This window comes from Flavobacterium sp. LK-23, from assembly GCF_058135255.1.
Genome location: NZ_JBYUVT010000012.1, coordinates 1 through 57,671, shown reverse-complemented (window position 1 = coordinate 57,671; position 57,671 = coordinate 1). Strand labels below are relative to the sequence as shown.

The 57,671-nt window shown below is 32.1% G+C and carries 57 protein-coding genes, 2 tRNA genes and 1 pseudogene (1 of these 60 running past the window's edge); 31 read left to right on the top strand and 29 right to left on the bottom strand.

The genetic code is table 11. The features are described from left to right. The 6 genes from AC3Y25_RS16950 to AC3Y25_RS16925 form a co-directional block, all read right to left on the bottom strand. Positions 1-108 carry the 5' portion of an SDR family oxidoreductase gene (locus tag AC3Y25_RS16950; protein WP_489903544.1) on the bottom strand. It extends 630 nt beyond the left edge of the window, so only the first 108 of its 738 coding nucleotides appear in the window; the start codon lies at positions 106-108; the stop codon falls past the left edge of the window. Between the two features lie 81 nt (positions 109-189). Beyond that, on the bottom strand, positions 190-759 hold the full coding sequence (locus tag AC3Y25_RS16945) for a Crp/Fnr family transcriptional regulator (protein ID WP_489903543.1): 570 nt from the start codon (positions 757-759) through the stop codon (positions 190-192). Between the two features lie 54 nt (positions 760-813). Further along, positions 814-1,272, bottom strand: coding sequence for a GNAT family N-acetyltransferase (locus AC3Y25_RS16940; protein ID WP_489903542.1), 459 nt, complete (start codon positions 1,270-1,272; stop codon positions 814-816). 32 nt (positions 1,273-1,304) lie between these two features. Then, positions 1,305-1,700, bottom strand: a complete 396-nt coding sequence (locus AC3Y25_RS16935) for a VOC family protein (protein ID WP_489903541.1) — start codon at positions 1,698-1,700, stop codon at positions 1,305-1,307. A gap of 75 nt (positions 1,701-1,775) precedes the next feature. Then, positions 1,776-2,273 (bottom strand): hypothetical protein, encoded by a 498-nt coding sequence (locus AC3Y25_RS16930; protein ID WP_489903540.1) that lies wholly within the window; start codon positions 2,271-2,273, stop codon positions 1,776-1,778. An 83-nt stretch (positions 2,274-2,356) separates the two neighbouring features. Next, positions 2,357-3,199, bottom strand: a complete 843-nt coding sequence (locus AC3Y25_RS16925; RefSeq protein ID WP_379801342.1) for a chromate resistance protein ChrB domain-containing protein — start codon at positions 3,197-3,199, stop codon at positions 2,357-2,359. Positions 3,200-3,415: 216 nt separating this feature from the next. Between AC3Y25_RS16925 and AC3Y25_RS16920 the strand changes: the two genes are divergently transcribed. Genes AC3Y25_RS16920 through AC3Y25_RS16910 form a run of 3 tightly spaced genes read left to right on the top strand, consistent with a single transcriptional unit; the run spans position 3,416 to position 5,040 of the window. Continuing rightward, positions 3,416-3,937 (top strand): hypothetical protein, encoded by a 522-nt coding sequence (locus tag AC3Y25_RS16920; RefSeq protein ID WP_489903539.1) that lies wholly within the window; start codon positions 3,416-3,418, stop codon positions 3,935-3,937. A gap of 14 nt (positions 3,938-3,951) precedes the next feature. Then, positions 3,952-4,524, top strand: coding sequence for a hypothetical protein (locus AC3Y25_RS16915; RefSeq protein WP_489903538.1), 573 nt, complete (start codon positions 3,952-3,954; stop codon positions 4,522-4,524). Between the two features lie 15 nt (positions 4,525-4,539). Further along, positions 4,540-5,040: an endonuclease V gene (locus tag AC3Y25_RS16910; protein WP_489903537.1), complete on the top strand. Its 501-nt coding sequence runs from the start codon at positions 4,540-4,542 to the stop codon at positions 5,038-5,040. Positions 5,041-5,075: 35 nt separating this feature from the next. Here the strand turns inward: AC3Y25_RS16910 and AC3Y25_RS16905 are convergent, their stop codons facing one another. Then, positions 5,076-5,657, bottom strand: a complete 582-nt coding sequence (locus AC3Y25_RS16905) for a bifunctional (p)ppGpp synthetase/guanosine-3',5'-bis(diphosphate) 3'-pyrophosphohydrolase (protein WP_489903536.1) — start codon at positions 5,655-5,657, stop codon at positions 5,076-5,078. Positions 5,658-5,801: 144 nt separating this feature from the next. Between AC3Y25_RS16905 and AC3Y25_RS16900 the strand changes: the two genes are divergently transcribed. The 3 genes from AC3Y25_RS16900 (at position 5,802) to AC3Y25_RS16890 (ending at position 8,829) form a co-directional block, all read left to right on the top strand. After that, positions 5,802-6,281: a hypothetical protein gene (locus AC3Y25_RS16900; protein ID WP_489903535.1), complete on the top strand. Its 480-nt coding sequence runs from the start codon at positions 5,802-5,804 to the stop codon at positions 6,279-6,281. Positions 6,282-6,300: 19 nt separating this feature from the next. After that, the gene (locus AC3Y25_RS16895; protein WP_489903534.1) at positions 6,301-7,230 is read left to right on the top strand and encodes a DUF2268 domain-containing putative Zn-dependent protease; all 930 of its coding nucleotides are present in this window, start codon (positions 6,301-6,303) and stop codon (positions 7,228-7,230) included. 339 nt (positions 7,231-7,569) lie between these two features. After that, positions 7,570-8,829 (top strand): TraB/GumN family protein, encoded by a 1,260-nt coding sequence (locus AC3Y25_RS16890; RefSeq protein ID WP_489903533.1) that lies wholly within the window; start codon positions 7,570-7,572, stop codon positions 8,827-8,829. Between the two features lie 130 nt (positions 8,830-8,959). On the opposite strand, the pseudogene AC3Y25_RS16885 reads toward AC3Y25_RS16890, so the two are convergent. After that, positions 8,960-9,067, bottom strand: a pseudogene (locus AC3Y25_RS16885) (XRE family transcriptional regulator); the annotation flags it as partial. A 96-nt stretch (positions 9,068-9,163) separates the two neighbouring features. After that, positions 9,164-9,745, bottom strand: coding sequence for an RNA polymerase sigma factor (locus AC3Y25_RS16880; protein ID WP_489903532.1), 582 nt, complete (start codon positions 9,743-9,745; stop codon positions 9,164-9,166). Positions 9,746-9,996: 251 nt separating this feature from the next. Between AC3Y25_RS16880 and AC3Y25_RS16875 the strand changes: the two genes are divergently transcribed. Continuing rightward, positions 9,997-10,659, top strand: a complete 663-nt coding sequence (locus AC3Y25_RS16875) for a hypothetical protein (protein WP_489903531.1) — start codon at positions 9,997-9,999, stop codon at positions 10,657-10,659. A 58-nt stretch (positions 10,660-10,717) separates the two neighbouring features. On the opposite strand, the gene AC3Y25_RS16870 is transcribed toward AC3Y25_RS16875, so the two are convergent. Further along, a tRNA-Tyr gene (locus AC3Y25_RS16870) sits at positions 10,718-10,798 on the bottom strand. Between the two features lie 77 nt (positions 10,799-10,875). After that, positions 10,876-10,950: transfer RNA gene (locus AC3Y25_RS16865), tRNA-Val, on the bottom strand. Positions 10,951-11,212: 262 nt separating this feature from the next. Between AC3Y25_RS16865 and AC3Y25_RS16860 the strand changes: the two genes are divergently transcribed. Next, positions 11,213-13,003: an ABC transporter ATP-binding protein gene (locus AC3Y25_RS16860; protein WP_489903530.1), complete on the top strand. Its 1,791-nt coding sequence runs from the start codon at positions 11,213-11,215 to the stop codon at positions 13,001-13,003. Between the two features lie 109 nt (positions 13,004-13,112). Here AC3Y25_RS16860 and AC3Y25_RS16855 read toward each other — a convergent pair whose 3' ends face one another. Beyond that, positions 13,113-14,282 (bottom strand): proline dehydrogenase family protein, encoded by a 1,170-nt coding sequence (locus AC3Y25_RS16855; protein ID WP_489903529.1) that lies wholly within the window; start codon positions 14,280-14,282, stop codon positions 13,113-13,115. A gap of 186 nt (positions 14,283-14,468) precedes the next feature. Here AC3Y25_RS16855 and AC3Y25_RS16850 point away from each other — a divergent pair, with 186 nt between their 5' ends. From AC3Y25_RS16850 to recQ, 6 genes are all read left to right on the top strand, one after another. Then, entirely contained in the window at positions 14,469-17,159 is a 2,691-nt protein-coding gene (locus AC3Y25_RS16850; protein WP_489903528.1) for an O-antigen ligase family protein, read from the top strand. Positions 17,160-17,297: 138 nt separating this feature from the next. Beyond that, positions 17,298-18,365 carry a 3-dehydroquinate synthase gene (gene aroB, locus AC3Y25_RS16845; protein WP_489903527.1) on the top strand — a complete coding sequence of 356 codons (1,068 nt, stop codon included), beginning with the start codon at positions 17,298-17,300 and terminating at the stop codon, positions 18,363-18,365. A 303-nt stretch (positions 18,366-18,668) separates the two neighbouring features. After that, a complete protein-coding gene (locus AC3Y25_RS16840; RefSeq protein ID WP_095931203.1) occupies positions 18,669-20,072 on the top strand; it encodes a type III PLP-dependent enzyme domain-containing protein in 1,404 nt (467 codons plus the stop codon). Between the two features lie 104 nt (positions 20,073-20,176). Further along, the gene (locus tag AC3Y25_RS16835) at positions 20,177-21,145 is read left to right on the top strand and encodes a deoxyhypusine synthase family protein (protein WP_095931202.1); all 969 of its coding nucleotides are present in this window, start codon (positions 20,177-20,179) and stop codon (positions 21,143-21,145) included. A gap of 8 nt (positions 21,146-21,153) precedes the next feature. After that, the gene (locus AC3Y25_RS16830; RefSeq protein WP_379801030.1) at positions 21,154-21,567 is read left to right on the top strand and encodes a DNA primase; all 414 of its coding nucleotides are present in this window, start codon (positions 21,154-21,156) and stop codon (positions 21,565-21,567) included. A gap of 144 nt (positions 21,568-21,711) precedes the next feature. Continuing rightward, a complete protein-coding gene (gene recQ / locus AC3Y25_RS16825; protein WP_489903526.1) occupies positions 21,712-23,826 on the top strand; it encodes a DNA helicase RecQ in 2,115 nt (704 codons plus the stop codon). A 143-nt stretch (positions 23,827-23,969) separates the two neighbouring features. On the opposite strand, the gene AC3Y25_RS16820 is transcribed toward recQ, so the two are convergent. From AC3Y25_RS16820 to AC3Y25_RS16805, 4 genes are all read right to left on the bottom strand, one after another. Then, complete coding sequence (locus AC3Y25_RS16820) at positions 23,970-24,485, bottom strand: DinB family protein (RefSeq protein ID WP_489903525.1); 516 nt, start codon at positions 24,483-24,485, stop codon at positions 23,970-23,972. A gap of 11 nt (positions 24,486-24,496) precedes the next feature. Further along, complete coding sequence (locus tag AC3Y25_RS16815) at positions 24,497-27,082, bottom strand: phosphoenolpyruvate carboxylase (protein ID WP_489903524.1); 2,586 nt, start codon at positions 27,080-27,082, stop codon at positions 24,497-24,499. A 92-nt stretch (positions 27,083-27,174) separates the two neighbouring features. Continuing rightward, positions 27,175-27,654 carry an Lrp/AsnC family transcriptional regulator gene (locus AC3Y25_RS16810; RefSeq protein WP_008468989.1) on the bottom strand — a complete coding sequence of 160 codons (480 nt, stop codon included), beginning with the start codon at positions 27,652-27,654 and terminating at the stop codon, positions 27,175-27,177. A 77-nt stretch (positions 27,655-27,731) separates the two neighbouring features. Then, positions 27,732-28,886 (bottom strand): M14 family metallopeptidase, encoded by a 1,155-nt coding sequence (locus AC3Y25_RS16805; protein ID WP_489903523.1) that lies wholly within the window; start codon positions 28,884-28,886, stop codon positions 27,732-27,734. Between the two features lie 311 nt (positions 28,887-29,197). Between AC3Y25_RS16805 and AC3Y25_RS16800 the strand changes: the two genes are divergently transcribed. Further along, positions 29,198-29,647, top strand: coding sequence for a helix-turn-helix domain-containing protein (locus tag AC3Y25_RS16800; RefSeq protein WP_489903522.1), 450 nt, complete (start codon positions 29,198-29,200; stop codon positions 29,645-29,647). Positions 29,648-29,731: 84 nt separating this feature from the next. Here the strand turns inward: AC3Y25_RS16800 and AC3Y25_RS16795 are convergent, their stop codons facing one another. Further along, complete coding sequence (locus AC3Y25_RS16795) at positions 29,732-30,283, bottom strand: 1-acyl-sn-glycerol-3-phosphate acyltransferase (RefSeq protein WP_489903521.1); 552 nt, start codon at positions 30,281-30,283, stop codon at positions 29,732-29,734. 64 nt (positions 30,284-30,347) lie between these two features. Between AC3Y25_RS16795 and AC3Y25_RS16790 the strand changes: the two genes are divergently transcribed. From AC3Y25_RS16790 to AC3Y25_RS16765, 6 genes are all read left to right on the top strand, one after another. Further along, on the top strand, positions 30,348-31,013 hold the full coding sequence (locus AC3Y25_RS16790) for a spermidine synthase (RefSeq protein ID WP_489903520.1): 666 nt from the start codon (positions 30,348-30,350) through the stop codon (positions 31,011-31,013). A 4-nt stretch (positions 31,014-31,017) separates the two neighbouring features. Then, positions 31,018-31,695: a peptidoglycan DD-metalloendopeptidase family protein gene (locus AC3Y25_RS16785; protein WP_489903519.1), complete on the top strand. Its 678-nt coding sequence runs from the start codon at positions 31,018-31,020 to the stop codon at positions 31,693-31,695. 6 nt (positions 31,696-31,701) lie between these two features. Next, positions 31,702-32,178, top strand: a complete 477-nt coding sequence (locus tag AC3Y25_RS16780; RefSeq protein ID WP_095931193.1) for a hypothetical protein — start codon at positions 31,702-31,704, stop codon at positions 32,176-32,178. Positions 32,179-32,189: 11 nt separating this feature from the next. After that, positions 32,190-32,714 (top strand): hypothetical protein, encoded by a 525-nt coding sequence (locus tag AC3Y25_RS16775; RefSeq protein WP_489903518.1) that lies wholly within the window; start codon positions 32,190-32,192, stop codon positions 32,712-32,714. A gap of 47 nt (positions 32,715-32,761) precedes the next feature. Further along, positions 32,762-33,232: a nuclear transport factor 2 family protein gene (locus tag AC3Y25_RS16770; RefSeq protein ID WP_489903517.1), complete on the top strand. Its 471-nt coding sequence runs from the start codon at positions 32,762-32,764 to the stop codon at positions 33,230-33,232. A gap of 99 nt (positions 33,233-33,331) precedes the next feature. Beyond that, entirely contained in the window at positions 33,332-35,074 is a 1,743-nt protein-coding gene (locus AC3Y25_RS16765) for an APC family permease (protein ID WP_489903516.1), read from the top strand. Between the two features lie 196 nt (positions 35,075-35,270). Here AC3Y25_RS16765 and AC3Y25_RS16760 read toward each other — a convergent pair whose 3' ends face one another. Then, positions 35,271-36,758, bottom strand: coding sequence for an aminotransferase class V-fold PLP-dependent enzyme (locus AC3Y25_RS16760; protein WP_489903515.1), 1,488 nt, complete (start codon positions 36,756-36,758; stop codon positions 35,271-35,273). Positions 36,759-36,939: 181 nt separating this feature from the next. Here AC3Y25_RS16760 and msrA point away from each other — a divergent pair, with 181 nt between their 5' ends. Together msrA and AC3Y25_RS16750 are read left to right on the top strand one after the other, a co-directional pair. Beyond that, positions 36,940-37,473: a peptide-methionine (S)-S-oxide reductase MsrA gene (gene msrA, locus AC3Y25_RS16755; protein WP_250836174.1), complete on the top strand. Its 534-nt coding sequence runs from the start codon at positions 36,940-36,942 to the stop codon at positions 37,471-37,473. Positions 37,474-37,658: 185 nt separating this feature from the next. After that, a complete protein-coding gene (locus AC3Y25_RS16750) occupies positions 37,659-39,227 on the top strand; it encodes a protein adenylyltransferase SelO (RefSeq protein WP_489903514.1) in 1,569 nt (522 codons plus the stop codon). A gap of 118 nt (positions 39,228-39,345) precedes the next feature. Here the strand turns inward: AC3Y25_RS16750 and AC3Y25_RS16745 are convergent, their stop codons facing one another. Both AC3Y25_RS16745 and AC3Y25_RS16740 read right to left on the bottom strand, forming a co-directional pair. After that, a complete protein-coding gene (locus tag AC3Y25_RS16745; RefSeq protein ID WP_489903513.1) occupies positions 39,346-40,314 on the bottom strand; it encodes a YpdA family putative bacillithiol disulfide reductase in 969 nt (322 codons plus the stop codon). Between the two features lies 1 nt (position 40,315). Continuing rightward, positions 40,316-40,789, bottom strand: coding sequence for a CYTH domain-containing protein (locus AC3Y25_RS16740; protein ID WP_489903512.1), 474 nt, complete (start codon positions 40,787-40,789; stop codon positions 40,316-40,318). Positions 40,790-40,972: 183 nt separating this feature from the next. Here AC3Y25_RS16740 and AC3Y25_RS16735 point away from each other — a divergent pair, with 183 nt between their 5' ends. After that, the gene (locus AC3Y25_RS16735; RefSeq protein ID WP_489903511.1) at positions 40,973-41,884 is read left to right on the top strand and encodes an OmpA family protein; all 912 of its coding nucleotides are present in this window, start codon (positions 40,973-40,975) and stop codon (positions 41,882-41,884) included. A 17-nt stretch (positions 41,885-41,901) separates the two neighbouring features. Beyond that, complete coding sequence (locus AC3Y25_RS16730) at positions 41,902-42,444, top strand: helix-hairpin-helix domain-containing protein (RefSeq protein WP_379801047.1); 543 nt, start codon at positions 41,902-41,904, stop codon at positions 42,442-42,444. A 51-nt stretch (positions 42,445-42,495) separates the two neighbouring features. Here the strand turns inward: AC3Y25_RS16730 and AC3Y25_RS16725 are convergent, their stop codons facing one another. From AC3Y25_RS16725 to menD, 8 genes are all read right to left on the bottom strand, one after another. Beyond that, entirely contained in the window at positions 42,496-43,539 is a 1,044-nt protein-coding gene (locus AC3Y25_RS16725) for an o-succinylbenzoate synthase (RefSeq protein WP_489903510.1), read from the bottom strand. An 83-nt stretch (positions 43,540-43,622) separates the two neighbouring features. Continuing rightward, the gene (locus AC3Y25_RS16720; protein WP_489903509.1) at positions 43,623-44,861 is read right to left on the bottom strand and encodes a tetratricopeptide repeat protein; all 1,239 of its coding nucleotides are present in this window, start codon (positions 44,859-44,861) and stop codon (positions 43,623-43,625) included. A 183-nt stretch (positions 44,862-45,044) separates the two neighbouring features. Beyond that, the gene (locus tag AC3Y25_RS16715) at positions 45,045-45,722 is read right to left on the bottom strand and encodes a metal-dependent hydrolase (protein WP_250836184.1); all 678 of its coding nucleotides are present in this window, start codon (positions 45,720-45,722) and stop codon (positions 45,045-45,047) included. Positions 45,723-45,752: 30 nt separating this feature from the next. After that, on the bottom strand, positions 45,753-46,715 hold the full coding sequence (menA, locus tag AC3Y25_RS16710; protein ID WP_489903508.1) for a 1,4-dihydroxy-2-naphthoate octaprenyltransferase: 963 nt from the start codon (positions 46,713-46,715) through the stop codon (positions 45,753-45,755). Between the two features lie 114 nt (positions 46,716-46,829). Further along, complete coding sequence (locus AC3Y25_RS16705) at positions 46,830-47,663, bottom strand: 1,4-dihydroxy-2-naphthoyl-CoA synthase (protein ID WP_489903507.1); 834 nt, start codon at positions 47,661-47,663, stop codon at positions 46,830-46,832. Between the two features lie 802 nt (positions 47,664-48,465). Beyond that, on the bottom strand, positions 48,466-49,317 hold the full coding sequence (locus AC3Y25_RS16700; protein WP_489903506.1) for a CvfB family protein: 852 nt from the start codon (positions 49,315-49,317) through the stop codon (positions 48,466-48,468). A gap of 171 nt (positions 49,318-49,488) precedes the next feature. Beyond that, positions 49,489-49,830, bottom strand: a complete 342-nt coding sequence (locus tag AC3Y25_RS16695; RefSeq protein ID WP_427873818.1) for a DUF2853 family protein — start codon at positions 49,828-49,830, stop codon at positions 49,489-49,491. 90 nt (positions 49,831-49,920) lie between these two features. Beyond that, positions 49,921-51,582 (bottom strand): 2-succinyl-5-enolpyruvyl-6-hydroxy-3-cyclohexene-1-carboxylic-acid synthase, encoded by a 1,662-nt coding sequence (gene menD / locus AC3Y25_RS16690; protein ID WP_427873819.1) that lies wholly within the window; start codon positions 51,580-51,582, stop codon positions 49,921-49,923. A 177-nt stretch (positions 51,583-51,759) separates the two neighbouring features. Here menD and AC3Y25_RS16685 point away from each other — a divergent pair, with 177 nt between their 5' ends. Then, the gene (locus AC3Y25_RS16685) at positions 51,760-52,935 is read left to right on the top strand and encodes a thioredoxin family protein (RefSeq protein WP_427873820.1); all 1,176 of its coding nucleotides are present in this window, start codon (positions 51,760-51,762) and stop codon (positions 52,933-52,935) included. Between the two features lie 16 nt (positions 52,936-52,951). Beyond that, entirely contained in the window at positions 52,952-53,449 is a 498-nt protein-coding gene (locus tag AC3Y25_RS16680) for a GNAT family N-acetyltransferase (protein ID WP_427873821.1), read from the top strand. Positions 53,450-53,656: 207 nt separating this feature from the next. On the opposite strand, the gene AC3Y25_RS16675 is transcribed toward AC3Y25_RS16680, so the two are convergent. After that, positions 53,657-54,244 carry a glutathione peroxidase gene (locus AC3Y25_RS16675; RefSeq protein ID WP_489903505.1) on the bottom strand — a complete coding sequence of 196 codons (588 nt, stop codon included), beginning with the start codon at positions 54,242-54,244 and terminating at the stop codon, positions 53,657-53,659. 764 nt (positions 54,245-55,008) lie between these two features. Between AC3Y25_RS16675 and AC3Y25_RS16670 the strand changes: the two genes are divergently transcribed. From AC3Y25_RS16670 to AC3Y25_RS16655, 4 genes are all read left to right on the top strand, one after another. Then, positions 55,009-55,539, top strand: a complete 531-nt coding sequence (locus tag AC3Y25_RS16670; RefSeq protein ID WP_250836192.1) for an RNA polymerase sigma factor — start codon at positions 55,009-55,011, stop codon at positions 55,537-55,539. Further along, positions 55,539-56,327 (top strand): anti-sigma factor, encoded by a 789-nt coding sequence (locus tag AC3Y25_RS16665; protein ID WP_482501574.1) that lies wholly within the window; start codon positions 55,539-55,541, stop codon positions 56,325-56,327. The genes AC3Y25_RS16670 and AC3Y25_RS16665 overlap by 1 nt, the downstream gene beginning before the upstream one ends. A gap of 87 nt (positions 56,328-56,414) precedes the next feature. Beyond that, positions 56,415-56,807, top strand: a complete 393-nt coding sequence (locus AC3Y25_RS16660) for a DoxX family protein (RefSeq protein ID WP_489903504.1) — start codon at positions 56,415-56,417, stop codon at positions 56,805-56,807. An 18-nt stretch (positions 56,808-56,825) separates the two neighbouring features. Continuing rightward, on the top strand, positions 56,826-57,560 hold the full coding sequence (locus tag AC3Y25_RS16655) for a DUF3667 domain-containing protein (RefSeq protein WP_489903503.1): 735 nt from the start codon (positions 56,826-56,828) through the stop codon (positions 57,558-57,560). The last annotated feature ends 111 nt before the right edge of the window (positions 57,561-57,671 follow it).

The following is a 57,671-nucleotide window of genomic DNA, read 5'->3' as shown; positions in this document are numbered from 1 at the left end:
TGCAAGATCACGCGTTCCTAAATAAACAAATAATCCTTTCTTGGAGAGCTGTTTAGCAGTTTCTAAACCAATGCTTCTATTTGCGCCTGTAATTAATGCTATTTTCATTTTTTTATGTTTTAAAATTATCTGAGGCAAAATTGCATGGATAAAAAATAAAAACATTTGCCATATGACAAAAAGCGATTTTTAACGGATGTTTTTTCTAATCCTGCTCAAGGAAGATTGTGTTATTCCGAGATAAGAAGCGAGATACGAAAGCGGAACTCTATTGATTACTTTTGGAAACATTTTCATAAATGACAAATAACGAGTTGTAGCATCTTCTGAAACCAACGGACTTCTTCTAGCCACTTTTTGAATTAATGCTTTCGAAATGATTTTATGCACAATCGTGTCCCAACCTACAATGGTATCTAGCAATTCCTGCCAATCGGCTTTAGAAAATACGATAACTTTACAGTCTGTAACCGCTTGGACATAAGCAGATGAGCAAATATTATTATCAAAACTTTCTAAGTCTACAACTAGATTATTTTCGTCAATAAAATATTTTGTGATCTCCTCGCCTTTATTGTTGTAGTAACAAACGCGCATTATTCCGTCAACGATAAATCCAACTTCTGCGGCTATTTTTCCAGCTTCAGAAAAATATTCCTCTTTTTTGATTTCTTTTTCTTTGGCTTTCGTCAAAATCAAATCAATCTGCTGCTGATTCAAATTGCCAAACTGCAATATATAATTAACTAATTCTTTCATGCACGAAAGTTAAGTATAAGTTTTTATTGAGAATTTGCCATATGGCAAAAAGGATTAAACTTTCTGAGTATTCTTATAAACATTTGGATTGTAAAGTTCCATGTAAACTTCTGGGTTAGGAACATTCTGGAAACCATATTTTTTATAAAGCCATTCTGCAGTAGAAGTCAGTAAAATCCATCGTCTCAAGCCTTGTAAATTAGGATGCGACATAATGCAGTCCATCATTTCTTTAGAAAGTCCTTTTCCGCGATAATCATCCAAAACATAAACATCTCCTAAATAGGCAATAGTAGAAAAATCGGATATAATTCTAGCAAAACCAATTTGTTTTTCTCCATGAAAAAGCCCAAAATTAAGGGAATTATCTATTGAAACTTTTACTTTTTCTAACGGAATATTATCGCTCCATCCAGAATCTTTAGACAAAAAATCATGTATTGCAGTAATGTCGAGTTTAGATTTGTCTGTGGTAATAAGAAACTCTCCAAATGTGTATTCTATTGTTTGCATTATTTAGAATTAAGATGTTTTTTGATTAAAATTTACATTCCTGGCCAATATAGAAAATTAAATTTATGCCCGTCTGGATCTGAAAAACCAAAAGTATAACCGACTTCAAAATTTTCAGGCTCAGAAAAAACAGTTCCCTTTATTTCTTTTATTTTCTGATGCCAAAGATCCACTTCTTCTACACTATTTGCAGACAAAGAAAATATAATTTCATTATCTACATTCGTTTTGGAGAGTTTTCCTCTTAAAGCATTTTCTAGTCTTTTTGGCGCGAAAAAATTAATTACAAAATCATTTTCTCCAAAAACAAAACTAACTAATTCCTTTGTCTCTTCTCCGTTTTGCTTAAAACCAAGAGCAGTATAAAATTGAATTGTTTTCTGTATATCGCTCGAAACCAAGTTGGCCCATATCATTTTAGTTTTCATAAACTTAAGTTTTTATTAATAACTAAATTAATCAATTAATTTGGTAAACACTTGGTTTAATTCTATTTATGAACCTTAAAAAGCAATTCCAAACTGAAAGCCTACCGTAAAACTAGCAGGATGATCATTTCCAAAACGAACGGGCAATGGCACAGCAACGTAGTAACTGCAGATTGTATTTTTTATAATTGTTTTATTAAAAACTGGAGTAAAACCATATCTGCCACCACTTTCAAATGCTGCTCTTCCGGCAAATGTGTAGCCTTTTCCTAAAGCGACCAAAACACCTGGATGAAATAACAAATTGGTTACTTTGCTCGTTCCTTGATCCTCTTTTATGTTGGGAACGACTTCAAATGAGAATCCGATTTTTTCGTTTTTCCAGATATTTATTCCGGTAGGAAAACCAACAGCGTAATAATCTCTAAAATTTACAGTAGTTTCATCTTCATTAATCGTAACTATTGGATGCATAATACCAAAATATCCCACTATTTTAGGATATGTAGTTTGAGAAAAAGACGTAAAACCAATAAGTAGTGCTGTAAAAAATAAAATCCTTTTAAATGACATTGTTTCTAGTTTTTGATTGGATAAACAAAGCTATAAGCATTCGTTTTCAAAAAATAGAACCCAATTTACCTTTTGTATCTGGTTTACTTTTTTGTTTTTTTTCTGTAAGAAGAAGGATTTTTTCCTGTGTGAAGTTTGAAAATTCTCGTAAAATGACTTTGATCTGAAAAGCCCGTTATATAAGCTATTTCTGTTAAAGTACTCGAGGAATTTTCGATGAGATGAATTGCTTTTTCAATACGAAGTTTTCTAACATATTCGCCAAAATTCAAATCTTCAAAATGCTTTGAAAATTCTCTGGACAAATACGACGGATTCAAATCTAATTCGCTCGAAATTTTCTTTAAATCAAAGGTAAACTGAGTATCAATCTGATCTTGAATTATATTTTTTAAATCCTTTACCCAAGATGGCGTCTTGCCCGATGTTTTTTTGTCATTCAAAAACTTATTATACACTTCATGCAATAGTTTTTCGAATGGACTATTCTGCAAATGATTTTGCTGATGTAAATGTGTTGCCCAACTGTATAAGGCATCATACAAAAGCATTCCTTTTTCTAATAGCTCGTAATCATCGGTAATATTATAAGCCAATCCAGCAGAAATGGCCCAAAGTCCCGCAGATTCTTTAGCAATTTCATGTCTATCGGTATCAGCTCCGCGTACAATTCCTGCAATAATCTTAATTGCTGGATCTTTAATTTCATATTTTTTGACTATATAATCAAAAGTGCTTTCTTCATTATAATGAGTAAACTCAACATCTGGAATATCAAACGGAATGGCGCCAAGTTCCTTTGCCTTGGTTATAACGTCATTAAAAGGAACATAAATAAATTCAGATTCAAGATCGACAAATTTTCGAATCAGCCACGGACAGGCAATTCGATCTATTTTGGGCCTTTCTCTGGTAATCCATTTCATTTTGAAATACTATTTGAAGAATGTTTTTTAAATTTTAGCTAAACTACATTATATTTTAGGATTTTTCAAAAACCTGATTTTAAATTTAATAGATCGTTTATTTAAGTTAAGTAATTTATTTCAATCGCTAAGTGATGATTTTTCCTATATTAGCTTCAAAAAAATCTTTTTACCTTAAAAGAGAAAGGATTTCAGTCAATCGATTTATTATAAAACATGAAAAGTATATTTCTTGTATTTGCCTTGATTTTAGGTGCTTTTAGTGGATATTCTCAACAAAAGAAAATAAGAAAAACGGTAGAGGTTCCTGTTTCTTATAGTAATACCGCTAAAGAAAGCCAGCGAATAGCAAAAATAAAACTTAAAGGACATGTCTATGATGTTTACCAAAATAACATGAATACTTTAATGTCTGAACAAACTCCAAATGATGTATTGATTGAATACGATTTTACATTCGGGAATACTAAATCTACTGTAGCAAATATTCAAAAATATGCGACCATAAAAGGTAAGATTGCCAGAGAGGGATTTTATAAAGTAAAAGGAGATACTTTAATTCTTACGGTTAATTACTACGATCCCTATCATGGTGGCGCAGTAATTGAAAGTTATGTTCCAGATAAAAAAGGCTGGTTAAAAGAGGTTAAAAGTGAAATGAAACCTATAGATACAGATACTGTTTCTGAAAAATATATTAAGACCGAAATGATGGCCGCTCCTTATTTAGGGCACTAGTAAAATTATTGAATATGAAATTCTTAAGACCATTTAGCTCATTATTTGCTTTGATCGTTACAGGATGCGTTGGAAACATGAATCCGACAGGCGGAAATTCAACTCCAAACTATCCCTATTTCATTACTACTGAACCTTTAATTGTAAAAAAAGTTCCAGTTCCAATAGGATCAAAGTTGGTTTACGAAGAGCAGTTTTTAAAAGAAGGAAAGCAAGATCATAAACTCAAAGAAGACAAACTGACTACGATAGAATTCCCTGAGGGAAAAGAACTAATTTGGGGCGGCGTTCCTGTAAAATCGATTTATAAATTCTTTAATTCAGAAATGCGCGGTTATACTGTTACCGCTGATTTTAGCAAATTGAGCGAGGATCAAAAAACTAAATTCTCAGAACTTTGGCAAAGTTGCAATGACGGTTTAGGAATAACAATTAAGAACACTGATGATTGGTCTTTTAATAAAGAAAATATAGCTGATGTACAAAGTTGCAGTGTTATTTATCAGCGTTATTTTAAAGACGATTCCAGACAGCAGTCTTTTTTAAATGAAATGTACGCCGAATTGCAGAAAATTAATTCAAAATAAACATACCATACCCATATGATCTTAGCCTTTGATACCTATTATTTTGACCAAAAAGCAAAAACAATCTGCCTTGAATTCGCAGAATGGAATGAAGATAAGAACTTCAAAGTTCATTCAGAAATAATAGATAACGTAGAAGAATATATACCCGGAGAATTCTACAAAAGAGAATTGCCTTGTATCCTGAGCTTATTAAAACAAATAGATTTGTCGACTATAGAGGTTATAGTAGTGGATGGTTTTGTTTATTTAAACGATGAAAACAAATACGGTCTAGGCGGTTATTTATACGAGAAACTGAATAAACAAATTCCGATTATTGGTGTTGCCAAAACGAATTTTGCTTCTATAGAAAAGAATAAAAAAGCACTATATAGAGGCGAAAGCAAGAAACCTCTATACATAACTTCTATCGGAATTGATTTGGATGAAGCCTACAAAAAAGTGGAAAGCATGGCCGGCGAGTTTAGATTTCCAACTTTGCTGAAAGAATTGGATAGATTGAGTAAGGAATAATAAAAAACTCCTCAAGAAATTGAGGAGTTTTTCTATTATAACACTTGATTCGAACTCAAAAATTGATGATATTCATTAATTTTAAGTTTCAATCGGTTGGCTAAATATTCGTTTCCGTCTTTTAGCTCATGGTGTAAAATTTCGGCTTCGGCAATGTATTTTAGTTTTTTATCATCATTCCAATAAAAAGGCGGTTCGTATAGATTTGAAATTCTGTCGGCCATTTTAACCGCCCAAACTTCTATGGGCTGTTGTTTGATTCTTCTTAAGCTGTCCATCATTTTTTCTGAAGAATCTTCAATTTTATCATCTTTAGTTAAAGCAAGAACTCCAGATGCAACCTGACCGCCAAATAAGTCAACTACTTTTTCATATTTCATTTCAGTATCTTCAATTGTATCATGAAGCATAGCGCATTTAATTGCCAGATCAACATTCATGTTTTCAGTAAATCGAGCAGCATTTATAATCTCAAAAACAACACCTCCTATATGATTGAGACATTCAACTTGTTCGTCCTCATTAAATCCGCCATATTTTTGTCCGTTATGAAGTTTTGAAACCAGCTTCCAAATATTCTGAATTTCATCTATTGACCAGTCTTTTTGCTCTTTCATTTGTATTGTCTATTGTAGTTTTTTATATTGATGTAATGTATTGCTTTTTCTAAAGATCTGCAATCGTTTAAAGTTTAAAATTAAATTAACGAGGTTTTATTTATATATTAGCATTGAAAATTAAGAAAAATTAAATCTGTTTTAATGGCCGAAACTATTATAGAAAACTTAAAAATTTTATCGGAAAATTTCAAACACAAATTTGACACTTTTACAAACTCAGTCATTTTGGTAAATGAAATGAATAAAATTAGAGTTCAGCTTGAAGATGAAGCCAATTTTAGAATTACGTATAATCTTTGTTTCGACGAAAAAACCATTTTAATACCAAAAGTAGCTGTTTATCAGTTTTGTTTGGATTTGTTCAAAAGACAAAATGATAGTCTTGAAGTGATTTATAGAATTGGAAAACAAATTGATATTGACGAATGCTTTAAAATTGAAAAAGAAGAATTTCTGAATATAATTAATGCCATTAAAAAAGAACGGGACTATAATTATAGACTTAAATATTTATTTTTAGAATGTATCCGATTTGAAATAACATATTTTAATAGCTTGCTGATTGTAGAAGATAAAAAGAAAGAATATTATTCTAACGTGTTTAATTTTAGAAAAATATAAACCAATCTTAAAGAAACATATGAAACTAAAGTTTATTCTTCTATTTGCTTTGATTTATATCCAAAATCCCGTTTTTGGACAAAATAACTTCTCAGACAATCCTTTAGATGCTGTTTTTGAAACAAAAGATTCGGAGAATTTCTGGATCGCTTTCGATAAAATGGACAAATCAAAAGAAAATCCATTTATTGAATATATGCAGAAAGGTTCTCCTGGTGTTAAAGCTTTTACTGAAAATAGAATAATTAATGCCGATTCTCTTTTTAAAGTGGTAAAAAAAAGGAAAGCAGATTATGAACTTACAAGAAATGTTTTAAATGATCTTGCTTCTAAAGAAAAGCGCGTAAGAGCCATTTATAGCGCATTAAAATATTGGTATCCAAAGGCAAAATTCCCTCCTATTTATTTTGTTTACGGAAGATTTAATTCAGGTGGAACTTCTGCTCCAGAAGGAGTTATTGTTGGAACCGAAATGCTTCAAAATCTAGATGGAATTTCTGGCTTAATTGCTCACGAACTCATACACTATCAGCAAAATATAACCGGTAAAGATATGCTTTTGAAATGGTGTCTGATGGAAGGTGGCGCAGATTTTATTGGTGAACTTATTTCAGGAGAATCAATTAATTCGTTTTCTTATAAATATGGAGCGCAGCATAAAGATAAATTGTGTGAAGAATTTGTATCAAGGTTAAAAAATACAGACTATCTAGATTGGCTGTATGGAACGACCAAAAAAGATGATAGACCAAATGATTTAGGATATTGGATGGGCTATAAAATAATAGAATCTTATTTCAATAAACAAAAAGACAAACAAAAAGCAATTGACGAAATTCTGAATATAAAAGATTCATTGCTATTCTTGCAGCAAAGCGGTTTTCTAGATGTTTATATCGAAAAGTATCAAAAATCTAAAAAAGAAAGTTTTGATGCGTTTTTTAAATAACGAAACTCTAACAAAGCACTATTATTCTCTTTAAACTAAAATAAATTAATATATATCTATCTCAAAAAATCGCATAATGGCTATGGCTGCAATAAAAATTCCAATAAGAATATAATTGATCTTCTGCGGAATTTTTGCCAAACCATTTAATAGTAGCATAAAACCTAAAAAGAGCGCAAATAGGCCTTGTCGAATTTTATACAGCTCTCGATTATGAGAAGAAGTAATTGATTATGCTTTACCAAAATATAAAGTATCAATGGATGATTTCTTTTCAAAACAAATAAAAGCACAAAGTCTTTTATATTTGGCAATTATATAATCTTTAACCTAGTCGTATTGAAAAAAATCATTAAAAAAGGAATTATTTTTTTTGCAGGCATTTTAGTCTTAGGTCTTATCTATAGCTTTTCTTTAAAAAGTTATGATACCTATTCTGGAAAGGAAACTTTACAATATTGGAAGAAAAACGAACAACTATTTGAATCGGTAAATCAGAAAGAGAGTTTATCATTTAAAAATTTAGATCCTTATTTGCTACAAAACCATCTTTTTTTGTTTGGAGAATTTCATGGTATAAAAGAGACAATAAAAAACGATGTAAATCTTATTAAATATTTAAATCGAAAAGTTGGCATGAAAGCACATTTCGCTGAAATTGATTTTAGTCAAGCGTATTTTCTAAACCACTATTTAGAATCTGGAGATGAAAAATTAATAGATCATGTTTTAGATACATGGATAATTTATCACGGTCACAATAATAAAGACTACAAAAGGAAATGGATAGAAATTTACAAGTTAAATCAATCTAATTTGCCAAATTTAAAAATTCATGTTTACGGAATTGATAAAATCCAGAACCTAAAACTAACTCAAGAGCATTTAAGGATTTTATTGAAGAAAGTAAATTTTTCGGTAGATTTTCCAGAGGAAGATTTGTTGTTTATTAATTGGGCAAAAGAACAATTGCCAAAATTGCTTTTAGATTCCCAAGAATCAAATGATGATACAGTTAGAGATATTTTATTTATTCAGAAAAACTTAGCCGATTACAATTCTGTTTCTAGAGAAAATATTATGTATTCTAATTTTAAGAGCTTATACAAAAGATACAATCTTAAAAATGAGAAAGTTTACGGCTATTTTGGAGAAGCTCACGTTTTGCAAAAGCAATTAGGTAAAAATAAAGATTTTGGTGTTTTAATAAAAGAAAATAAGGATTTAGGAAATAAAACATATACTATAATTTCAAGGTATTTAGACAGTCATATGTCTGCACCTTCTAAATTTTTACCTTTCTTTTTAAAGAGCGGAAAAGAGCATACAAAATTAGAAGTTACTTGCAATAATACCTTTCTTCTTTATCATAGTGGTATCAATGAGTTAGAAGAATTGACTGCTCTTAATACCAATACTTTTTTTGATTTAAATGAAGAAAACTCTCCTTATAAACAGTCAAACAGATTGGTTAGGAGTTTTGGATTGTTAAGTATGATTTCTGGAATGAATATAGTAGATGAAACTTGCCCTACTACAGATTATGCTCAAGGTTTACTATTGATTAGGAATTCTGATTGGGCACAGCCAAATGATTGATTTTTAATTACTCTTAAATTTATTGATAGCGGAAGAAAGATTTAGCATAAAAAAAACTCCTTAATTTCTTAAGGAGTTTTTTTTATGTTTAAAGCTTACTTATCTTTCGTTAGTTTTTCTAGAGCTTTATCTTCTGGTTCCAGTCTTCTCCCAGATCATAAGCCAATGCTTCTTGTTTTATGCCTAGCATCTCTCTAAAACATTTAACGTTTCTCCCCTGATGAATTTTCTGTTCCATAAATGAGTACTTTTCTTAATTTTCAAAGATAGAAAAAAATGTCTCGTAAAAATATTCTTTTTGTCAGATATTATATCTTAAATGTAGAATAGTTTTTTATATTAGTGTAATTTTATTTTTCTTAATAATTGCTCTTAAATTGTTTATTGCGTAACGCATTCTTCCTAACGCTGTATTTATACTAATTTCTTTCTCTTCAGATATTTCTTTAAAACTCATATTACGATATAATCGCATTTCAACTATTTCTTTTTGATCGTCATTGAGTTCTTCTATGAGTTTTTTTAAATCAATTTGAATCTGGTTTGTAATTATTCTATTTTCAATATTTGGAGAATTATCAGATAGAATAGAAAAAATGGAAAATTCATCGGTATCTCTATGTATTGGCATTCGTTTTATTTTACGGAAATGATCCATAATCAAATTGTGAGAAATTCTCATAACCCAAGAAACGAATTTATCTTCTTCCTTGTAAGAGTTGCTTTTTAGTGTCTTAATTACTTTAATGAACGTATCTTGAAAAATATCATTTGCAATATCTGTATCCTTAATCTTCGAGTATATAAAAGCATATATTCGAGATTTATGTCTGTTGATTAATTTTGAGAATGCTTCTTCGTTGCCTTCTACGTATTTTTTTATCAATAAAGAGTCAGGTATATTCAATTCAGTCATAACATCAAATTTTTAATTTTTGGAGTTGCAAAATTAAAGATGAATTGAATGTATATTTTTGCCTATTAAGACTTTAAAGTATCAAAATAAGGTCTTTTTTTATATAATTCCAGTTTCCTCCAAAAATCATAAACTTAACATTCTAACTGTTCTTGCTATAGGGCTATTGTTTATATTAAAAAGGTTAATGTATTAACCTAAAATATTTTTTAAATTGCTTGAAATAGAAATCAATTTATTATTTACAGAAAATGAATAAAATAACAATACTACTGATACTAGTAACCGTACTTTTTTCCTGTAAGAAAGATATTAATTCAGGATTTGATACTGTTGATAAACAAACTTTAGATTCAGTAAAGAATACAGAAAAGAATAAAAAATCTAATAGTAATATTGATAAGAGCATTTATACTAAATATGTATACACTAATTCTAAAGACAAAAGTCTAATAGTACAAAATAGTCTGCCCAAAGGCGGAATAAAATATACTGATCCTAAAGGAAACGAATACATTTATGCTGTATTTTGGACTCGAATAATCAATGAAACAGATAATTCTATTGAATTGAAAATTAACTTTCCTATAGATTCTTATGAGATTCCTACTCTGCCTGGAAAATATTACAAAACATTGATTCCATCTGACACGATGACAATTCAGAAAATACCTTTGTTTAATTATGGTTTGATAAACTTAGAACCTTTTTTTGATAAGAATATTGATAAACCATCTTCATTAAATAGGACTATTAAACCAAAAGAATCAACTGCATTTTATGTTGTAGTGTTTCGTTTGATTGGAGGAGATAAATATGGTGTCTTGCGAACAGAACTTAGTTTAAAGGGACAAAATCTTTTTTATAAAATAAGAGATAAAGAAATTCTGTGCGGAAATATAGAAATAAAGTAAGCTACTAAAAAAGAAAAATCCTGTAAATCAAAAGACTTACAGGATTTTTGTTTCTTTGTGGGGAGAGCAGGATTCGAACCTGCGAAGTTCACACAGCAGATTTACAGTCTGCCCTCGTTGGCCGCTTGAGTATCTCCCCAAATCTGATTGCTAATTACAATTTATTGCATTCAGGAAATTCAAAAAAAAATCCTTAATTTCTTAAGGATATTTTTGTGGGCGATGAGGGGTTCGAACCCCCGACCCCCTCGGTGTAAACGAGGTGCTCTGAACCAGCTGAGCTAATCGCCCTATTTTACTAGGTTGCTATCGTTTGTGATTGCGAGTGCAAATATACAGCTAGATTTTATATTTCCAAGCCTTTTTTTGAAAAAAGTAAAAAAACATCAATAAAAATATCTAGAAAACTATTTTTCAGTGAATTAAAAAAGCAAAAAAATCTGCAATTTCTAAATTTAAGTTAAAAATTCAATGCTCGAAAGCTAATTCAGAATATTCTTTTTGTATTCATTTGCTATAGTCATACCTTTGTGTACCTTAATTGTATATTCAAATGGCAAGATTTCAAGAAAATGATTTACCTAAAGCTAAATTAAACTCTAACTCCCTTCAAAAAGCTCTCCGAATTTTTAAATACGCTAAAAACCACAAATGGAAATTCTTCCTAGGTTTGATTTTCTTATTTTTAACAAGCGCCACTGCCCTAGCCTTTCCTAAATTGATGGGAATGTTGGTCGATTGCGTTACGAATAAAGATCTTTCTAAAGCAAACGAAATTGCTCTTGGTTTAATGGTAATTCTTGGACTTCAGGCAATTTTCTCGTTTTTCAGAATTTCATTGTTTGTAAATTTTACCGAAAACTCTCTTTCTAATATTCGTTTTGCATTATATGAGAATCTGATAAAATTACCCATGTCGTTTTATTCTCAAAAACGTGTTGGAGAACTTAATAGTAGAATCAGTGCCGATATTTCGCAATTGCAAGATACTTTCAGCACCACTATTGCAGAGTTTCTGCGTCAGTTTATTTTAATTATTGGAGGTTTTGTAATTTTAGGAAGCATTAGTCCAAAATTAACCTTAATGATGCTGACAATTGTGCCTATTGTAGCAGTTGCTGCTGTGATCTTTGGAAGATTCATTCGTAAATACGGAAAAAAAACACAAGATAAAGTTGCCGAAAGCCAGGTTATAGTTGAAGAAACGCTGCAAGGAATTAGTAATGTAAAAGCATTTGCTAACGAATGGTACGAAATTCAGCGCTATAAAAACAAAATTAGAGAGATTGTAAAAATCGCTATTAAAGGTGGTCAATACAGAGGTTATTTTGCTTCGTTTATTATTCTTTGCCTTTTCGGATGCGTTGTTGCTGTTGTTTGGTACGGAATCACATTAACGATTAAAGGAGAAGTTGAAGGTGTGGGTGATTTAATCTCGTTTGTGTTATACACTACATTTATTGGTGCTTCTTTTGGTGGAATTGCAGAAATGTACGCACAAATTCAAAAAGCAGTTGGCGCAACAGAGCGTGTTTTTGAATTATTAGAAGAAACTCCAGAAGAAATCAATGCTAAGCCAAGGCTTTCGGCAGTTGAGAAAATAAAAGGAAATGTAGCTTTCAATAACGTTGCTTTTAGTTATCCTTCAAGAAAAGAAGTTCAGGTTTTAAAAGATGTGAATTTCAATGCTGAATTCGGCCAGAAAATAGCAATCGTTGGACCAAGTGGAGCCGGCAAATCTACTATTTCTTCGCTTTTATTGCGTTTTTACGATATAACTTCAGGAGAAATTTTAGTTGATGGAAAAAATATTTACGATTATGATTTAGAAAATCTTCGCGGCAATATGAGTATCGTCCCTCAAGATGTAATTTTATTTGGAGGAACTATTAGAGAAAATATCGCTTATGGAAATCCAAATGCCTCAGAAGAAGAAATTATAGCCGCCGCTAAACAAGCTAATGCTTTTAATTTTGTAGATGGTTTCCCTGAGAAATTTGAAACTTTGGTTGGAGAACGCGGAGTCAAGCTATCGGGAGGTCAGCGTCAGCGTATCGCAATTGCCAGAGCTTTGCTTAAAAACCCAAGCATTTTGATCTTAGACGAAGCCACTTCTTCTTTAGATAGTGAAAGTGAAAAACTAGTTCAAGAAGCTCTAGAAGTTTTAATGGAAGGAAGAACAAGTATTATTATTGCTCACAGGCTTTCTACCATTAGAAATGCAGACAAAATCTTAGTTTTAGATAACGGAAGAATTTCTGAAGAAGGAACACATCAGGAATTAATAAACCTAGAAAACGGAATTTATAAGAATCTAAGCAGCTTACAGTTTAGTAACTCTTAATTTAAAATTTCAGTTTTTATAATCCAGATTCCAATAAAAAAAGCTTCAATGAAAATTGAAGCTTTTTTATATAAACTGTAAACTATAAGCTGAGACTGAAAACTAAAAATTATTTCCCTTTTCTGCGTTTACGTTCTGCTTTAATCATAGATAATTCACGGCTAGTTTGACCAGCAACAGAAGTATTCTCTTCTGCACGACGAATCAAGTATGGCATAACATCTTTTACAGGTCCGAATGGTAAGTATTTCGCAACGTTATAGCCATTTTCTGCTAAATTGTAGCTAATGTTATCACTCATTCCGTATAATTGTCCGAACCAAATTCTAGAATCATTTTTTGCGATTCCTTTCTGCGCCATCATTTCCATTAATTTATAAGAGCTCAATTCATTGTGAGTTCCTGCAAAAATGGCCATTTTTTCAATATGCTCTAACATATATTGTACAGCACTATCATAATTGATATCTGTAGCTTCTTTAGAAACACAGATTGGAGAAACATAACCTTTTTCTTCGGCTCTTTTGTTTTCTTTTTCCATATAAGCGCCACGAACTAGTTTCATTCCGATATAAAAACCTTCAGATTTGGCAACTTCATGAAGTTTTTTCAAATAATCTAAACGATCCCAACGATACATTTGCAAAGTGTTAAATACAATCGCTTTTTCTTTATTGTATTTGCGCATCATATCGGTAACCAAATCATCAGCTGCATCTTGCATCCAGCTTTCTTCACCATCAATTAATAAGGCAACATCTTTCTTATGAGCTTCGCCGCATACTTTATCAAAACGGGCCACTACTCTATCCCATTCTGCTTGTTCTGCCGGATTAAGAGTTTGTTTTTCTCCTAATTTCTCATACAATTCAAAACGACCTAAACCTGTTGGTTTAAAAACTGCAAACGGAATTGCTAAACGTTCTTTAGCAAAATCAATAGTTCTTAAAGTCATTTCTAATGCAGCATCAAATTGCTCCTCTTCTTCTTTTCCTTCAACAGAATAATCTAAAACAGACGAAACGCCTTTTGTAAACATTTTATCTACAACAGTAAGACAGTCGTTTTCGTTTACACCACCACAAAAGTGATCAAAAACAGTTGCACGAATTAATCCTTCTACTGGTAAATGAGCTTTAATTGCAAAATTTGTTACAGCAGTTCCTATTCTTACTAGAGGCTCACTGTCAATCATTTTGAAAAGGAAATAAGCTCTATCAAGTTCTGTATCACTTTTCAGCGAAAACGCAACTTGTGTGTTATCGAATATTTTTTCCATTAAGTTTAGTTTTTGTGCAAAGATATAGAGTGTTTTGAATATTATTCACTAAATGGTATCATATTTTTCAATTTTAGCAATAAAAAAGAAATCAATTTTAGCTAAAGAATGCAATAGAATAATTATTTTCTAAATAAGTAAGAAATTACTTTGAATTTTTACTAATTTTGCAAAAAAATGAGTGTTATGAATGCAATTGATAAAATACTTAATGAAACAAAAAAAAAGCAAAGCACTTCAAGCTTTACTGTTCTAACAGTTATTATTTCATTACTCGCAATTGACTTTTTTCCTTATTTTAAAAGTTTAGAAATCATCAATCCTCAATTCCTTTATTTGTCATTGATAAATATGCTATTGGGCTTTTATTTTTATTCAGATAAAACTTCAATTACCGCATTGGCAATATTAAAAAAGAGTTTTCTTTTTAAACTTTATTTAGCTTTTGTATTTCTTTGCGGAATATCTCTTTTTGCCGCAAAAAACACATCTCTAGTTTATACTAAATTTACTGAAATAGTAATTGTTTTTTGCTTATTCATAAATCTCACTATTCTACTTAAAGACAAGCTAGATCTACTTTATAAAATTGCTATAATCGTAGGTATTAGCGCTTTCTTGCAGGCTTGGTTGCAATTATGCAATTTTATAATTATTCCGCGACATGCTTCCATAATAGATCTTTTGCATGCAATGAAAGGAAATACAGGAAATATAAATATACTTGCAGCAAGTCTTACAATCAAAGTTCCATTTTTATTGCTTGGAATAACTTATTACGATGGTTATAAAAAATGGTTCCTTCTCGTCGCATTATTTTCTGTAAGTGCAGTCATTTTTCTAACTGGTGCAAGGACTCCTTTAATAAATCTTTTTTTAATCTATACGGTCTATATCATTTATCTGCTTAAAGGATCTCTTAGCAAATCGAATTTCACAAGGATTATATACTTAATAATTCCTGTTTTAATAGCTGTATTATTTGTAAATTCAATTTTTGAAAAATCTAAAGACAAGGAACGATATGCATCGTTGGAGAACAGAGTTAGCCAGATTAATGCTGATGACGCTTCATCAAAAGCTAGATTAACATTTTGGGGTAATGCAATTAAAATGAGCGAAAAAAATCCAATTTTTGGAATTGGATTAGGTAATTATCAAGTCGAATCCATTCCTTATGAAAGGACTACTTCTAACGATTCAACTGTTTCTTTGCATGCCCATAATGACTTTCTTGAAATCTTGGCTGAAACAGGTATTTTTAATGGTTTAATTTACCTTTCTATATTTATTTATCTTTTAATTATTAATTTGAAAAAGATAATTAAGCCAAATAGCAACGAAAAGCAACTTATCGCAATCTTAACATTGATGTTGCTAATTGTTTACGGGATAGATTCTTTCTTTAATTTCCCGATGTACAGGCCTACAATGGCAATATTTTTTAATTTGATTTTAGCCTTGAGCTTGGTTAATACTGAAATAGATCAAATCGTGCCATCAAATAAAATTTCATTTAAAATTATAGCTTCAATTATAATTATAGTATCTCTACTAACAAGTTATTCTGCTTTTATAATTTATAAAGCCTCAAACTTAGAGTACTTAATTGCTAGTGACGATATAAACATGAACACAAAAGGTGTTCTTAGCGGAGATGAAGTAGTGAATAAAATGCCAGCGTATCCCAATACACTTAGTAGTTCAGAGTCATTTTATGAATATGCTGGAATTTATTATGTACGCGAGAAAAATTACGAAAAGGCACTTAACTGTTTTTCAAAAGCAAGTAAAATTAATGGTTATGCTGGACGTATTGAGTTTTACAAGCAAGTCATTTCTAAACATAAAGGAAATATTGATAGTGCTTATATTTATTCAAAACAAGCTTTTTATTTGCGTCCAAGAAATTATGACATATTTAATAATGCAATTAAATTTGCTATATCTCAAAGGGACACATTAGAAATAATAAAACAGAACAAGTTGTTTTCACAATACAGACCAATGCCTCAAACATGGGATATTGCAGCTCGCGGACTTCAATATTCAGGCTATAATTATCGAAATTTACTTAAGTTTATTGATGAAGGATTGAGTAAATTCCCTAAAGATAGTATCTTAACAATACAAAAAAATGAACTTTTAATTACAAGTTATCTAATTGGAGGCCAGAATTTTGAAAACAAATCGGATTTAAACAATGCTTTACATTCCTATGAAAAAGCATTAAAAATTGATCCTAGAAATGTGTACGTATCTCAAAATATAGGATTTAATTATTTAAAGCAAGGGCAAAATAAAAAAGCAATAAATGCTTTTCTTGAAGCATTAAAATCGCCTGGTTTAAATGACGGAAAGACAGAGTTTTTCTTAGGTATTTGTTATTTAAAAGAAAATGATAAAGCCAATGCTCTTAAGTATTTTAACTTAGCAAAAGAGAAAAATTATTCGGTTGCAAAACAATTAATGTCTAAAATTCAGAATACTGATGCTGAAGAAGCTGCATTTAAAAAGCGTAAAAATGATCTTTTAATCGCAGATTTAATTACAGAAGGACAAAAATTTGAAGAACAGAAAAAAATGGATGAAGCTCTTGAGTCTTACCAAAAAGCTTTAAAAATTGATCCCAAAAGTATTTACGCTGCACAAAATATTGGTTTCTACTATTTAAAAGCCGGCCAGTCAAAAAAAGCGATAAATTATCTTTTGAATGCTTTAAAGTATCCGGGCTTAAATGGCGGAAAAACAGAATATTTCCTTGCAATTTGTTATCTCCAAGAAAATGACAATAGTAATGCATGTAAGTATTTGCATATATCAAAAAGCAAAGGCTATCGTGATGCTGAAGCACTAATTGCTAGCAAATGCAATTAGCTATACAGGCGAAATTTTGAATTTAAGAAAGCTGCTAAATGATATAGGCTAATTTATTTTAAAACAAATTAGCCCAGAAGTTTGAATATTATTACGTTAAAAATGCCTTATTTTGCGCTTTCAATTAACAACAGAATTATGCAATCTATCCAAGCCAATAATTATCTCGTACATTTTAATGAGAATGCTTACGAAGCTTTAAATAAACATTTGAGAGAGAATAAATATTCTAACATATTTATAATCGTAGATGATCAGACCAATGAACATTGTTTACCTAAATTTATTCCTTTATTAGAGACAGATTTAGCGATCGAAATCATTGAATTTGAAGCTGGTGAAGCCAATAAAAACATTGAGACTTGTATCGAGATATGGAATATATTGACAGAACTTGGTGCTGATAGAAAATCGCTAGTTATTAATTTAGGAGGTGGCGTTGTTACAGACTTAGGTGGTTTTGTTGCTTCTACTTTCAAAAGAGGTGTAAATTTCATTAATATCCCTACTACATTATTATCTATGGTTGATGCTTCTGTTGGAGGAAAAACAGGTGTTGACTTAGGGAATCTTAAAAATCAGATTGGTGTTATCAATGTGCCTCAAATGGTTTTAATTGATACCCAGTATTTGGAAACTTTACCACAAAGCGAAATGCGTTCTGGTTTGGCAGAAATGCTAAAACACGGGTTAATTTATGATGCGCCGTACTGGAGACAATTTTCAGATTTGAAATCCATTGTTTTTGATGAATTAGATCAATTGATTTATCGTTCGGTTGAAATCAAGAATGAAATCGTTATTCAGGATCCAACAGAGAAAAACATCCGTAAAGCTTTAAACTTCGGACATACGTTAGGACATGCCATTGAAGGATATTTTCTAGAAAGTGAAGAAAAAACCACTTTACTACATGGAGAAGCCATTGCAGTTGGTATGATTTTGGAGAGTTATATTTCTCTTCAAAAAGGATTAATATCTGTAGAAGAATATAGAGAGATTAAAGCAGTGATTAAAGACATTTATGACGATGTAATTTTTGAAGAAAAAGATATCGATCCGATCTTAGAATTGCTAATTCACGACAAAAAAAATGAATACGGTTTAATTCAATTTGCATTGATTGAAGGAATCGGAAAAATAAAAATTAACCAATCCGTTGAAAATAAATTGATTCTAGAAGCGTTTGAGGATTATAAATCTTAAACTTTTTTTAATCAAAAGCATTGCATTTGGTATATATTATTTTTTACATTTGCCCCATGAAAACAAAGAATCAGCAAAGGCACTTTAGCTCTTACAGAAACAGACTCAATAGTTCTTTATTAAGAATGTTGAACCGTTTCTATAATAGTAAAAGCCCGTTTTGTTTTGATGTTTTCCAATGTACTAAAGCTGAGCATGAAAAACTGCCAATTATATTTGCCAATATTAGAGTTTGAATTTAAGATTAAGCCCCAGAAAGCCTAACATTAAGTAAAATTACAATCTCTAAACATTGACAAATAAATGAATACAAAATATTCTGATCTAATAAATCAAACATACTACTTTCCACAAGAGGAATTCAAACTAAACAAAGACAACCTATTGTTTCACAACATCGATTTGATGAAATTGGTTGAACAATATGGCACACCATTAAAGTTTACTTATCTGCCTCAGATTTCTGAAAATATTAACAAAGCAAAAGCTTGGTTCAGAAAATCAATGGAAAAGAATAAATACGAAGCAAAATATTACTATTGTTATTGTACAAAAAGCTCTCATTTTGAATACATTATGAATGAAGCTTTCAAGAATAACATTCACATCGAGACTTCATCTGCATTTGACGTGAATATTGTGGAGAATTTATTAGAAAATGGAAAAATCAATAAAAGTACTTATGTAATTTGCAATGGTTTTAAAAGAGATGAATATATTGCTAACATTGCAAGATTAATCAACAACGGACATAAGAACACTATTCCGATTATTGATAATTATGAAGAGTTAGATTTGCTTCAGGCAGAAATTAAAGGAAAATTCAAAATCGGAATCCGTATTGCTGCCGAAGAAGAACCTAAATTTGAGTTCTATACTTCTAGATTAGGTATTGGTTACAAAAACATAGTTTCTTTCTATAAAAAACAAATACAGGAAAATGATAAATTAGAGCTGAAAATGCTTCACTTTTTCATTAATACTGGTATAAACGATACTTCATATTACTGGAATGAGCTTGTAAAATGTATTAAAGTATACATTGCTCTTAAAAAAGAGTGCCCTACTCTAGACGGTTTGAACATTGGTGGTGGTTTTCCAATTAAAAACTCACTTGCCTTTGAATATGATTATCAATATATGATTGATGAAATTATCAATCAGATTAAAATTGCTTGTGATGAAGCCGAAGTTGATGTTCCAAATATTTTTACGGAATTTGGATCGTTTACTGTAGGTGAAAGCGGTGGTGCAATCTATCAGATTTTGTATCAAAAACAACAAAATGATAGAGAAAAATGGAATATGATTGATTCATCTTTTATTACCACTTTACCAGATACTTGGGCTATAAACAAACGTTTTATTATGCTGGCAGTAAATCGCTGGAATGATACTTACGAACGGGTTCTGTTAGGAGGTCTGACTTGTGATAGTGACGATTATTACAATTCTGAGCAAAACATGAACGCCATTTATTTGCCTAAATACAACAAAGAGAAGCCTTTGTATATTGGATTCTTTAATACTGGCGCTTATCAAGAAACAATTGGAGGATACGGAGGTCTACACCACTGTTTGATTCCGCAACCTAAACATATTTTAATTGATCGTGATGAAAATGGAATTCTGGCAACCGAAGTGTTCTCAGAACAACAAACTTCAGACGACGTTTTAAAGATTTTAGGATACAAAAAAAAGGTGTAAAAAAAAGGGCAGATTAAGTAATAATTTTTCTTAAAAAATTCTTAATTTGCATTAACATCCAAAAAGGTTAAAACTTTTTAATTCAAAAAAAAAAAACAAAAAAAATGAAAGGACCAATCAGTCAGTTTATTGAAAAACATTATTTGCATTTTAACTCTGCTTCATTAGTAGATGCTGCAAAAGCTTATGAGCAGCAATTAGCTGATGGTGCTAAAATGCTAGTAAGTATGGCTGGCGCAATGAGTACAGCAGAAATTGGTAAAATTTTTGCCGAAGTAATCAGACAAGACAAAGTGCATATTATTTCATGTACTGGAGCAAACTTAGAAGAAGACATCATGAATTTAGTAGCTCACTCTCACTACGAGAGAGTTCCTAACTATCGTGATCTAACACCAGAAGATGAGTGGGCTTTATTAGAAAGAGGATTAAACCGTGTTACAGACACTTGTATTCCTGAGCATGAAGCTTTCCGTCGTTTACAAAAACATATTTACAAAATTTGGAAAGACGCTGATGACAAAGGTGAGCGTTACTTCCCACATGAATTTATGTATAAAATGTTGTTGTCTGGCGTTTTAGAAGAATATTATGAAATTGATCTAAAAGATAGCTGGATGTATGCAGCTGCAGAGAAAAACTTACCGATTATCGTTCCAGGATGGGAAGATAGTACAATGGGTAATATCTTTGCTTCATACGTAATTAAAGGAGAACTAAAAGCATCTACCATGAAATCTGGAATTGAATACATGACTTTCCTTGCGGATTGGTATTCTAAAAACAGTTCAAACGGAATTGGATTCTTCCAAATCGGTGGTGGTATCGCAGGTGACTTCCCTATCTGTGTAGTGCCAATGCTATACCAAGATATGGAAATGCACGATGTTCCATTTTGGAGTTATTTCTGCCAAATTTCAGATTCAACAACTAGTTATGGTTCTTATTCTGGAGCAGTTCCAAATGAAAAAATCACTTGGGGTAAATTAGACATCAAAACCCCAAAATTTATTATTGAATCGGATGCTACAATCGTTGCGCCGTTAATTTTTGCATACTTATTAGATTTATAAGATAATTTATGAAAAGAGTTATAGTAGACTACGCCAAACTTACCAACGAAATTTTAAACCTTTTGGTTGAAAAATTTCCTGACGGTTATGATGATTCGGATGTTATCCGTTTTAGAAATGCTAAAAACGAATTGGTTGAAGCTGTAGAAGTTCGTACTGAAGATACAATTTACTTGGTAAAAATTAGTACTAAACTTGCTGACAGAATTGAAAACTACGATGAAGATGATGATTTAGATGTTGATGTAGATGCAATTGCGCCAGTTAAAGGTATTGATCTTGATGATGATATTAGCAATGACGATGACGAAGATGATGATAATCTTGACAAGCCAGATACTGACGGTGGTGACGATGATGACGATGATGATGACAAAGCAGATACTGATTATGACGAAGAAGACGAAGACGATGAAGATTAATTCATTTTCTTTTTAATAAAAAAAAGGAACTCTATTGGGAGTTCCTTTTTTTTATGACACACAAGAAATCAACAAAACCAATTTATATTTTTATTTTTATAGGATTATTTTTACATTTAAATCTTGAATAAAAAATATATGCCTATGACTTCAGAAATTCTACATACTACACTAAAAGAAAATTTTGGTTTCGAAAGATTCAGACCCAATCAAGAAACCATAATTAATACCATATTATCTGGACAAGATACCTTGGCAATTATGCCCACTGGAGGTGGAAAATCAATATGTTTTCAACTACCCGCTTTAATTCTACCAGGAATAACAGTTGTTATATCACCTTTGATTGCATTAATGAAAGATCAGGTTGATAGTTTAAAGACAAACGGAATTTCTGCTTGTTTTATTAATAGCAGCCAATCTTCTCAAGAGCAGCAATATTATATTGATAATTTAAAAACAAATCATTTTAAGTTAGTTTATATCGCCCCTGAAAGTCTTTCTTATTTGGATATGGCTTTCAATGAGTTGAACATTAGCTTAATAGCAATTGATGAAGCACATTGTATTTCGTCTTGGGGTCATGACTTTAGACCTGCTTATACTAATTTGGGTTATCTAAAAAGTCGCTTCCCCTCTACTCCAATTTTGGCCTTAACTGCGACTGCTGACAAAGCAACACGAACAGACATAACCAAGCAATTAAATCTTAAGAATCCAAAAACGTTTATCGCTTCTTTTGATAGAGCAAATTTGAGTCTAGAAGTTCGTCCTGCTTTGGATCGCGTTAAGCAAATCATTGATTTTATCGAAAACAAACCCAATGAATCTGGAATAATTTATTGCTTGAGTCGCAAAACTACAGAGGAACTTGCTGAAAAACTCAAAAAGAACGGAATTGAAGCTAAAGCATATCATGCAGGCTTAGATAATGAAACGCGTGCGAAAACTCAGGATCAATTTATTAATGACGATTGTCAAGTAGTTTGTGCTACTATTGCTTTCGGAATGGGAATTGACAAGTCAAATGTTCGATGGGTTATTCATTACAATCTTCCAAAAAATATAGAAGGATATTACCAAGAAATTGGGCGTGCGGGCCGAGATGGTTTGCCAGCTGAAACCGTTTTGTTTGAAAGTTACGCCGATGTAATTCAATTGCAGAAATTTGCATCTGAAGGATTGAACTCGGATATTCAGCTTGCAAAATTAGATCGTATGAAGCAATATGCCGATGCTGTAAGCTGTCGCAGAAAAATTCTGCTGTCTTATTTTGGCGAACTGGTAACTGAAAATTGCGGAAACTGCGATATTTGCAAAAATCCGCCAACTTTTTTCGATGGGACGATTCTCGCGCAAAAAGCCTTATCTGCAATTGTACGATTAAAAGAATCTGAACCTCTAGCTGTAATTGTCGATTTTTTGAGAGGCTCTAGAAACGCGTATATCTACGAAAAAAATTATCAAGAGCTAAAAACGTACGGAATTGGCGCTGATGTTTCCTGGTACGATTGGAATCAATATCTTATTCAGCTTATCAATTTAGGATATTGTGAAATTGCTTTTCATCAGCATAATAAAATTTTGCTTACTCCTTTTGCTAAGAAAGTTTTATTTGAAGGAGAAAAAGTGAAACTGACAACAGTTGTCAAAAAAGTAATTGATAAAAGTGAAGCCAAGGAAACAAAACCAAAAGCTGCTAAAAATTCTCTTTTTGAAACGCTTAGAAAACTACGCTACGAAATTGCTCAAGAAGAAGAAGTTCCAGCTTATGTTATTTTTAGCGATGCTTCATTGAGGCAAATGGAAGTTTTAAGACCAATGTCAGATGAAGACTTCTTGGCAGTTGAAGGTGTCGGAAAAGCCAAACTAGAAAAATACGGAGCGGATTTTATAAATGCTATCATCGAATTTCAGCGAAACAAATCGGTTGTAAAAAAGGAGAAAAAAGAGAATACTTACAAAAAAACGCTAGAATTATTTCAAGCGGGACTTTCTGTGAAGGAAATTGCTGAGCAACGAAATCTGGGAGAAACTACAATTATTTCTCATCTGGCTAAATTATACGTTGACGGAAATAATATAGATTTAAGTCAATTTGTTTCGGAAGAAGAAATTCTTCAAATTGAAAAAGCTCAGATCGAATTAGAAAATCCAAATGCATTAAGACCTTACTTCGATTATTTTGAAGAAAAAATGTCTTATGATAAAATTCGATTTGGTTTAGCATTTCTGGAAAGAAAACATCAAAAAGCATAAATAAAAAGGCTTCGACTTCGCTCAGCCTGACATACCAATTTATAAAACACTATCATTGTCAGGCTGAGCGAAGCCGAAGCTCCTGTTTCTAAAAGCAAAAAACTGTACTTTTTCAAGTACAGTTTTTTGTTATAAAGTATATTTTACAAATATCGTTCCTCAAAAACTTTCTGATGGTGTTTTTGATGTCCAATAATGACAAAACCTAAAGCGCGAACAGAAATCGGATTATTAGACGCAGTTCCAATTCTCTTCAACTGTTCTTCGGATAAACTTTTGTAAAATAATAAAGTCGAATGTCTTACCGCTGAAAATTCAGTAAGCAGATCTTGAATACTTCTGCTGTTTGAATTTGTATTGTCTGCATAATCATTTTCCTCAAAGCTTGGTAAAGGCGTTTTATCGTTTCTTGAAAAACGCAAAGCACGATATGCAAAAATTCTCTCCGTATCTATTACGTGCTGAATAATATCTTTGATAGTCCACTTCCCCTCCTCGTAGCGATAATCAAATTTATCCATTGGAATATTTTGAACAAATCGAATGAACTCATGAAGAGAAATTTCCAATTCTTCAATTAAAATACCATCTCCAGCTGCTTTAATGTAAGTTCCAAAATGACCTGAATATTCATTTTCCAATAATTCTGATGCTCTCATTTTTTATCGTTTTAAGCTGAGTTTCTACTTGCATTCGTATTTCCGAATAGTGATCTCGTTACGATTTTCTCATAAACTTTAATCAATTCTTCATCAGGAGTTTGTTCTTTGTTTAGCTCATTGATTCTCAATAAAGCATATTGCTGAATTGTCAATAAAGGTAAAACAATACGCTCTCTTATTTGAATAGAAGCAATACCATCAGGATAATTTTCCATCAATGTTTTGTGATCAGCGATTTTCAACAAAAGACGTTTTGTCTCTGAGAATTCATCGTAAATAATCTGCCAGAATTCGCCAAACTCAGGATCATTTTTCATATAAGCTGTCAAAGGCAAGAATGATTTTGCTAATGACATCATACTGTTTTCAAGCAAAGTTTTGAAAAACAATGAATTGTGGTATAAATCGCTTACTTTGTTCCATTGTCCCGATTCTTCAAAATGTTTTAATGCCGAACCTACTCCAAAAAATCCTGGAACGTTTTGCTTTAATTGACTCCATGAACCTACGAACGGAATTGCTCTTAAATCGGCAAAATCTAAAGATTCAGATTTACTTCTTTTTGAAGGACGGCTTCCGATATTGGTCTTAGAATAGTATTTCAGCGTACTCATTTTCTCTAAGTACGGAATAAACTTTGGATGGTTTTTGAAACTTAAATATTTCTCATAACCTAAATTGGCTAAATCCGTTAAGATTTGAGTTTCATCAGCTGTTAGTTCATTTTTCTCTTTACTAAATACTTGATTGGTAACACCGGCACTCAATAAGTTTTCGATATTGTATCGGCAAGAATCTAAAGTTCCAAAATTAGAGCTAATAGTTTGACCTTGAACTGTAATCTGAATTTCGTTGTTTTCAATTTTTGGACCTAAAGAAGCATAGAATTTATGTGTTTTTCCACCACCACGAGCTGGAGGTCCACCACGACCATCAAAGAAAATGGCTTTAATTCCGTATTCTCTAGAAATTTTAGTCAGCGAAATTTTAGCTTGATAAATACTCCAGTTTGCCATTAAATAGCCACCATCTTTAGTTCCATCAGAGAATCCAAGCATTATAGTTTGCTTATTTCCTCTTGATTTTAAATGTTTGGCATATTCTGGATTGGTATACAATTGCTCCATAATAGCGTGTGCATTTTGCAAATCGTCTACAGATTCAAAAAGCGGAATAATATCAACTGTTGGTTTTTCCCAATTATTCAAACGAATCATCGCAAATGTTTCCATCACATTCAGCGCGCTTTCGTTATTACTGATAATATAACGGTTCGCTCCTTCTTCACCATTATTTTGCTGAATGGTTTTAATAGCTTGCACCGATTCTAAAGTATATCTGGTGATTTCATTTTCGAAATCGACTGGATTTAAATTTCCTTTTACCTTAGAAAGAACATCAATTTTTTGATCTTCTGTCAATTCGAAATAATTTTTAGGAAAAACATCTGAACCAGAATTCAAATAATAGTCTACCACATCTTTGAAAACGGCATTGTGAATTTTACTATTCTGACGAATATCTAAAGTCGCAAAATGGAATCCGAATAAATTAATTTTTACTAAAAGCGCATCTAATTCATCCAAATATAAAGATTGATGTTTCTCAATAATTATATCTCTAATTTTGTTTAGTTGAGTCAGTAATTCTTCTAAAGTAATAAAAATATCCCCTTTAGAATAGAATACAGAACGATAAAGCTTATGTTCAAGTTCTGCTACTAAATCATCTACACCTGAGAAAGTTAGCTTACGTTTTAAGTTTCTCATTTCTACATAATAGCACTTCAAAATTGAGGTACGCAAACGATCTGCAACTTTAAGTGTAATATCGGTAGTAACAAAAGGATTTCCGTCACGATCACCTCCTGGCCAGAATCCAAGTTTTATTAATTGATTATGAATCGGATTTCCGTTTAAAATGTTTTTCTGCAAATAATGCACAATTTCTCCTGCGGTAGCATAAAATACATTTTCCAGGTACCAAATTAAGCTTACTGCTTCATCATAAGGATTTGGTTTTTCTTTCTGAATGAAAGGCGTTTTTCCTAATTGAGCAAGTAATTGTTTAATTTGAAGTAAATCATTTTGACGAATAGCTTCTGTCAAGTCATTTATAATTCCTAAAACAGGTCCTGGATAAAACTGAGTAGGATGCGCTGTTAAAACTGTACGAACGTTAAAGTTTTCTAGAAACTCCACCAATTCGTCATCTTTCTCTTTGGCATCCGATTTCTCCTTAATATCACGAAGAGATCCACGGCCTTCCATATTGTTAACTTCTGGAAAAGCAGCATCTTCAATGGCATCAAACAATACAATTTGACGTTCTATATACTGAATAAATCGAAACATAAGATCGATTTTTTCATCTTCAGAGGTATTGTTTAAGAATTTATTAGAAAAGAAATCTACGATCTCTTTCGGTGTTTCTTGTTTTTTAAAGCCCGTTTCGCAAGTCTCTGTAAATAAAGGAAGTAAAACTCCTGTGTTATCTATAGAGTCAAAAGGCAATGTTATGAAAACACTATTATAAATGTGGTATTTTGAGAGAACGTCTTGATTAAAACGCTCAATTTTTGGCAACGTATACATAATCGTGTTATAGTTGGTTGGTTAATTAGTCATAAAAAAACCCCAAGAATAAACTTGAGGTTATATTTTAATATAGCATTCAAGAAAAGTTATTACATATTTTTGAAAATAGTATGCATCAAACGCTTCTTATCGTTTATACTTTCCTCTAATGAAATCATTGTTTCTGTTCTGTAAACACCATCAATATCGTCAATCATAAAGATAACTTCTTTCGCGTGCTTAGTATCTTTTGCTCTAATTTTACAAAAAATGTTGAATTTTCCTGTAGTTACAGAAGCTACAGTTACGAATGGAATTTGATTGATTCTCTCTAATACAAATTTAGTTTGAGATGTATTATTTAGAAAAACCCCTACATAAGCAATAAATGAATAACCTAATTTATCGTAATCCAAGGCTAATGAAGACCCCATGATGATACCGGCATCTTCCATCTTTTTAACTCTAACGTGTACTGTACCAGCAGATATCAATAGTTTTTTTGCAATGTCAGTAAACGGAACTCTCGTATTGTCTATTAACATATCTAAAATCTGGTGATCTACTTCATCTAAACGAAATTTACTCATAATTGTTTAATTAATATTACTAATTGCTATTACAAAGTATAAAATTATATATAAAAAACAACAAATTCACATAAAAATTAACTTTTTATTAATCCGTTAACAAATTTAACATTTTTATTTAAATAAAAATTTGCTTTCTGACCCGTTTTTGGAAAATTTTGGAAATCGTCCGAATATTCTGTGCCTTTTGCGTCGTATTCGTAATGCCCAAAATAATTTTCCAGCTCACCTACTTCTACTATGTAAGCATTAAAATGAATCTTATTTTCGATTAATTCTTCTTTGTATTGTGCGACAAAATTCGTAATAATTTCGATACCATCATAATTTATTTTGACATTTTTATACATAAAATCATAAAAAACCACGTTATTTTGTGAAATATTCAAATATTCAGAAAATCTATTGTCAACTAAATCGTTTTCGAATATTAGTTTGAAGCTTAAAATTAACGCGAAAAATATGAATTTCCTAGTAATTTCTCGCTCGTAATCTTCTGGAAAGTGGCCAGCCTCAAATAAAATAGTAGGAACACCTAAAAATTGAAAAGTGTCTCCTATACAATTAATATTGAATGAGTCATCAAATCGACCGACCTGTCCGGGAATGTATTTTTGAAGTTCTTCATTGATTCCTGCAATAATATTGATAGCTTTCAATCTATTATTGTTTACTTCTCTTTCTTCATTATAAGAAGGAGCTAAAAAAGAAACTGTTGCTGGTTTTCCTGTCGTTCCTGCTCCAAAGATTGTACGCTGGTCGTGAAGGTTAAAACAAAAATCTGGTTTAAATTTTTCAAATACTTCACGTAGGACTTTGCTTTCTGGCTGTGTCAGGTCTTGAGAATCACGATTTAAATCTACTTCATTTGCATTCGCTCGTGTATAAAGTCTCGCTCCATCTGGATTAAGCATAGGAATACAGTAGAAAGTAAAAGTCTCCAACATTTGCTTAGCAAAATCAGTATCGTCATTTAATAAATTAATGAAATCAAATAAAGCTTTTGTTGTTGTGCTTTCGTTACCATGCATTTGAGACCATAGATAAGCACGTGTTTTTCCTGTTCCGATTTGATAACTATATATAGGTTCGCCTAAAACTGATGTACCAATAATCTCTACTTGCCCATTTGTATTTAACTTATCTAATAGAGGTTTAATATGATCTAAAGTAAGATATCTTCCAGATATGGACTGTTCTTTATATTGTATAAAAAGTTGTTCTAAATTCATTGCAATTTGATTAGTTTACAAAAGTAAATATCTTTATTTTTACAATTGTAAACAAAAGAAAAATTTAATAATTTAGATTTGTAAACAATATTATAAAGTATTTATTTGTTTAAGCTTTAACTTGTTTTAATAGAGTCGTTTAATCTTTATTTAATTTATAAATATTTTAATTTCAGTTAATTATAATTCTTTATATAAATTTTATATTTAACATAAAACTAAACTCCTATTAAAAATGAAACAACAATATTGGAGTGTTTTTACTTTTTGTTTACATTTGTAAATAGGATAATTCAAAACATAAATTCACAATGGTAAACATAGATGATTTTGTAAAAAGGCTCGAAACCATATTAGATTATTATGGTTTAAATGCTTCTACCTTTGCAGATAAAATTGGCGTACAACGTTCTAGTATGTCTCATCTTTTATCTGGGAGAAACAAACCCAGTTTAGATTTTGTAATGAAAATTCTAGAGGTTTTTCCTGATGTTGATCTATATTGGATTTTAGTTGGGAAAGGAAGTTTTCCTAAAAACCATGACGAAAATTTACAAATTCCAGAATCTCCTACTCCAATTTCATCCAATGAAAATATAGGTACCGATTTGTTTTCTTCCATTGAAAAAAATGAAGAAGAAAAGAGCGAAATAAAAAAAGTATCACCTTCAAAAAATGTAAATATTAATTTTGAAGATGATGAAATTGAAAAAATAGTCTTATTCTATAAAAATGGAACTTTTAAAGCCTATTCTCCGTAATGCAAAAATTAGCGCGTATTTAATTCCTAGTCCAGAAAATTTTCAAATATGCGATTCTCGCGCGTTTGAAAAAAATCTCAGAAATTACAATTTCACTCCATTTTCAGGAATTTTTCCCAAAACTCCTTCATAGTGTTTTTTTAAGATTTCAAAATCGGCTTCGTAATTTCCAGTTGGATAAAATGGCTTGCCCAGATTTACTTCTTTTTTACCCCAATCAAAAGCTACGGGAACAATTGGAACATTCGCTTTAAGCGCGATAAAATAAAATCCTGTTTTAATTTCTTTTACTTTTTTTCTAGTTCCTTCGGGAGCAACAGCTAAACGAAAGGTTTCTTTTCTATCAAAAATGGCAGCAATAGAATCTACTTTATTTAATCCGCCGGAACGATCTAAAGGCTCTCCTCCAACATTTTTAAAGTAATAACCAAACGGAAAACGAAACAATTCTTTCTTTCCTACCCAATTCATCTGCAGTCCAGAGATGCCTCGAGTAAAAAGTCCGATATAAAAATCATGATTACTCGTGTGAGGCATCACCATGAGAATACATTTTTTAATTTCTGCATTTTCGATTCCTACTATTTTCCAACCCATTAGCTTAAAAAAGACGAATTTATAGAATAGTTTTTTCATTAAAGATTTAATATTTCGTGCAAAATAAAAGATTTAATGGTAAATTTGAGTAAAAGCATAAAAAATGATTCGAAAATTTTTCAGTTACTTAATTCCAATAAAAATATTTAAGAAAAAATCGACCCGAAGTAAAATGATCGAAGTTACCTGGGCAAATGGAGAATTAGTATTGGACACTGAAAACACCAATTATTCATACGGAAGTCTACAGCGTATATTAAGGTACGGACTTCGAAATATTGGTTACGATAAAATTCTAGAAATGGAGCACATCTTATTATTGGGTGTAGCGGGCGGAAGCGTAGTTAAAACATTAGTAGATGAGATCGAATACAAAGAAAAGATTACTGGCGTAGAAATCGATCCCGATATGATTGAGATTGCAAATCAGTATTTTAATCTTAATCAAATTAAGCAGTTGGAAGTAGTTATTGATGATGCATTTGAATTTGTTTTAAAAACAAAAGAGAAATACGATCTCATAATAATTGATATTTTTGAAGATATACATATGCCTAACTTTTTGTTTGAGAAGTTTTTTGTAGATAGAATCTGCACGATTTTAAAAGATGCTGGTTTTGTTTTATTCAACACCATGATATTAGACGAAGCCCATAATGTTCGAAATAGAAAATATGTGACTGAAGTTAATCCGAAATTGTTTCAAACCAAAATGCTGCCCCGAATCGAAGTACATAATGAATTAATAATTATAAATAAAGTTGCCTAGTTTTATGAAGCCCCTTACCTCAATCTTAAATGCCCAGCCACCTACTAAAATTATTGATGCCTCAATTAATATTTCAGAATATACGCCGTTAAATTTATCGGTTTCGAATGAGGAATTAGTAAGTCAAAAATTGGATACCTCAGAAGATTTTGAAAAATACATTTCAAAATTTTTAAAAGAAAATAACGCTAAAGTTGCCTTTGGCGGTTATATAGAAGGAAGATTTTTATATCAAAGAAGTCCTATTTTTTTAGATGTTTCCAAACCCGAACGTAATATTCACATCGGATTAGATTTATGGGCCGAAGCTGGAATAGCCGTGCTTGCTGCCCTTGACGGAATTGTTCATAGTTTTAAAAACAATATTGGCCTGGGCGATTATGGACCGACCATTATTTTAGAACATGAAGTAGAAAATGAGAAATTTTATACTTTATACGGACATTTATCGTTAGAAAGTATAGAAAATTTAAATATCGGAGACCAATTTAAGAAAGGCGAAAAGATTGCGACTTTAGGAAATGCCTCAGTAAATGGAGATTACGCCCCTCATTTGCATTTTCAGATTATCCATAATATTGGCGATTATTGGGGAGACTATCCAGGCGTCTGCAATACAAATGACCTAAACTTTTATATCGAAAATTGTCCCGATCCTAACTTATTATTAAAAATTACTTAAATAGTTATGAAGAAAGCAGGATTGATTATATGTTTGTTATTGCTAATTGGATGTAAGTCGAAAACAGTAAGTAGAGATACAGAAGATTTAAAAATTAAAAAAGTTTCTGGAGAAGAAGTAAATGCAAATCAGCAGCGAAAAGCGTATGATTTAGGAAAGAGAGTTTTAGAAACTTGTAACACTTCAAAATTTAAACCTTTTAATGAAACTGAAGTTACTAAATCGGTTATGGAAAACACTACAGAAGAGCGTTTAACAAAGACCTGCCAAAGATTTAGACAATATTACGGAAGTTTTATAGATTTAAAATTAGATGGAGTTTACAAAACCAAACAAGAAGTCATTTACCGCTATCATGCCTTGTACACTAAAAAAGTGGCCAATAAAGAATTGCGCATTTTTGTAAATGAAGACAATCTTATTTCTGCCATAAAATCTATGGATTGGGATGAGAAATTTGATGCCAAATTAGCCGAACAATAAATACCATATATATGAATTTTAAACTGCCACTACTCCTATTATTTTTTATTTCAACTTTTGCTTCAGCACAGCAAACAATGAGTGTAAAAGGTTCAGCTCCCTATCCAGCAACACAAGAATACACTTTTATTTGCGAAAAATATGCTTACTCTGGCGAAATTAACGTTCAAATAGCTAAAACGGAAAAAGGAGGCATTTTAAAACTAACTGTTTCAACAGCAAGTGACAAAGCAAAAATTGCTGGTGGCGTTTATGTCGATTTAACCAATGCAGATGTTATTGCCTGCACAGATAAGAACGTAAAAGAATCTGCAGACGGAAAAACAACTGCCTACTATTATTTTACGCCTGCTGAATGGCTGAAACTTAAAAAGACCGATATTTATGCGATAAGGTTTATAATTGCTGGAGGTCCAGATATTTCAGGGAATCTAACGGGACATTTTACTGCTTACAGCAAAGTGAAGTATTTCTCAACAGCATTTGATAAAACTAAAAAAACATTTGATACAGCAAAAGAAATTAGTGTTTTGTAATGATTTTTTAATTTAATAAACCTTATATTTAACATAAATATATTTTTATGAATGCAAATGAGGCTTTAATTGCAAAATTCTATACTGCTTTCGCAAATGCAGATGCTAAAACGATGAGTGAATGCTATCATCCGAAAGTTCATTTTATAGATCCAGCTTTTGGATTATTAAAAGAAGAACAGGTTTCTAAAATGTGGGAAATGTTACTTCTAAAAAGTAAAGGCAATTTAAAAATCGAATTTTCGAACATAACTGCCGATGATGCGACTGGTTCAGCAAATTGGACCGCTACCTATAATTTTAGCAAAACAAATAGAAAAGTTGTCAATAAAATCTCTGCCCATTTTATTTTTCAAGACGGATTAATTATCAAACACACCGATAGTTTTGATGTCTGGAAATGGTCTAAACAAGCTTTTGGCATCACGGGCTATTTATTAGGTTGGACAGGATTTTTTCAGAAGAAAGTTCAATCGCAAGCCTTATCAGCACTGAAACAATTTCAGAATGCCAAATAAAACAATACGTTACAATTAGCATATATTACTATTTGCCTCGCGCTCGATTCTAATTTTTTTGTTACTTAATTTTACTAAAAGTGTAAATTTTAGATACTAATGAAAGAAATCGTACACAAAAAATTAAATGAATTACAGGCAACTGCAATTTGCGGAAACGATATTAGCTCTTCTTGCTTATATGTTTCAGCGTTAACCATTTTATATGCAGGTCAATATGCTTGGATTTCACTTCTAATTGTTGCTGTTGTATTATTTCTTTTCCGTAAAATTTACGCTGAAGTTGTTGGAGCAATTCCCTTAAATGGTGGTGCTTACAATGTTTTATTAAACACTTCGACCAAACGTCTGGCTTCTTTAGCAGCGACTTTAACGGTTTTATCCTATATGGCAACCGCTGTAATTTCAGCTTCTGAGGGAATGCATTATTTGCACGGAATCTTTGAAGGTCTAAATGTAACCATTGCAACAGTAGTCGTTTTAATTCTGTTTACGGGATTAGCCATTTTAGGTATTGGAGAATCGGCATTTGTGGCCGTCATTATCTTTATGACACATTTAGGAACCTTGACTTTGCTGGTTTTAGCGTCAATCTGGTTTGTCCTAACTCACGGATTAGATACTTTTCACATCAATTGGCAAACACCAATTTCATCAGGAAGCATACAAACTGCTCTTTTTCTTGGCTTTTCGGCTGCCATGTTGGGGATCTCAGGTTTTGAGAGTTCAGCCAATTTTGTTGAAGAACAAGAACATGGTGTTTTTCCTAAGACGCTTAGAAACATGTGGGGAATCGTAAGTTTCTTCAATCCCGTAATTGCTATTTTGTTAATTAGCGTAATTCCGCTAACAGAAGTTGGAGAAAATAAAGAATCCCTTTTAGCGCATTTAGGAGAAACAACAGGCGGATCTTGGTTAGCATGGCTGATCTCTATAGATGCCGTTATGGTGCTCTGTGGAGCCGTTTTAACTTCATTTGTAGGGGTTTCAGGGCTTTTAAACCGAATGACATTAGACCGAATTCTTCCTAATTATTTTCTAAAACAAAACAAAAGAGGTTCTCATTATAGAATTGTTCTAAGTTTTCTAATTCTTTGCATTTCAGTTCTTTTTGCGACAAACGGGCATTTGGAATCTCTTGCTGGAGTTTATACTTTTTCATTTTTAGCTGTTATGGCTCTTTTCGGAATCGGAAACCTGCTTTTAAAATACAAACGCAGAAAACTGCCAAGACCAGAACGTGCGCGAGGTATTGCGGTCGTAATTGCAGTAGCTTCTGTAATAGCTGCTTTTTTTGGAAATATGCTCCTCAACATCAATTCGTTTTATACCTTTTTGCAATATATGATTCCAGCCTTAATCTTTATTGGAATTATGCTCAATCGCGTTATTTTAATTCGTCTATTAATAGAAGCTTTAGAATATTTCTATCAGCCATTGCGCAAAATGGTTATTCTCAGTAATCGTTATCTGGAAAAACTGAGTTCCGAAATTAACTCTCAAGAGTTTGTTTTCTTTACAAAAGGAGATGACATTACGATCTTGAACAAAGTCTTACAATACGTTGAAGACAACGAAACTACAAAGAAATTAAAAATTGTTCATGTCAAAAAAGATCCTGTAGACAACGAAGCGCTTAAAAAAGATCTCGAAGTTTTAGATCGCGCTTACGGCGGACTAGATATAGAATACATAGAAATTGAAGGCACATTTGGTCCCGAAATAATCGACGAGCTTTCTGAAAAATGGAAAATCCCAAAAAACTTTATGTTTATCGGTTCTCCGGGAAACAAATTCTCTTACCGTGTGGCCGATCTTGGTGGCGTTCGATTGATTATGTAGTTATTGGTTTTTCTTCTTTGCGACCTTAGTAAACACAAAGATTATCAAAAAAAATCATTAATAATCTTTGCGATCTTTGCGATCTTTGCGTTAAAAAAAAATAGCCACAGATTAGAAAGATTAAAAGATTTAAAAAATCAGTGTTAATCCGTGTAATCTGTGGCTAAAAAATCTTTAGCTATTTGAAGTTATAAATCTAAGATTTAAACCAGCTTTCCACTAGTTCATCTTCAAATGAAGTTGCATCTTTATGAATAAACTCGTTAAGCATTTTATCATAAGAATAATCCAATGCCCAAGTTTTATGATTTGCCGCCAACTCTTTTATACTTTCACAAACAAAAGCAATTTCCTCATCTGTAGTCGTTGGGTGAATCGACATTCTAATCCATCCTGGTTTTTTGATTAAATCACCAATTGTAATTTCATTAACCAGCTTATTAGAAGTTTCTTGATCAACGTGCAATAAATAATGACCATACGTTCCTGCACAGCTGCATCCACCTCTAGTCTGAATTCCGAAACGATCGTTTAAAATTTTAACTCCCAAATTAAAGTGAAGATCATCAATAAAGAATGAAATGACCCCAAGGCGCTCTTTGTGCTGCCCTGCTAAAATTTTGATATTTTCGACAGAATCCAATTGAGAGAAAACATAATCAACAATTTCGTGCTCACGCTCCATGATGTTTTCAATCCCCATTTCTTCTTTCAATTCAATGGCAAGTGCAATTTTAATAACCTGTAGAAAACCAGGTGTTCCACCATCTTCACGATCTTCAATATTATCGATATATTTATGTTCACCCCAAGGATTTGTCCAACTTACCGTTCCTCCTCCAGGACAATCAGGAATCATATTATTGTATAATTTCTTATTGAAAATTAAAACCCCAGAAGTTCCTGGCCCTCCTAAGAATTTATGTGGAGACATAAAAACAGCATCTAAATAGGCTTCTGGATCAGCAGGATGCATGTCAATTTCTACATAAGGTCCAGAACAAGCAAAATCAACAAAACAAACACCATTGTACTGATGCATCAATTTTGCCGCTTCGTGAAAAGGAGTTCTTAATCCCGTAACATTCGAACAAGCTGTAATAGAAGCGATTTTTATCGTTCTATCTTTATATTTTTCTAATAAAACTTCAAGATTTTCTAAATTGAAAAGCCCTTTCTCGCAAGAAGGAATAATTTCTACATCTGCAATAGTCTCCAACCAAGAAGTCTGGTTAGAATGGTGCTCCATATGTGAGATAAAGACAATTGGCTTCTTCTCAGCAGGAACATTGGTGAAACCTTTTAAGTTTTCAGGAATTTTCAATCCCAAAATACGCTGAAACTTATTGATAACTCCCGTCATTCCAGTTCCATCCGTAATCAGTACATCATCATGGTTTGCATTAGCGTGACGTTTAATAATATGTCTAGCATGATGATATGCTTTTGTCATGGCAGTACCAGAAACAGTCGTTTCTGTATGTGTATTGGCAACAAATGGCCCAAATTGATTCAATAATTTTTCTTCAATAGGGCGATATAATCTTCCGCTGGCAGTCCAATCGGTGTAAATTATTGATTTTCTGCCATAAGGTGACGTAAATTCTTGGTTTATACCGACAATATTTTGTCTAAATTCCTGAAAATACGTTTCCAGGGTCATGGTACTATTTTTGCTATTCATTAGTTGTGCCTGTGTTTGAGTGCAAATATATAGTTTTTTTATAAAATTGCGAATTTATCAATACTAAACTTCAAACACCACGTAACCGTTTGGTATTTTTAGTTAAAAGAACTTTTTTTTAATAAATTATCATAATATCCTATCGAATTAATAGGCATTAAATTTAAAGAAAGCATTATTTATGGGAAATTTATCAGTTGCTACCTTTGGTGGCGGATGTTTTTGGTGTATTGAGGCTGTAATACAGCGTATAAAAGGTGTAGAATCTATAAAATCGGGTTATTCAGACGGATTTATAAAGAATCCAGCTTATCGCGAAGTATGCACGGGTAGAACAGGACATGCTGAAGTGATTCAAGTAACTTTCAACCCTGACATAATTTCATATCATGACTTAATTTTCATATTCATGACAAGTCATGATCCAACAACTTTAAATCGTCAAGGTGGCGATAGCGGAACGCAATATCGTTCTATCGTTCTGTATCATAATGACGAACAAAAAGAAATTGCAGAAAAAGTATTTGAAGAAGTTCAGCCTGCATATCCAGATCCAATTGTAACGCAATTAAAGCCTTTTGAAGTTTTTTACGAAGCCGAAGATTATCATCAGAATTATTATAATGAAAATCAAGAAGCTGGATATTGCCAAGTTGTAATTGATCCAAAAATTCAAAAACTTAAAAAAATGTACGCTGATAGGTTAATCAGCTAAATTTAGTTCTAGCCACAGATTACACAGATGAAAGATTAGAATTATCTCTGAATTAGATTGTCACCCTGAGCGAAGTCGAAGGGCGTTCCAATTGGATTTGAGCTTCGACTTCGCTCAGCCTGACAAAGACAGGGATAAAATCCTTCTATTCTGTATAATCTTTGGCAAAAAGAAAATCAACAAAAATGAAAAATCTTAAAATAAAAAATCGTTTTACTGCCGAATTACCAGCAGATCCAGATTTGACAAATGAAATTCGTCAGGTTAAAGACACGCTGTTTTCGTACGTAAATCCAGTAAAACCTTCCAATCCAAAATTGATTCATGCTTCTCAAGAAGTTGCTGAATTGGTTGGTATTACTAAAGATGAAATTCAATCAGAAGAATTTTTAAATGTTTTTTCTGGAAAAGAAATTCTTCCAGAATCACGTCCTTATGCGATGTGCTATGCAGGACATCAATTTGGAAACTGGGCAGGACAATTAGGCGATGGTCGTGCCATCAATTTGATGGAAGTTGAAAACAACAATCAATTTTATACTCTGCAATTAAAAGGAGCTGGAAAAACTCCCTATTCAAGAACTGCAGACGGATTGGCTGTTTTACGTTCTTCTATAAGAGAGTATTTATGTGCCGAAGCAATGCACTATTTGGGTGTTCCTACTACTCGATCACTTTCTCTTGCTCTTTCTGGAGATCAAGTTTTAAGGGATATTTTGTATAACGGAAATCCTGCTTATGAAAAAGGTGCAATTGTTTGTCGTGTTGCTCCTTCATTTATTCGTTTCGGAAGCTTTGAAATGCTAACGGCTCGAAATGAGTTGAAAAATTTGAAACAGTTTGTAGAATATACAATTCACCACTATTTTCCTGAAATAAAAGGAGAACCTAAAGAACAATATTTACAGTTTTTTCAAAAAGTTGCCGATACAACTCGTGAAATGATTCTGCATTGGCAACGTGTCGGATTTGTGCATGGTGTAATGAATACCGATAATATGTCGATTCATGGAATTACTATCGATTATGGTCCGTATGGCTGGCTTGAAAATTATGATCCAGACTGGACGCCAAATACAACTGACAGCCAAAACAGAAGATATCGTTTCGGAAATCAGCCACAGGTAGCACAATGGAATTTGTTTCAATTGGCAAATGCGCTTTATCCTTTGGTTAATGAAGCTGCACCTTTAGAAAAGATCTTAGATTCATTTATGACAGAGTTTGAGAATGATTACAAAATAATGTTTTTAAGCAAATTAGGAATCTTTACTTCAAGTGAAGCTGATGATAAAATCATTAAAGGTTTAGAGGGAATTTTGCAGTTGTCAGAAACCGATATGACTATCTTTTTTAGAAATCTTAGCAAAATTAAAAAAGAAGATTCTGTAGAACAAGCATTCGAAAAAATTGAATATGCATTTTATATTCCAGAAGAAATAAGAGAAAATATTCTCGATGCTTGGCAAAAATGGTTTACGGTTTATTTGAAAAGATTAAATGCCGAAATACTTTCTGACCAAGAAAGAGCTTTAAAAATGAATCAAATTAATCCAAAATATGTACTTCGAAATTATATGGCTCAATTAGCCATTGATGCTGCAGATAAAGAAGATTACACTCTGGTTGATGAATTATTTCAGCTTTTGAAAAATCCATATGATGAACAGCCTGAATCTGAAAAATGGTTTGCAAAACGTCCAGATTGGGCAAGAACTAAGGTGGGCTGCTCGATGTTATCTTGCAGTTCTTAATATCAAAAGGTTCTCGACTCCGCTCGAACTGACAATCATATCCATTATAATTATTGTTACATTGAGCGAAGTCGAAATGCTTTTTAGCTCTAAAAATATAGCTCAAAAGACAAATTTCTTAATTTGAGCTTAAATAATCTACAATCAGATTAGCATGAACTCTAGAGTTTTCTATAAACCATTTATGTGTCTGCATTCCGCCGCAAACTACTCCGGCAAGAAACAAACCCTCTACATTAGTTTCCATGGTTTCGGGATTATAAACTGGGATTTTCAATTCATCTTCAGAGAGTTTGATCCCCATTTTTTCTAGAAAAGTCAAATCGGGCTTATATCCTGTTAAAGCCAAAACGAAATCATTTTCAATTGTAACCTTTCCGTTTGGAGTTTCAATTTCTACTTCATTTTCTCTAATTTCGGTAATATTAGATTCAAAATATGCTTTAATGCTTCCTTCTGCAATTCGGTTTTCAATATCGGGTTTAACCCAATATTTTACACGGCTATTAATTTCGTTTTTACGAATTACCATGGTAACCTCTGCTCCTTTTCTCCAGCATTCTAAAGCCGCATCTACAGACGAATTATTAGCGCCTACAACCAAAACTTTTCTAAAAGCATATTCGTGCGCTTCTTTATAGTAATGGCGTACCTTGGGTAAAGCTTCACCTAAAACATTCATTTCAATCGGAATATCATAAAAGCCTGTTGCGATTACAACGTTCTGTGCTTCATAATTTCCCTTATCTGTTGTAATCTTAAAAATTGCGTTTTGTTTCTCTACACTCAGTACCTTTTCAAATAAATTAATGTTGAATTTAAAATAGCGATGAATATTTCTGTAATATTCCAAAGCTTCTTGACGTCCTGGTTTTGGAGCCAAACAATTAAACGGAATCTCGCCAATTTCTAATCTTTCTGCCGTAGAAAAAAAGGTCATGTAAAGCGGATAGTTGAAAATGCTATTAACGATTGCACCTTTTTCTATAATTAAATATTTAAGTTTTTTCTTTTCAGCTTCTATCGCACAAGCGAGACCAATTGGCCCGCCTCCGACAATAATAAGGTCGTATTTTGATTCTGTCATTTTATTTTTGCCAATCTTTAAATGGATTTTTGCTTAAATAAGCATTGTAATATCTTTCGTCATTTGTTACTTCTTCGCCCAACCATTCTGGTTTTTCAAAAGTTTCATTTTCAGAGTTTAACTCGATTTCAGCCATTACCAAACCTTCATTTTCTCCATAAAACTCATCTACTTCAAAGATGTGCTCTCCAGATTTTATTTCGTAACGTGTTTTTTCAATTTTGCCCTTTTCGCATAATTTCAATAGCTCTTGTGCTTCATCTAACGGAATTTCATTTTCCCATTCAAAACGAGACATACCACCGCTATGGCTTATTCCTTTTATGGTTATAAAGCCTTTGTGCCCTTTAATTCTAATCCGAACTGTACGCTCTGGGGCAGAACTCAAATAACCTTGAGCAATATTATTTTGAGTAAAAGCTTGGGTCTTGAAATCATCTGATTTTACAAGAAACTTTCTTTCTATTTCGACCATTTTAACTGTAGATTATTTTTTATGCAAGTTACTCATTTTAATCAAGTCTTTGAACGTGTAAAAGTCGAAAAACAATTCAATTTATTTTGCTTCACTTTAATGTATAAACATTAAAATAACTGATTATTAATGTGTTATGATTATTATTTTAATTAAATTTGATAGAATCTTAATCCGAAATATATGTCTAAAAAAGCACTTTACCTGTTAGGCATTGCAATAACCATCATTTTGGGTACTTTTTTATATCTAAAATTTTGCTGCAATTGCTGTGAAAAAACAACAACGGACATTACTCCAAAAACAGTTACTCCTACTGTCACAGAGCCCAATTTTGTTCCGTTTGTATTAGATGGTCCCGGACTTAATTATCAGACAAATGATAATTTGAAGTTCCTTAAAAACAGTGCAAAGCTTATTATGCCTGTAAGTGACTCGGTCACAAATGGCATTGATAACTTAAAGAAATTCTTAGAAGCAAATCCAAAACAAAAAATTACAATAACTGGTTACGCGACTTCGGACGAAACAAATTCTACTACTTTTGAAAATCTAGGTCTGGCGAGGGCCAATGATGTTAAGAATTATTTTGTTTCAAAAGGATTGTTAGAAAATCAGTTTTCTACTAAAGGCACCATTATAGATAAGTGGAAAATGAGTGGCGACACACTTATTGGGCCTGCAGAATATTTATTTGAAGCAATAGATTCTACTGCTACATCAAATGATGAGTGGAGCGCACTAAAAGCAAAAATAAATGCTGATCCTTTAATTCTCCACTTTAACACCAATAAATCTAGTGAGAAATTGAGCGATATTGAGAAGCAAAAAGTTACCGATATTGCCAAATATGCCGAGAACGTAAAAGATGCGGTGATTGTAGTGGTTGGGCATTCTGATAATGTTGGTAATCGCGATTCAAATATTGTTTTAGGACAAAAAAGAGCCGATTTCTCAAAAAATTATCTCTCTAAAAACGGAATCGATAATGCAAGAATTGAAACACAATCTAAAGGTCCTGACGAGCCTATTGGCGATAATAATACTGCAGAAGGAAAAGCTTCAAACAGACGAACTGTAATTACCATTAAATAACATAAAAATATACGATCATGAATATACCTTGTATCTTAATACCTATTCTAATAGGCTTAATTTGTGGAATCTTAGGTTATTTACTAGGAAAAATGAATTCTAAAAATGATGATTCGCTTTCAGCATCGCTTCAAGCTGATTTAGATGCCTGTAAAGCGAATACACGAAACTTAAATGCAAAAATCGCTACACTAGAAGCAGATTTGGCGGCAAAAACCAAAGCTTCGGTACAATCTTTTGCAACTGCACCTGCAGACATTGTTTTTGATGCTGGTTTGGCGGCAAATGTCTTAGGCAAGAAAATTAAAGAAAATGATTTAAAAATTGTAGAAGGAATTGGTCCTAAAATAGAAGCTCTGTTTAATGCCTCAGGAATTAATACCTGGTACGAGCTTTCACAAGCTTCTACCGAAAAAATGCAGTCTATTCTAGATGCTGGCGGAGAAAATTACGCCATGCATAATCCGAGCACATGGGCTAAACAAGCACTCTTTGCTTATCAAGGCAAATGGCAGGATTTAAAAGAATGGCAAGAAAATCTTTTGGGCGGGAAAGAGTAAAAAATAGGTTCAAAGGTACATATTTTCAAAGGTTCAGAGATTTTACCTTTGTCACTCTGTACCTTTGAACCTTTCCCAATTCTTAGAAGAATTGTACCAAAGTTTTCCATTTTTTACTTCAAGTGGGCAATCTATATTATTATTATATAATGCTCCTGTTCCTAAACCTTGTGGCATATCCGAATTTAAAGTAAAGGTCCATTGTGCAATGGCATTCAATCCGATATTGCTTTCTAATGCCGAAGTAATCCACCAACCTATATTATGTTTTTCAGCTAGAGTAATCCATTCCTGAGTACCACGGAAACCACCAATAAAGCTTGGTTTTAAAATGATGTATTGGGGTTGGATTTCTTGAAGCAATTTTTCTTTTTCTTCAAATGAAAACACTCCAATAATCTCTTCATCCAACGCAATTGGAAATGGAGTTTGTTTGCACAATTCTGCCATTTCTGAAATATGGCCTTTTTTAATTGGCTGTTCTATACTATGAAGCTGAAATTGATTTAATTGATTTAGTTTATCTAAAGCTTCTATTGAAGAAAAAGCACCATTAGCATCTACTCTGATTTCTATTTCTTCTGCACAAAAATGGCTTCTAATGTATTGCAATAATTCTAATTCTTTATTGAAATCAATAGCACCAATTTTAAGTTTTATGCAGTTAAAACCGTCTGCCAATTTCTCTTCTATTTGCTGTTTCATAAAAGCAGCTTCCCCCATCCAAACTAATCCGTTTATAGGAATTGAACTCGTATTTTTTGTAAAATCTGAAGGGAATAAAATGTATGGATTCTCGCTTTTAAGAGACAAGAAAGCCATTTCTAAGCCAAATTGAATAGAAGGAAATTCTAATAAGGTATTCCAAAGCTCCGTTTCTCCTAAATGAATATTATCGCAAGCCCATTTTAGTTTTTCTTCGTAGTCCTCACGGTCATCTGCACTTAAACCACGAAGTATACCGCACTCTCCTATTCCTTTTTTGCCATTTTCTTCCAGAATTATAAACCAAGTTTCTTTCTCGGTCATAATCCCTCTTGAAGTTCCTGACGGACGTTTAAACTCTAATAAATATTTTTGATATGATGCTTTCATTTTTTTTAAGATACTAAGACGCTAAGATGCTGAGTTGCTAAGCTTAAAAAAAAACTTTAAAAAGAACTTCATAGCTCAGAAACTTAATTGTATAATTTTAAGACTTTTTCAAAATCTTTTGTTGGCAAACCTGCTTTTTCAAATGCTGCAAAGTCTAATTTTGTTTTTGCAATCCAGCTTAAGCTATCGGTTACATTTTGTGTTTGGTATTTTTTGTAAATGGCTTTAGCTGCACTATAATCATCGCTTACCAAATAAGTATGCGCTAGATTTAATTTCACCAATAATTCGGTGTCATCCAATTTTTCACCTTCTAAAAGCACTTTTAATGCTTTCGCATATTGTTTGGTCAAAATATAGCAATAGCCTAAAGAACTGTAATCTAAGGCAGTTGCTTTGCCTTCGCTAACAATCGTGTTTAATTTTGGAATTGCCTCATTGTATTTTTGAGCTTTAATTAAAGAAGCGACTTGCGTTCTCAAATCGTTGAATACATTTTTAGATATATCCGCATCTTTGTAACAGCTGTTTCCAAAATCTTTGTACACTTTTGTCTTTTCTACGGCTAATAATTTTTGAAACTCGTCGTAACGATATTGCTTCATAATTTTATTTAAAATGCAAACGCAGAAATCATCTGAATTGGCCATTTTTTGTGCCATTGTAGACGTTTTGCACAAACTTATAATTTCGTTTTTATTATCCTGATTCCAACCACGACTTAATTTAGTATCAACCCAAGGCACGACTTCTATAACAACTTTCTGACTCAAAATCCAATTTTTGCTTTCAAAGCCAAACCAAATAGTGCTAATATCTTCCTTTAAACAAGAAGATTTGTTCACAGACAAACGTTTGGCATCTTTGCTTACAGGTTCTGCCTGAGAATAGCAAGCATTGTCAATTTTACCATCTGCAATATATTTTTTAGCATTTTCATTAGACGTAAAAATCGAATAGGTGCATTTGTCATCTCCTGAAATTTTTGACATCAGAAAAACAGCACCAGCCGACCCCTGACTTACTCCTGTTGGATCTGGAATTGCTTTTAATAAAGAGACCAAACTATTGGCCATTTCTTGATTTTTGTCTAAAAGTGTGATTCTATATACAATTTCTGTAGTTCCAACCGGTAAATCTTCTGTTGCTATAGAAATTCTATCGCGCGCGGGAATCATAATTTCTTTGGTTGTAGCTCGTTCTTTATCCCAATAACCGTCTTTTTGTGCAAACGCATTACTGGAAATGGCGATAAATAGTAAGAATAGGATTGGTTTGAAAGTTGTATTTTGTGATGATGCTTTAATTGCCACAGATTTCACAGATTAAAATGATTTTTACTTTAAAAAACTTTAATTCAATTAACATAGATTATGCCAAATAACTTTCTTATGGAATTGAGTGCCCTAGCCCCGATAGCAGCGATATCCTTTTGTGGCGGGGTTCGCCACAAAAGATATAGCGTATAGCGGGATTAGCTCCTTCGACTCCGCTCAGGATGACAATTATAATTCAATAGAATCTCCGATTGGCAAAAGCATTAAATCTTTTCCTTTATCGAAAAATTTGCGGATTGCTTCTTCATGATTGATTTCGATATAGCCAAAAGTATCATAGTGATATCCTAAAACTTTGTCACATTCTACAAAATCTGAAGCAATAATAGCATCTTCAACATCCATTGTAAAGTTGTTTCCAATTGGAAGAATTGCTAAATCTAATTTTGTACGAAGCGGAATTAATTTCATATCGTAAGTCAAAGCGGTATCTCCGGCGATATAGATATTTTTATGTTCTCCTTCGATTACAAAACCTCCAGGATTTCCTCCGTAAGAACCGTCAGGAAAACTGCTTGAGTGAATTGCATTTACATATTTTACTTTTCCGAAATCAAATTTCCAGCTTCCGCCATGATTCATCGGGTGAGAATTAAATCCTTTTTTTGCGTAATAGCTTGCAATTTCAGCATTAGAAACAATAACTGCCTTTGTATTTTGAGCAATAGCCTCAACATCTAAAACGTGATCGGCATGCGCGTGCGTCAATAAGATATAATCGGCTTTTATTGTGCTAAGATTGATTGATGCTGCTTGTGGATTTCCGGTAATAAATGGATCGACAATGATATGTTTTCCTCCTACTTCAATTCCCAATGAAGCATGTCCGTAGTATGTAATTTTCATTTTTTTACCTTTTAAATTAAACGTTTATTTTTATCTACCTCCTAAAAAGAGGTTTACAATGATATCTGAAATCAAAGAAATCATACACACTGTAAGTAGTATAGAAAGTAAGAACGTGCTTAATGCCAGTTTCTTTAATTCTGGATCTAACAATTTTGGATCTTGATTTTTGTAAACCGTGATTAAATGTTTTGTCAACGGAATATAAGCCAATAAAAATAAGTATTGGTCGAAGTTGTAATCGCTTAAAATAGCAAATACAACTACTAATACCATTGCAGTAATAATTAGGAAAAAGTGGTAGTTTTTAGCTTTTTTAGCCCCTAATTGCACTACAATTGTATTTTTGCCCGATTTTTTATCAGATTCCTGATCGCGCATATTGTTTAGATTTAAAACCCCAACACTCAATAACCCGATTGCAACGGCTGGAAGAATCAAAAGCGGATCAACTTCTTTTGCGTACAAAAAGTTTACGCCCAAAGTACTCACTAATCCGAAGAAAATGAAAACGAATAAATCTCCAAATCCTCTATAACCATAAGCAGAATTACCAACTGTATAGCGAATTGCAGAAACAATAGCCGCGATTCCTAATAATAGAAAAAAGATTGAATATCCGAAATTGTCTTTTCCGAAAGCAAAATAGATTAATATTATGGCAGACAATAAAGTTAAAAGCGAAGTAATAATAATGGCTTTTTTCATTGCCTGAGGCGTAATAACACCACTCTGAATAGCACGTTGCGGCCCTACTCGATCAGCGTTATCAGTACCTTTTACTCCATCGCCATAATCGTTTGCAAAATTGGATAAAACCTGTAATCCTAACGTTGTCAATAGAGCAAAACCAAAAACTTTCCAGCTGAATACTTCTGTCGGAGTGTTAATCGTTTCTGTTGGATTTGACAATGCATAAATACTTCCAACTATAATTCCGGAAACTGATAAAGGTAATGTGCGCAGTCTAGCGGCTTCAATCCAATGTTTCATTTTTATTATTTTAGATTTTAGAATGTAGATTTTAGATTTTTAAAAATTCTGATTTTAGATTGCTTGAATATGAAATATGAAATCTAAAATCTAAAATCAGAAATCTACAATTTATTAAGGTAACCACTTATTTTCACCGAAGTTTGGTTTTCTTTTTTCTAAGAAAGCGTTTCTTCCTTCTTTTGCTTCTTCGGTCATGTAAGCTAAACGAGTTGCTTCTCCTGCAAAAACTTGTTGTCCGACCATTCCGTCGTCTGTCAAGTTCATTGCGAATTTTAGCATTTTTATAGATGTTGGTGATTTTTGAAGGATTTCCTGTGCCCACTCGTAAGCAGTAGATTCTAACTCGTCATGTGTAATTACAGCATTTACCATTCCCATTTCAAAAGCTTCTTGAGCAGAATAATTTCTACCTAAAAAGAAGATTTCACGAGCTTTTTTCTGACCTACCATTTTAGCCAAATATGCCGATCCGTAACCACCGTCAAAACTTGTTACGTCTGCATCAGTTTGTTTAAAAATGGCATGTTCTTTACTTGCAAGCGTCATGTCGCAAACTACGTGCAAACTGTGTCCGCCACCTACAGCCCATCCTGGAACCACTGCAATAACTACTTTAGGCATAAAACGAATTAAGCGCTGTACTTCTAAAATATTTAAACGGTGCTGTCCGTCGTCTCCAACGTATCCTTGGTGTCCACGTGCATTTTGATCTCCACCGCTGCAGAAAGAATAAACTCCGTCTTTTGTTGAAGGCCCTTCGGCTGAAAGTAAAACTACACCAATCGAAGTATCTTCTTGTGCATCATAAAAAGCTTGGTATAATTCTGAAGTAGTTTTAGGACGGAATGCATTTCTAACATTAGGTCTGTTAAAAGCTATTCTTGCTACTCCATTGCATTTTTTATAAGTTATATCTTCAAATTCTCTGGCTGTAATCCAATCCATTTTGATTTTTTGTTTAAAAATAATTATAGGGTAAAAATAAATCATTTTTACTACTTTACCTACTCAATCGCTCTTAAGTCTTTGCTAAATTGACTTCTAATGTTAACAATTAGTATTTACTTACAAAAAATAACATTTTTTAACATTAGTTTAGAAAAATAATAATTAATTTTACACCCTAGAAATCAATGAGATACAAAACATTTCAAAGATTTCAGATTGATTTTCTTTCACTGATTTATTAACCTAAAAAATGATTTTTTTGAGAAAATTTAAAAAATTTGTCGCTCATTTTTTTAGGGTTTTAAGTAACAAACCTCAATTAAAGGAGCAAATGATTTATGTGTTTGTCGAAACTTCAAAAAGAAAAAAGTAACACCTAAGGTTAAATGTTAGAATTGTCTATTAATTAGTATAGGAATGATAACGAAAAGAGGAAAAAAGTACTAATTCACAACTTTCTAAAAGTTATTTTATAAAACCAATGGATGAGCCGTGAAATTCTCTTTTTTGCTTTTAAGATAGGTGCATTGATTATTTAAAAGACATACCATCGATGGGACGATCTCTAAAATACGTAAAGCCATTGTCCTGAGATGAATTCGAATTATTTTATTTCTGTTTTTTTTTAATTACAATTTTTTTTAAAACTGAATAAAAAGCGAAAGGCTGCTTGTAATGAGCAGCCTTTCGTGTTATAATAGTTTTGCTAACGCAAAATAAATTCCAAAAAATAAAAATTCCAAATTCCAATGGATTGCGTTGAATCAATCTTGGAATTTGGAATTTAAAATATTGGTATTTAATTTATTAGATAAATTCCGTCTTCTTTAATTTCGATCAGTTTTTCTTTGTATAATGAGCCAATTGCTTTTTTGAAAGACTTTTTACTCATTTTCAAAACTGTTTTAATGTCTTCTGGATGAGAATTGTCGTTTAAACGAAGGAAACCTCTGCTAGCTCTTAATTCACTTAAAATCTTATCTGCATTGGGTTCTATACTCTCAACGCCTTGAGGCTGAAGCGCAACATCAATTTTGTTGTCAGGACGAATGTTTTTGATATAACCACGCATTCTGTCGCCGGTTCTTATCGAATCATCATAAACTTCATCTTTGTACAAAAGGCCTTTATGTTGTTCGTTTATAATAACATTAATTCCCATATCGGTAATATGAGACACAATTAAATCTACTTCTTCTCCTTTTTCAACCGTCAACTGGTCATTGCTCAAAAATTGATTTGTTTTGCTTGAAGCCACCAAACGATTGGTCTGTGTGTCTAAATATAAATAAACCAAATAGCGTTTTCCTTTTTCCATCGGACGCGCTTGTTCTTTAAACGGAACCAAGATATCTTTTTCCATTCCCCAGTCCATAAACGCACCAACGTTATTAATGTAATTTACTCTCAAAAGAGCAAACTCATTAAGTAAAATGTACGGAACCAAAGTTGTCGCAACTGGTCGCTGTTCATGATCTAAGTAAACAAAAACGATTAATTCTTCGCCAATTTCAAATACTTTTGGTACATATTTATTGGGAAGCAAAACATCGTGAACGCCATCTGGATCGTTTTCAGGATCTCCTAAAAACAAACCAACTTTGGTGTCACGCAATATAGTTAGGGTATTGTATTTTCCTATTTCTAACATTTTCTAAATATTCTAAGTTGATTATACAACTAAGTTTGTGAGGTGCAAAGGTACGAAGTTTGGCATCGTACAAAGAAATTAATTTAACAAAACTTAATTTGTAGGTAAAAAACAGAAAATCCCTTTATACATATAAGTTATAAAGGGATTTTGAATTATCTCAAACTTAAATTATTTGAAGATGCTTTCTTTCTTAAAATGTACAGTCAGTAAATAATAAACTACAGCTCTATATTTGTGTTTATTAGATTTTCCATATTTTTCCATAACGGCATCAATTCCTTTATCTAAATCTGGACCACTAGTTAAACCTAATTTCTTAATTAAAAAGTTGTTTTTTACAGTATCCAATTCTGATTGTTGTGAAGAAGCTACCGTAGAAGCATCATCATTGTAAATTGACGGACCGCAAGCAATTGTAACTTTTGTTAATAAATCTGCATCAGCTGTAATACCACATTTCTCTTTTAAATCAGTAGTGTACTTTTTAATTAATTCTTCTCTCTTGCTCATAACTATAAATTTAATTTGGTGAATAATGCACCAAATCTATAGCTAAAGAAGCAATAAATCAAAAAATTTAACAAAATTTTTCTTTCAAAATCAATACAGGTATTTAAAGTACTGTTTCAAAATCTGATCATTCTCCAATGTTGGCGTAAATACCTCTAAAATTGCCGGTTTATCATCTGAACTATACAGTGATTTTATTCCGTTTTCTAAAGATTCATTGTCTTTTGCTGCATAATAATTAAAATTATACATCTTAGCCAAATACTCCGCTGTAAGATTATGAGAGGTTTCAAAATACGTATTGAAAACAGGTTTTTCTTGATGTCCTGGCAAAATCCTAAAGATTCCTCCTCCTCCATTATTTATTAAAATAATCTTGAAGTTTTTCGGAATGTATGAATTCCACAAAGCATTGCTATCGTACAAGAAACTGATGTCTCCAGTTACAAAAACAGTTTGCTTTTTATTTCCAACCGCTGCACCAATTGCTGTAGAAGTACTTCCATCAATTCCGCTTGTTCCGCGGTTGCAAAAAACTTCGATAGAATTATCAATATCGATTAATTGTGCATAGCGAATTGCAGAACTATTGCTAATTTGGAGCAGACTGTTTTTAGGAAGTGATTCTATTACTTTTTCGAAAACCTTAAAATCAGAAAATTCAATTTTACTTAAATATTCTTTTCTTCTTTCTAGCCTTGTTTGGTAAACGGTATCTACATTATTAAAATAGTTGCTTTTTACAAAAGATGTTTTTGAGAGCAAGTCTTTAAAGAAATCATTTGGCTGCATCTCAAAATGTTTTGTAAGTGCTCCAAATGTATCATAGGCTCTTAAAGTATCAATATGCCAATGGTGTTCTGGTTTGTATTTTCTTAAAAACCCTTTAATTCTTTTTGAGACAACCATTCCTCCAAAAGTGATTAAAACTTCAGGGTTAAATTTCTTAAAATCAAAATCATCAAAAGGAGTAATTAAAGTATCTATTGAATTGATAAAACTAGGATGATGCAGATTTGATGTTGTTTCTGTCAGCACCACAATTGACGGATCTGAAGCTAAATTTTCTATAACTTCTTGATCAATTGCATTTGCTTCATTAACCCCAACTAAGACTAATTTTCGCTTGGCAGTATTCCAAATAGAAACTATGTCGTCGCTATTTTCTATTGCTAAAGGAAAAGCTTCTGGCTCAGGATTTGTAATTATAGGCTGTACAGAAAGTTCTTCTGTTGTTTCGTATAAAGGTTCTTCAAAAGGTGCATTAATATGAACTGGGCCTTTCTTTTGAATTGCAATTTCAATGGCCAAATTGATTTTCAAATCATTTTCTTCTGAAGCTTCTTCGGTCAAATTTGCATTAAAAACAGAATGATTAGAGAAAACATTTTCTTGACGAATCGTTTGTCCGTCACCAATATCAATTTTACTCTGCGGACGATCAGCAGAAATTACAATTAAGGGAATTTGGCTGTAAAACGCTTCCGCGAAAGCGGGATAATAATTCAATAAAGCCGATCCTGAAGTACAAACAATTGCAGTTGGCTGTTTAGTTTGCTGTGCAATTCCTAGAGCAAAAAAAGCGGCACATCGCTCGTCTGCAATACTATAACAGATGAAATTTGAATTTTGAGCAAATCCGATAGTTAGAGGTGCATTTCTAGATCCTGGAGAAATTATAATATTAACAATGCCTTTGGCAGATAAAATTTCGATAATGCTTTGTGCAAGCGCTATTTTGGGGTAAATCATTCCGGTCGTGTATTACTTTTTTCAAAGAAAAATCCTTATTTAATCTTTCTTTCTCTTGCTTACAAAGTTACAAACTTCGCACTTGATTTATATTATAATTAGGAATATATTAAGGCTCTTTCTCAAAAAAGGGGATATATTTGTAAAATCGAATAATTAATAAAAGCCAGCCTTACTATGCGTTTCTTATTTATACTTTTTTTATCTGTTACTTTTCAAACCATAACTTCTCAGAATCAATTTGTTCCTGTTGATGTTCCTTACAAAACGGCTTTAGAAAATGCAAAAAAAGAAGGAAAACCGCTTTTTGTAATGCTTTATGCCGATTGGTGTCCGCATTGTAATTTAATGAAAACCGAAGTTTTAAGTGATCCTGCAATCATTGATTTTTTGAATAAGAATTTTGTATGCACTTATAAAAATATTGAAAAAGAAGAAGGAATTGCTTTAAAGAATAAATTCAATACAAAATCACTTCCTACTTTTTTATTTCTTGACAGCAATGAAACGTTAATTTATGCTCTGAAAGGAGAAATGAAAAAAGCGGAGTTTCAAAATGAATTGCGTTATGCTTTAAATCCGAAAATGCAATTGCCCTATTTAGAAAAGGAGTTTCTTGCCGATCCAAGCAATTCAGATAAGTTCTTCACGTATTTAAATACTCTAAAAAAAGGAAAAGATAGAACTGAGTTATCAATACCAACCCACGTGTATTTGAATACTCAATCGGATAATCAATTGGTTAGCGAATTAAACTGGAGAGTTATAGCCAACGGTGTCACGGATATTAAATCTAGAGAATTTCAGTTTGTTTTAAACCATCAGAAAGAATTTGCTGCTGTAGCGTCTCAAAATCGTGTTGACCGTAAAATTGAAAGTATCGTAAACGAATTGCTTCGTCCTTTGGTTGATAATTTAGATACGGTAAACTATTACAAACAAAGAGAAATTGCCAAATCTATCCGATTGCAGAAAACAGATTCTTTGGTTTTTAAATACGATTTGACATTAGCGGAAAGAACTGAAAAATGGAATTTCTATAAAAAAGTTACTCTTGAAGACACTCAGAAATTAGTTTGGAACGATGCGAGTTTTTTAAAGGATATTGGAAATACTTACTTTAAGCATATTAAAGATACTGAAAGTTTAAAAAAAGCTATTTCTTGGGTAGATCGCTCTTTAGAATTAAATGATTCCTACGACGGCAATTTACTTGAAGCTAAACTTTACAATAAAATAAAGAATAAGAAAAAAGCTTTGGAATACGCCAAAAATGCCAAAGCCATTGCTAAGGAAATGGATTGGAACTCTAAAGAAGTAGACGTTCTATTGGCTGAACTGAATACCAAATAAATCGAAATAATTACCAATGAGCATTATTTTAAGACCTGCAACCACAAACGATTTGCAAAAGATACTGGAAATTGTAAATCACTCTATTTTACATACTACAGCTAATTATAGCTACGAAATTCAAACTTTGGAAGTTCAGACCAAATGGTTTGAAGACAAAAAAGCTAAAAATCTTCCTATAATTGTAGCCGATTTAGATGGCGAAGTAGTTGGTTTTGGAAGTTATGGTCAATTTAGAGAGAAAATAGGGTATCAATATACCGTAGAACATTCTGTCTATGTAGTGGACAATATTATTGGAAAAGGAATTGGTTCTAAACTTTTGACAGAATTAATTCGTTTAGCAAAAGAACAAGGTTATCATGTTATGATTGGCGCAATTGATGCTAATAATGCAGGAAGTATTGCTTTTCATGAAAAATTTGGATTTGTCGCTACGGGCACGATTCGCGAAGTTGGCTACAAATTTGACCATTGGCTGGACTTGGTTTTTATGCAGCTTATTTTAGTTTAACCGCAAAGTTCGCGAAGCATTACGCAAAGTTCGCAAAGTATTTAAAAACTCTATTCCTTTGCCTCTTTTTATCATTTTGGAACTAAAGTTTTTGGTTTATTAACCTAAAGTACGCAAAGCATTTAAAAACTCTGTCCCTTTGTATCTTTGTCCCTTTGAAACTAAAAAAAAACTCAAATTTGAAAATTTCAAATTTGAGTTTTTTTTTTAGCTTTTAATCCAATTGATTACCTCAGGTTCTGTAACTAAAATTTTTGGTTTAATTACTTTAACCAATTCCCCTTTTTCGTTGATTAGATATTTTTGAAAATTCCATTCTACTTCAGAATCTTGCAATCCATTTCTAGATTTCTCGGTTAAGAATTTATACACTTCACACATATCACTTCCTTTAACAGAAACCTTGTTCATCATCGGGAAAGTTACACCGTAATTCTGCTGGCAGAACGTTTCGATTTCTTTAGCCGTTCCAGGTTCTTGTGAAGCAAAATTATTTGCTGGAAATCCAACAATTACAAAACCTTTGTCTTTATATTCTTTGTAAACCGCCTCTAAATCTTTGTATTGCGGAGTTAAACCGCATTTTGAAGCTGTGTTAACAATCATGATCTTTTTGCCTTTTAAAGAAGCAAAGTCAAAAGTATCACCTGATAAATCTTCTACTTTAAATTGATAAATTGTTTCTTTAGCCATGGCTTTATCTTTTTTAGATAACTTGTTTGTATTAGTTTGAGCATTTAATCCTGTTGCTGACAAAAGAGCTGCTCCAAATAGCATTAATATTATTTTTTTCATCTGATAATTTTTTATAAAATTAGCTAAAATCCATTTCACAAAAACTATTTTAAGTCTATAATTTTTGCCAATCAAAAGTTAAATAAAAAATTGAAGCCTAACGTTAATCAGACGTTAGGCTTCCCCCCATACAAACAAATCAAACCATGAATTAATTATTATGTAATCTTTTATAAATTATAGTTGATGACACTCGGTTATGTCGAAAATTTCTTCAACCCCTATATGTCAAACGTCTTTTAAAAAAAATCTCTTATTGGCTTGTATGATGTAAACTTAAATCCTAAAATTATCGAGAGACATATTAAAAAAATCTTCTTTTGGAAGTCCGAGTGCATCAACTATTTAATATTTTTAAACTATTTCGTTATCAATTCTTATTACTAGTAAAGCTTGTTAAAGCATCTTTCAAAAATTCACTTTCAGAAAAACTGATTAGTGTCAAAACTGTTGTTAATCCAACTATTAATATTCTGACTATTATTTTGCTATCCATATGTCTATAATGCTATTATAACAACAGTTTTTCGATTTTCTATGAATCTATTAAGATTTTTCTGGCCTTATAAATACATTTACGTAATTAGATTGTTTTTGGTTTTAAAAAAAATCAAAAAAAATGCATTTTTTTCTTGAAGCCTTAATTTTCTTAGGTTTTCCGCTATTAAAAAAAATATAAAAGTGAGAGAAAAATAATTTAACTTTATAACAGGTTAACATATAATGCTTCAATTTCTAATGTTTAAACTTAAAATTTCTAATTTATGAGTCAAGAAGAACTGCTAGTCTTAATTTACAAAAAGGACGAAAAAGCTTTTACCCATTTGTATGATATGTATTCAAAAAGCTTATTTTCTGTCATTCATGTCCTAATCAAAAATCGAGAAGAAGCAGAAGATGTTCTGCAAGATGTTTTTGTCAAAATCTGGAAAAACATCGATTCTTATAACGAAAGTAAAGGTCGTTTTTACACCTGGATCATTAATATTGCCAGAAACACGTCGATCGATAAACTTCGTTCTAAAGACTATAATAACACGCAAAAAAACCTTTCCTCAGATAATTTCGTAAATCTGTTAGATGAGAGTAATAAATTAAGCCACAAACTCGATGCAATTGGAATTCAAGAATTCGTAAAGAAACTGAAACCAAAATGTATCGAAATAATTAACCTATTATTCTTTAAAGGATATACCCAGCAAGAAGCTTCAGAAGAATTGGCAATGCCACTTGGGACTATCAAGACACAAAACAGAAACTGTATTAACGATTTACGTAATTATTTGAAAGTATAATGGAAGCACAAGAATATATAGAATCAGGAATTTTAGAGCTATACGTTTATGGCTTACTGAGCGAAAAAGAAAATTTGGAAATAGCAGAACTAGCAAAAAAATCACCCGAAGTTGATCAAGAAATCATTTCGATAGAAAAAGCTATAATTGCCCTTTCGTCGAGCTTCTCTCCTTTCCATTCTGTGGAAAATTTTGAAAAAATTAAAGCTCGTCTAGAACTTAAACACGGAAAAGTAGTCGAACTGAAACCAACTTCAAACTGGTCTCAATATGTCGGTTGGGCCGCTGCCGTGCTGTTATTGCTAGGTTTAGGATATCAGACTTTAGAATTAACAAAAACTCAAGAAGCAATCTCGACTGTTGGAAATGAAAAAAATAAAATTCAGCGCGAATACGCTTTCTTAGATCAGCAGAATAAACAAACTGAAAAAAATCTAAGTATCGTAAGAGATATTAAAAATACCGGAGTAACTCTTGGCGGTCAGGCCGTTTCTCCAGCTTCTTTTGCAAAAGTATACTGGAATAAGCAGACTAAAACGACTTATATTGATGCTGCAGGTTTACCAGACCCTCCAAAAGGAATGGTTTATCAGGTTTGGTCTTTAAAGTTAAGTCCTGTTCTTACTCCGACAAGTATTGGTTTACTGGATGATTTTGAAGGAAATAAACAAAAAATCTTTGCTGTAAGCCAAACCGATTCGGCTGAGGCTTTTGGAATTACTTTGGAGCCTGCTGGCGGAAGTCCAACACCAACAATGGAACAGCTTTATACTTTAGGAAAAGTTTAAAACTTATTTTTTATAAAAAGCTAAAACGCATATTCAGAGCAATATGCGTTTTTTTTTATTACTTTTAAATTCACCAAAAACCAATTTATGAGTGCAAATTTACTTTTGAGAATTGCTGTGGCTATTATCCTTTTGACCCATTCCGTTTTCGGAATGTTTAATAATGGTATTCATGATTTTGGAAATCTTTTTCTAAATCAAATTGGTTTTGCTCCCTATGGCGTATTTTTAGCTTGGAGCATCAAATTATCTCATGTTGTAGCGGCGGTACTTTTGTTAGCAAACAAATATGTTAAACTTGCTGGTTTTGTAACCATTTTTGTTCTTATAATGGGAATCATTCTAGTGCATTTTAAAGAAGGCTGGTTTGTTGTAGGCGGAGGAAGAAACGGTGTTGAATATAATTTTCTCCTCATAATAGTTTTATTGGCAATAATGTATCCTAGTGGAATCATAAGAAAGCAAAAAAGTAATTCATAAACCAAATACAGAACTGAAATGGAAATAATGTGTAAAAATTGCTATCAGATCTTTACAGGTCATTATTGCAATAATTGCGGTCAGCCTGCAGAAACACACAAGATCAATATTCATTTTTTGTGGCACGACATTCAGCACGGTTTATTGCATTTTGATAAAGGTATTTTGTATTCTCTAAAACAATTGTTTACAAGACCAGGCCATTCTATTCGCGAATTTATAGAAGGAAAAAGAGTTCGTCATTTCAAGCCTTTATCATTGGTTGTGGTTCTTGCGACGCTTTATGGAGTTTTATATCATTATTTCCACATTAATACTTTTGATTCGGTAAAGAGTCCAAACATAGATTCTGATTATTTAAACGAATTTTTCGCGACCCATTTCTCATGGGTAACAGTAGCTTCCATTCCTATTTATACTATTGGTACGTATTTCGTTTTTAGAAAACAAGGTTATAATTTTGTTGAGCTTTTTGTGCTAAATACTTTCAAAGCCTCGCAAAGAATTTCTGTACAGCTATTAACCATACCAGCGTTGATTCTTTTCAATCATACTTCACATATACAGCAGTATTCTTATACCATGTATATTATTGGTATTGTTTTAATCTTTTGGACCAACATCCAGTTCTTCAATAAAATGTCTAAAACAAAAGCATTTTTCTTATCCATATTTAGTCATCTTATCTTTTTATTTTGTTTTTTAATACTAACCGCTATTGTACTTCTTCTCTCGGGTAAATTTTCAGATTAGACATAAAAAAAGGTTCAACATTTTGCACTGCCCTCAAAAAGTTAGACGCTATTTGGGGGCATTTTTATGGAAAGAAAAGTCAAGCACAGCTATGAATTCAAACTTGAGTGT

What these genes read in the sequence shown, in the direction of transcription:
- AC3Y25_RS16945 (WP_489903543.1), bottom strand. Translation starts at nt 759, where the DNA reads ATGAAAGAATTAGTTAATTATATATTGCAGTTTGGCAATTTGAATCAG.
- AC3Y25_RS16940 (WP_489903542.1), bottom strand. Translation starts at nt 1,272, where the DNA reads ATGCAAACAATAGAATACACATTTGGAGAGTTTCTTATTACCACAGAC.
- AC3Y25_RS16935 (WP_489903541.1), bottom strand. Translation starts at nt 1,700, where the DNA reads ATGAAAACTAAAATGATATGGGCCAACTTGGTTTCGAGCGATATACAG.
- AC3Y25_RS16930 (WP_489903540.1), bottom strand. Translation starts at nt 2,273, where the DNA reads ATGTCATTTAAAAGGATTTTATTTTTTACAGCACTACTTATTGGTTTT.
- AC3Y25_RS16925 (WP_379801342.1), bottom strand. Translation starts at nt 3,199, where the DNA reads ATGAAATGGATTACCAGAGAAAGGCCCAAAATAGATCGAATTGCCTGT.
- AC3Y25_RS16920 (WP_489903539.1), top strand. Translation starts at nt 3,416, where the DNA reads ATGAAAAGTATATTTCTTGTATTTGCCTTGATTTTAGGTGCTTTTAGT.
- AC3Y25_RS16915 (WP_489903538.1), top strand. Translation starts at nt 3,952, where the DNA reads ATGAAATTCTTAAGACCATTTAGCTCATTATTTGCTTTGATCGTTACA.
- AC3Y25_RS16910 (WP_489903537.1), top strand. Translation starts at nt 4,540, where the DNA reads ATGATCTTAGCCTTTGATACCTATTATTTTGACCAAAAAGCAAAAACA.
- AC3Y25_RS16905 (WP_489903536.1), bottom strand. Translation starts at nt 5,657, where the DNA reads ATGAAAGAGCAAAAAGACTGGTCAATAGATGAAATTCAGAATATTTGG.
- AC3Y25_RS16900 (WP_489903535.1), top strand. Translation starts at nt 5,802, where the DNA reads ATGGCCGAAACTATTATAGAAAACTTAAAAATTTTATCGGAAAATTTC.
- AC3Y25_RS16895 (WP_489903534.1), top strand. Translation starts at nt 6,301, where the DNA reads ATGAAACTAAAGTTTATTCTTCTATTTGCTTTGATTTATATCCAAAAT.
- AC3Y25_RS16880 (WP_489903532.1), bottom strand. Translation starts at nt 9,745, where the DNA reads ATGACTGAATTGAATATACCTGACTCTTTATTGATAAAAAAATACGTA.
- AC3Y25_RS16875 (WP_489903531.1), top strand. Translation starts at nt 9,997, where the DNA reads ATGAATAAAATAACAATACTACTGATACTAGTAACCGTACTTTTTTCC.
- AC3Y25_RS16860 (WP_489903530.1), top strand. Translation starts at nt 11,213, where the DNA reads ATGGCAAGATTTCAAGAAAATGATTTACCTAAAGCTAAATTAAACTCT.
- AC3Y25_RS16855 (WP_489903529.1), bottom strand. Translation starts at nt 14,282, where the DNA reads ATGGAAAAAATATTCGATAACACACAAGTTGCGTTTTCGCTGAAAAGT.
- AC3Y25_RS16850 (WP_489903528.1), top strand. Translation starts at nt 14,469, where the DNA reads ATGAATGCAATTGATAAAATACTTAATGAAACAAAAAAAAAGCAAAGC.
- aroB (WP_489903527.1), top strand. Translation starts at nt 17,298, where the DNA reads ATGCAATCTATCCAAGCCAATAATTATCTCGTACATTTTAATGAGAAT.
- AC3Y25_RS16840 (WP_095931203.1), top strand. Translation starts at nt 18,669, where the DNA reads ATGAATACAAAATATTCTGATCTAATAAATCAAACATACTACTTTCCA.
- AC3Y25_RS16835 (WP_095931202.1), top strand. Translation starts at nt 20,177, where the DNA reads ATGAAAGGACCAATCAGTCAGTTTATTGAAAAACATTATTTGCATTTT.
- AC3Y25_RS16830 (WP_379801030.1), top strand. Translation starts at nt 21,154, where the DNA reads ATGAAAAGAGTTATAGTAGACTACGCCAAACTTACCAACGAAATTTTA.
- recQ (WP_489903526.1), top strand. Translation starts at nt 21,712, where the DNA reads ATGACTTCAGAAATTCTACATACTACACTAAAAGAAAATTTTGGTTTC.
- AC3Y25_RS16820 (WP_489903525.1), bottom strand. Translation starts at nt 24,485, where the DNA reads ATGAGAGCATCAGAATTATTGGAAAATGAATATTCAGGTCATTTTGGA.
- AC3Y25_RS16815 (WP_489903524.1), bottom strand. Translation starts at nt 27,082, where the DNA reads ATGTATACGTTGCCAAAAATTGAGCGTTTTAATCAAGACGTTCTCTCA.
- AC3Y25_RS16810 (WP_008468989.1), bottom strand. Translation starts at nt 27,654, where the DNA reads ATGAGTAAATTTCGTTTAGATGAAGTAGATCACCAGATTTTAGATATG.
- AC3Y25_RS16805 (WP_489903523.1), bottom strand. Translation starts at nt 28,886, where the DNA reads ATGAATTTAGAACAACTTTTTATACAATATAAAGAACAGTCCATATCT.
- AC3Y25_RS16800 (WP_489903522.1), top strand. Translation starts at nt 29,198, where the DNA reads ATGGTAAACATAGATGATTTTGTAAAAAGGCTCGAAACCATATTAGAT.
- AC3Y25_RS16795 (WP_489903521.1), bottom strand. Translation starts at nt 30,283, where the DNA reads ATGAAAAAACTATTCTATAAATTCGTCTTTTTTAAGCTAATGGGTTGG.
- AC3Y25_RS16790 (WP_489903520.1), top strand. Translation starts at nt 30,348, where the DNA reads ATGATTCGAAAATTTTTCAGTTACTTAATTCCAATAAAAATATTTAAG.
- AC3Y25_RS16785 (WP_489903519.1), top strand. Translation starts at nt 31,018, where the DNA reads ATGAAGCCCCTTACCTCAATCTTAAATGCCCAGCCACCTACTAAAATT.
- AC3Y25_RS16780 (WP_095931193.1), top strand. Translation starts at nt 31,702, where the DNA reads ATGAAGAAAGCAGGATTGATTATATGTTTGTTATTGCTAATTGGATGT.
- AC3Y25_RS16775 (WP_489903518.1), top strand. Translation starts at nt 32,190, where the DNA reads ATGAATTTTAAACTGCCACTACTCCTATTATTTTTTATTTCAACTTTT.
- AC3Y25_RS16770 (WP_489903517.1), top strand. Translation starts at nt 32,762, where the DNA reads ATGAATGCAAATGAGGCTTTAATTGCAAAATTCTATACTGCTTTCGCA.
- AC3Y25_RS16765 (WP_489903516.1), top strand. Translation starts at nt 33,332, where the DNA reads ATGAAAGAAATCGTACACAAAAAATTAAATGAATTACAGGCAACTGCA.
- AC3Y25_RS16760 (WP_489903515.1), bottom strand. Translation starts at nt 36,758, where the DNA reads ATGAATAGCAAAAATAGTACCATGACCCTGGAAACGTATTTTCAGGAA.
- msrA (WP_250836174.1), top strand. Translation starts at nt 36,940, where the DNA reads ATGGGAAATTTATCAGTTGCTACCTTTGGTGGCGGATGTTTTTGGTGT.
- AC3Y25_RS16750 (WP_489903514.1), top strand. Translation starts at nt 37,659, where the DNA reads ATGAAAAATCTTAAAATAAAAAATCGTTTTACTGCCGAATTACCAGCA.
- AC3Y25_RS16745 (WP_489903513.1), bottom strand. Translation starts at nt 40,314, where the DNA reads ATGACAGAATCAAAATACGACCTTATTATTGTCGGAGGCGGGCCAATT.
- AC3Y25_RS16740 (WP_489903512.1), bottom strand. Translation starts at nt 40,789, where the DNA reads ATGGTCGAAATAGAAAGAAAGTTTCTTGTAAAATCAGATGATTTCAAG.
- AC3Y25_RS16735 (WP_489903511.1), top strand. Translation starts at nt 40,973, where the DNA reads ATGTCTAAAAAAGCACTTTACCTGTTAGGCATTGCAATAACCATCATT.
- AC3Y25_RS16730 (WP_379801047.1), top strand. Translation starts at nt 41,902, where the DNA reads ATGAATATACCTTGTATCTTAATACCTATTCTAATAGGCTTAATTTGT.
- AC3Y25_RS16725 (WP_489903510.1), bottom strand. Translation starts at nt 43,539, where the DNA reads ATGAAAGCATCATATCAAAAATATTTATTAGAGTTTAAACGTCCGTCA.
- AC3Y25_RS16715 (WP_250836184.1), bottom strand. Translation starts at nt 45,722, where the DNA reads ATGAAAATTACATACTACGGACATGCTTCATTGGGAATTGAAGTAGGA.
- menA (WP_489903508.1), bottom strand. Translation starts at nt 46,715, where the DNA reads ATGAAACATTGGATTGAAGCCGCTAGACTGCGCACATTACCTTTATCA.
- AC3Y25_RS16705 (WP_489903507.1), bottom strand. Translation starts at nt 47,663, where the DNA reads ATGGATTGGATTACAGCCAGAGAATTTGAAGATATAACTTATAAAAAA.
- AC3Y25_RS16700 (WP_489903506.1), bottom strand. Translation starts at nt 49,317, where the DNA reads ATGTTAGAAATAGGAAAATACAATACCCTAACTATATTGCGTGACACC.
- AC3Y25_RS16695 (WP_427873818.1), bottom strand. Translation starts at nt 49,830, where the DNA reads ATGAGCAAGAGAGAAGAATTAATTAAAAAGTACACTACTGATTTAAAA.
- menD (WP_427873819.1), bottom strand. Translation starts at nt 51,582, where the DNA reads ATGATTTACCCCAAAATAGCGCTTGCACAAAGCATTATCGAAATTTTA.
- AC3Y25_RS16685 (WP_427873820.1), top strand. Translation starts at nt 51,760, where the DNA reads ATGCGTTTCTTATTTATACTTTTTTTATCTGTTACTTTTCAAACCATA.
- AC3Y25_RS16680 (WP_427873821.1), top strand. Translation starts at nt 52,952, where the DNA reads ATGAGCATTATTTTAAGACCTGCAACCACAAACGATTTGCAAAAGATA.
- AC3Y25_RS16675 (WP_489903505.1), bottom strand. Translation starts at nt 54,244, where the DNA reads ATGAAAAAAATAATATTAATGCTATTTGGAGCAGCTCTTTTGTCAGCA.
- AC3Y25_RS16670 (WP_250836192.1), top strand. Translation starts at nt 55,009, where the DNA reads ATGAGTCAAGAAGAACTGCTAGTCTTAATTTACAAAAAGGACGAAAAA.
- AC3Y25_RS16665 (WP_482501574.1), top strand. Translation starts at nt 55,539, where the DNA reads ATGGAAGCACAAGAATATATAGAATCAGGAATTTTAGAGCTATACGTT.
- AC3Y25_RS16660 (WP_489903504.1), top strand. Translation starts at nt 56,415, where the DNA reads ATGAGTGCAAATTTACTTTTGAGAATTGCTGTGGCTATTATCCTTTTG.
- AC3Y25_RS16655 (WP_489903503.1), top strand. Translation starts at nt 56,826, where the DNA reads ATGGAAATAATGTGTAAAAATTGCTATCAGATCTTTACAGGTCATTAT.